The organism is Methylocystis sp. (assembly GCF_050251305.1).
GTDB lineage: Bacteria > Pseudomonadota > Alphaproteobacteria > Rhizobiales > Beijerinckiaceae > Methylocystis.
Window position 1 is genome coordinate 57,672 of the sequence record NZ_JBFWNB010000003.1, and the last position, 55,356, is coordinate 113,027.

Annotated in this window: 54 protein-coding genes (2 of these 54 running past the window's edge); 26 read left to right on the top strand and 28 right to left on the bottom strand. The window is 65.5% G+C overall.

Annotated features, from left to right (window positions below; all coding sequences use genetic code 11):
* Together AB7F41_RS01860 and AB7F41_RS01865 are read right to left on the bottom strand one after the other, a co-directional pair.
* Positions 1–625: the beginning of an efflux RND transporter permease subunit gene (locus AB7F41_RS01860; protein WP_428384485.1), read on the bottom strand. It extends 2,522 nt beyond the left edge of the window; 625 of the gene's 3,147 nt are visible here — the first part of the coding sequence; it begins with the start codon at positions 623–625; its stop codon lies off the left edge, out of view.
* A 9-nt stretch (positions 626–634) separates the two neighbouring features.
* Entirely contained in the window at positions 635–1,843 is a 1,209-nt protein-coding gene (locus AB7F41_RS01865) for an efflux RND transporter periplasmic adaptor subunit (RefSeq protein ID WP_428384487.1), read from the bottom strand.
* Positions 1,844–2,142: 299 nt separating this feature from the next.
* Here AB7F41_RS01865 and pepN point away from each other — a divergent pair, with 299 nt between their 5' ends.
* Both pepN and AB7F41_RS01875 read left to right on the top strand, forming a co-directional pair.
* Positions 2,143–4,779 carry an aminopeptidase N gene (gene pepN / locus AB7F41_RS01870; protein WP_428384489.1) on the top strand — a complete coding sequence of 879 codons (2,637 nt, stop codon included), beginning with the start codon at positions 2,143–2,145 and terminating at the stop codon, positions 4,777–4,779.
* 125 nt (positions 4,780–4,904) lie between these two features.
* The gene (locus AB7F41_RS01875; protein ID WP_428384491.1) at positions 4,905–7,343 is read left to right on the top strand and encodes a PAS domain-containing sensor histidine kinase; all 2,439 of its coding nucleotides are present in this window, start codon (positions 4,905–4,907) and stop codon (positions 7,341–7,343) included.
* Here AB7F41_RS01875 and AB7F41_RS01880 read toward each other — a convergent pair.
* The 9 genes from AB7F41_RS01880 to AB7F41_RS01920 form a co-directional block, all read right to left on the bottom strand.
* Positions 7,235–8,647 carry a sensor histidine kinase gene (locus tag AB7F41_RS01880; RefSeq protein ID WP_428384492.1) on the bottom strand — a complete coding sequence of 471 codons (1,413 nt, stop codon included), beginning with the start codon at positions 8,645–8,647 and terminating at the stop codon, positions 7,235–7,237. The genes AB7F41_RS01875 and AB7F41_RS01880 overlap by 109 nt on opposite strands.
* Complete coding sequence (locus tag AB7F41_RS01885) at positions 8,631–9,314, bottom strand: response regulator transcription factor (RefSeq protein WP_428384494.1); 684 nt, start codon at positions 9,312–9,314, stop codon at positions 8,631–8,633. The genes AB7F41_RS01880 and AB7F41_RS01885 overlap by 17 nt, the downstream gene beginning before the upstream one ends.
* A 191-nt stretch (positions 9,315–9,505) precedes the next feature.
* Positions 9,506–11,020 (bottom strand): Do family serine endopeptidase, encoded by a 1,515-nt coding sequence (locus AB7F41_RS01890; protein ID WP_428384496.1) that lies wholly within the window; start codon positions 11,018–11,020, stop codon positions 9,506–9,508.
* A 126-nt stretch (positions 11,021–11,146) separates the two neighbouring features.
* Positions 11,147–12,148: a magnesium/cobalt transporter CorA gene (gene corA / locus AB7F41_RS01895; protein ID WP_428406423.1), complete on the bottom strand. Its 1,002-nt coding sequence runs from the start codon at positions 12,146–12,148 to the stop codon at positions 11,147–11,149.
* 15 nt (positions 12,149–12,163) lie between these two features.
* Entirely contained in the window at positions 12,164–12,760 is a 597-nt protein-coding gene (gene grpE, locus AB7F41_RS01900; protein WP_428384500.1) for a nucleotide exchange factor GrpE, read from the bottom strand.
* Between the two features lie 55 nt (positions 12,761–12,815).
* Positions 12,816–15,629 (bottom strand): [protein-PII] uridylyltransferase, encoded by a 2,814-nt coding sequence (locus tag AB7F41_RS01905; protein WP_428384502.1) that lies wholly within the window; start codon positions 15,627–15,629, stop codon positions 12,816–12,818.
* Positions 15,626–16,603 (bottom strand): glutathione synthase, encoded by a 978-nt coding sequence (gshB, locus tag AB7F41_RS01910; protein ID WP_428406424.1) that lies wholly within the window; start codon positions 16,601–16,603, stop codon positions 15,626–15,628. The genes AB7F41_RS01905 and gshB overlap by 4 nt, the downstream gene beginning before the upstream one ends.
* Positions 16,604–16,742: 139 nt before the next feature.
* Positions 16,743–17,594: a serine O-acetyltransferase gene (gene cysE / locus AB7F41_RS01915; RefSeq protein WP_428382616.1), complete on the bottom strand. Its 852-nt coding sequence runs from the start codon at positions 17,592–17,594 to the stop codon at positions 16,743–16,745.
* A gap of 2 nt (positions 17,595–17,596) precedes the next feature.
* Positions 17,597–18,193, bottom strand: coding sequence for a LemA family protein (locus tag AB7F41_RS01920; protein ID WP_428382617.1), 597 nt, complete (start codon positions 18,191–18,193; stop codon positions 17,597–17,599).
* 138 nt (positions 18,194–18,331) lie between these two features.
* Here AB7F41_RS01920 and AB7F41_RS01925 point away from each other — a divergent pair, with 138 nt between their 5' ends.
* Entirely contained in the window at positions 18,332–18,754 is a 423-nt protein-coding gene (locus tag AB7F41_RS01925) for a SufE family protein (protein WP_428382619.1), read from the top strand.
* A 106-nt stretch (positions 18,755–18,860) separates the two neighbouring features.
* Here the strand turns inward: AB7F41_RS01925 and AB7F41_RS01930 are convergent, their stop codons facing one another.
* Complete coding sequence (locus AB7F41_RS01930) at positions 18,861–19,721, bottom strand: DUF6456 domain-containing protein (protein WP_428382621.1); 861 nt, start codon at positions 19,719–19,721, stop codon at positions 18,861–18,863.
* On the bottom strand, positions 19,718–20,065 hold the full coding sequence (locus tag AB7F41_RS01935) for a helix-turn-helix domain-containing protein (RefSeq protein WP_428382623.1): 348 nt from the start codon (positions 20,063–20,065) through the stop codon (positions 19,718–19,720). Before AB7F41_RS01935 ends, AB7F41_RS01930 begins: the two co-directional genes overlap by 4 nt.
* Before the next feature lie 118 nt (positions 20,066–20,183).
* On the opposite strand from AB7F41_RS01935, the gene AB7F41_RS01940 reads away from it, so the two are divergent.
* Together AB7F41_RS01940 and AB7F41_RS01945 are read left to right on the top strand one after the other, a co-directional pair.
* Positions 20,184–20,516 (top strand): DUF6477 family protein, encoded by a 333-nt coding sequence (locus AB7F41_RS01940; protein WP_428382625.1) that lies wholly within the window; start codon positions 20,184–20,186, stop codon positions 20,514–20,516.
* A 55-nt stretch (positions 20,517–20,571) separates the two neighbouring features.
* Positions 20,572–21,420, top strand: a complete 849-nt coding sequence (locus tag AB7F41_RS01945; protein ID WP_428382627.1) for a hypothetical protein — start codon at positions 20,572–20,574, stop codon at positions 21,418–21,420.
* A 5-nt stretch (positions 21,421–21,425) separates the two neighbouring features.
* On the opposite strand, the gene AB7F41_RS01950 is transcribed toward AB7F41_RS01945, so the two are convergent.
* Together AB7F41_RS01950 and AB7F41_RS01955 are read right to left on the bottom strand one after the other, a co-directional pair.
* On the bottom strand, positions 21,426–22,520 hold the full coding sequence (locus AB7F41_RS01950) for a hypothetical protein (RefSeq protein ID WP_428382629.1): 1,095 nt from the start codon (positions 22,518–22,520) through the stop codon (positions 21,426–21,428).
* 26 nt (positions 22,521–22,546) lie between these two features.
* Positions 22,547–23,083, bottom strand: coding sequence for a SixA phosphatase family protein (locus AB7F41_RS01955; protein ID WP_428382631.1), 537 nt, complete (start codon positions 23,081–23,083; stop codon positions 22,547–22,549).
* A gap of 139 nt (positions 23,084–23,222) precedes the next feature.
* Here AB7F41_RS01955 and AB7F41_RS01960 point away from each other — a divergent pair, with 139 nt between their 5' ends.
* Complete coding sequence (locus tag AB7F41_RS01960) at positions 23,223–24,920, top strand: hypothetical protein (protein WP_428382633.1); 1,698 nt, start codon at positions 23,223–23,225, stop codon at positions 24,918–24,920.
* A 40-nt stretch (positions 24,921–24,960) separates the two neighbouring features.
* On the opposite strand, the gene AB7F41_RS01965 is transcribed toward AB7F41_RS01960, so the two are convergent.
* Positions 24,961–25,482, bottom strand: a complete 522-nt coding sequence (locus AB7F41_RS01965) for a hypothetical protein (RefSeq protein ID WP_428406425.1) — start codon at positions 25,480–25,482, stop codon at positions 24,961–24,963.
* Between the two features lie 93 nt (positions 25,483–25,575).
* A complete protein-coding gene (locus tag AB7F41_RS01970; RefSeq protein ID WP_428382636.1) occupies positions 25,576–26,376 on the bottom strand; it encodes an enoyl-CoA hydratase in 801 nt (266 codons plus the stop codon).
* Positions 26,377–26,659: 283 nt separating this feature from the next.
* On the opposite strand from AB7F41_RS01970, the gene AB7F41_RS01975 reads away from it, so the two are divergent.
* From AB7F41_RS01975 to AB7F41_RS02010, 8 genes are all read left to right on the top strand, one after another.
* The gene (locus AB7F41_RS01975) at positions 26,660–27,709 is read left to right on the top strand and encodes an acyltransferase family protein (RefSeq protein WP_428382637.1); all 1,050 of its coding nucleotides are present in this window, start codon (positions 26,660–26,662) and stop codon (positions 27,707–27,709) included.
* Between the two features lie 118 nt (positions 27,710–27,827).
* A complete protein-coding gene (locus AB7F41_RS01980; protein ID WP_428382639.1) occupies positions 27,828–28,589 on the top strand; it encodes an SGNH/GDSL hydrolase family protein in 762 nt (253 codons plus the stop codon).
* Positions 28,590–28,624: 35 nt separating this feature from the next.
* A complete protein-coding gene (locus tag AB7F41_RS01985) occupies positions 28,625–29,314 on the top strand; it encodes an RluA family pseudouridine synthase (RefSeq protein ID WP_428382641.1) in 690 nt (229 codons plus the stop codon).
* Between the two features lie 59 nt (positions 29,315–29,373).
* Positions 29,374–30,912 (top strand): TldD/PmbA family protein, encoded by a 1,539-nt coding sequence (locus AB7F41_RS01990; protein WP_428382643.1) that lies wholly within the window; start codon positions 29,374–29,376, stop codon positions 30,910–30,912.
* A gap of 3 nt (positions 30,913–30,915) precedes the next feature.
* Positions 30,916–32,250, top strand: coding sequence for a TldD/PmbA family protein (locus AB7F41_RS01995; protein ID WP_428382645.1), 1,335 nt, complete (start codon positions 30,916–30,918; stop codon positions 32,248–32,250).
* A 217-nt stretch (positions 32,251–32,467) separates the two neighbouring features.
* Positions 32,468–33,454 (top strand): ABC transporter substrate-binding protein, encoded by a 987-nt coding sequence (locus AB7F41_RS02000; RefSeq protein ID WP_428382647.1) that lies wholly within the window; start codon positions 32,468–32,470, stop codon positions 33,452–33,454.
* 45 nt (positions 33,455–33,499) lie between these two features.
* A complete protein-coding gene (locus AB7F41_RS02005) occupies positions 33,500–34,264 on the top strand; it encodes an ABC transporter ATP-binding protein (RefSeq protein WP_428382743.1) in 765 nt (254 codons plus the stop codon).
* Positions 34,261–35,058, top strand: coding sequence for an ABC transporter permease (locus AB7F41_RS02010; protein WP_428382649.1), 798 nt, complete (start codon positions 34,261–34,263; stop codon positions 35,056–35,058). Before AB7F41_RS02005 ends, AB7F41_RS02010 begins: the two co-directional genes overlap by 4 nt.
* 59 nt (positions 35,059–35,117) lie before the next feature.
* On the opposite strand, the gene AB7F41_RS02015 is transcribed toward AB7F41_RS02010, so the two are convergent.
* Entirely contained in the window at positions 35,118–36,104 is a 987-nt protein-coding gene (locus tag AB7F41_RS02015) for a tyrosine recombinase XerC (protein ID WP_428382651.1), read from the bottom strand.
* 46 nt (positions 36,105–36,150) lie between these two features.
* Positions 36,151–36,474 (bottom strand): DUF1476 domain-containing protein, encoded by a 324-nt coding sequence (locus tag AB7F41_RS02020; protein WP_428382653.1) that lies wholly within the window; start codon positions 36,472–36,474, stop codon positions 36,151–36,153.
* A 338-nt stretch (positions 36,475–36,812) separates the two neighbouring features.
* Here AB7F41_RS02020 and AB7F41_RS02025 point away from each other — a divergent pair, with 338 nt between their 5' ends.
* Both AB7F41_RS02025 and purC read left to right on the top strand, forming a co-directional pair.
* Positions 36,813–37,082, top strand: a complete 270-nt coding sequence (locus AB7F41_RS02025; RefSeq protein WP_428382655.1) for a hypothetical protein — start codon at positions 36,813–36,815, stop codon at positions 37,080–37,082.
* A 382-nt stretch (positions 37,083–37,464) separates the two neighbouring features.
* Entirely contained in the window at positions 37,465–38,259 is a 795-nt protein-coding gene (gene purC / locus AB7F41_RS02030) for a phosphoribosylaminoimidazolesuccinocarboxamide synthase (RefSeq protein ID WP_428382656.1), read from the top strand.
* A 93-nt stretch (positions 38,260–38,352) separates the two neighbouring features.
* On the opposite strand, the gene AB7F41_RS02035 is transcribed toward purC, so the two are convergent.
* Positions 38,353–39,468: an AI-2E family transporter gene (locus tag AB7F41_RS02035; RefSeq protein WP_428382658.1), complete on the bottom strand. Its 1,116-nt coding sequence runs from the start codon at positions 39,466–39,468 to the stop codon at positions 38,353–38,355.
* A 177-nt stretch (positions 39,469–39,645) separates the two neighbouring features.
* On the opposite strand from AB7F41_RS02035, the gene purS reads away from it, so the two are divergent.
* Together purS and purQ are read left to right on the top strand one after the other, a co-directional pair.
* Positions 39,646–39,882 (top strand): phosphoribosylformylglycinamidine synthase subunit PurS, encoded by a 237-nt coding sequence (purS, locus tag AB7F41_RS02040; RefSeq protein WP_428382660.1) that lies wholly within the window; start codon positions 39,646–39,648, stop codon positions 39,880–39,882.
* Positions 39,882–40,571: a phosphoribosylformylglycinamidine synthase subunit PurQ gene (gene purQ / locus AB7F41_RS02045; RefSeq protein ID WP_428382662.1), complete on the top strand. Its 690-nt coding sequence runs from the start codon at positions 39,882–39,884 to the stop codon at positions 40,569–40,571. The genes purS and purQ overlap by 1 nt, the downstream gene beginning before the upstream one ends.
* A 24-nt stretch (positions 40,572–40,595) precedes the next feature.
* On the opposite strand, the gene AB7F41_RS02050 is transcribed toward purQ, so the two are convergent.
* On the bottom strand, positions 40,596–41,297 hold the full coding sequence (locus tag AB7F41_RS02050) for a winged helix-turn-helix transcriptional regulator (protein WP_428382664.1): 702 nt from the start codon (positions 41,295–41,297) through the stop codon (positions 40,596–40,598).
* Positions 41,298–41,355: 58 nt separating this feature from the next.
* Here AB7F41_RS02050 and AB7F41_RS02055 point away from each other — a divergent pair, with 58 nt between their 5' ends.
* Genes AB7F41_RS02055 through AB7F41_RS02065 form a run of 3 tightly spaced genes read left to right on the top strand, consistent with a single transcriptional unit; the run spans position 41,356 to position 42,796 of the window.
* Positions 41,356–41,790, top strand: coding sequence for a VOC family protein (locus AB7F41_RS02055; RefSeq protein ID WP_428382666.1), 435 nt, complete (start codon positions 41,356–41,358; stop codon positions 41,788–41,790).
* Entirely contained in the window at positions 41,787–42,143 is a 357-nt protein-coding gene (locus AB7F41_RS02060) for a DUF1428 domain-containing protein (RefSeq protein WP_428382668.1), read from the top strand. The genes AB7F41_RS02055 and AB7F41_RS02060 overlap by 4 nt, the downstream gene beginning before the upstream one ends.
* Positions 42,143–42,796, top strand: coding sequence for a glutathione S-transferase family protein (locus tag AB7F41_RS02065; RefSeq protein ID WP_428382670.1), 654 nt, complete (start codon positions 42,143–42,145; stop codon positions 42,794–42,796). The genes AB7F41_RS02060 and AB7F41_RS02065 overlap by 1 nt, the downstream gene beginning before the upstream one ends.
* 1 nt (position 42,797) lies before the next feature.
* On the opposite strand, the gene holA is transcribed toward AB7F41_RS02065, so the two are convergent.
* From holA to AB7F41_RS02085, 4 genes are all read right to left on the bottom strand, one after another.
* Complete coding sequence (gene holA / locus AB7F41_RS02070) at positions 42,798–43,826, bottom strand: DNA polymerase III subunit delta (RefSeq protein ID WP_428382672.1); 1,029 nt, start codon at positions 43,824–43,826, stop codon at positions 42,798–42,800.
* A 25-nt stretch (positions 43,827–43,851) separates the two neighbouring features.
* Complete coding sequence (locus AB7F41_RS02075) at positions 43,852–44,478, bottom strand: hypothetical protein (protein WP_428382674.1); 627 nt, start codon at positions 44,476–44,478, stop codon at positions 43,852–43,854.
* The gene (gene leuS, locus AB7F41_RS02080) at positions 44,465–47,101 is read right to left on the bottom strand and encodes a leucine--tRNA ligase (protein ID WP_428382675.1); all 2,637 of its coding nucleotides are present in this window, start codon (positions 47,099–47,101) and stop codon (positions 44,465–44,467) included. Before leuS ends, AB7F41_RS02075 begins: the two co-directional genes overlap by 14 nt.
* Before the next feature lie 199 nt (positions 47,102–47,300).
* Positions 47,301–47,864: an HdeD family acid-resistance protein gene (locus tag AB7F41_RS02085; protein WP_428382677.1), complete on the bottom strand. Its 564-nt coding sequence runs from the start codon at positions 47,862–47,864 to the stop codon at positions 47,301–47,303.
* 188 nt (positions 47,865–48,052) lie between these two features.
* On the opposite strand from AB7F41_RS02085, the gene AB7F41_RS02090 reads away from it, so the two are divergent.
* On the top strand, positions 48,053–48,724 hold the full coding sequence (locus tag AB7F41_RS02090; RefSeq protein WP_428382678.1) for a YggS family pyridoxal phosphate-dependent enzyme: 672 nt from the start codon (positions 48,053–48,055) through the stop codon (positions 48,722–48,724).
* 43 nt (positions 48,725–48,767) lie between these two features.
* Here the strand turns inward: AB7F41_RS02090 and AB7F41_RS02095 are convergent, their stop codons facing one another.
* Positions 48,768–49,310: a L,D-transpeptidase family protein gene (locus AB7F41_RS02095; protein WP_428382679.1), complete on the bottom strand. Its 543-nt coding sequence runs from the start codon at positions 49,308–49,310 to the stop codon at positions 48,768–48,770.
* 98 nt (positions 49,311–49,408) lie between these two features.
* Here AB7F41_RS02095 and AB7F41_RS02100 point away from each other — a divergent pair, with 98 nt between their 5' ends.
* The 4 genes from AB7F41_RS02100 (at position 49,409) to AB7F41_RS02115 (ending at position 52,956) form a co-directional block, all read left to right on the top strand.
* Complete coding sequence (locus AB7F41_RS02100; protein ID WP_428382681.1) at positions 49,409–50,041, top strand: winged helix-turn-helix domain-containing protein; 633 nt, start codon at positions 49,409–49,411, stop codon at positions 50,039–50,041.
* Positions 50,042–50,116: 75 nt separating this feature from the next.
* Positions 50,117–50,587 carry a cyclic nucleotide-binding domain-containing protein gene (locus tag AB7F41_RS02105; RefSeq protein WP_428382683.1) on the top strand — a complete coding sequence of 157 codons (471 nt, stop codon included), beginning with the start codon at positions 50,117–50,119 and terminating at the stop codon, positions 50,585–50,587.
* Positions 50,588–50,721: 134 nt separating this feature from the next.
* The gene (locus AB7F41_RS02110) at positions 50,722–51,180 is read left to right on the top strand and encodes a hypothetical protein (protein ID WP_428382685.1); all 459 of its coding nucleotides are present in this window, start codon (positions 50,722–50,724) and stop codon (positions 51,178–51,180) included.
* Between the two features lie 138 nt (positions 51,181–51,318).
* Positions 51,319–52,956: an alpha-D-glucose phosphate-specific phosphoglucomutase gene (locus AB7F41_RS02115; RefSeq protein ID WP_428382687.1), complete on the top strand. Its 1,638-nt coding sequence runs from the start codon at positions 51,319–51,321 to the stop codon at positions 52,954–52,956.
* Positions 52,957–53,001: 45 nt separating this feature from the next.
* Here AB7F41_RS02115 and AB7F41_RS02120 read toward each other — a convergent pair whose 3' ends face one another.
* On the bottom strand, positions 53,002–53,607 hold the full coding sequence (locus AB7F41_RS02120; RefSeq protein ID WP_428382689.1) for a hypothetical protein: 606 nt from the start codon (positions 53,605–53,607) through the stop codon (positions 53,002–53,004).
* A gap of 18 nt (positions 53,608–53,625) precedes the next feature.
* On the bottom strand, positions 53,626–55,356 hold the 3' portion of the coding sequence (locus AB7F41_RS02125) for an alkyl/aryl-sulfatase (RefSeq protein WP_428382691.1). The gene runs 246 nt beyond the window's last position; the window shows 1,731 of its 1,977 coding nt (coding positions 247–1,977); its start codon lies off the right edge, out of view; it ends in the stop codon at positions 53,626–53,628.

The following is a 55,356-nucleotide window of genomic DNA, read 5'->3' on the forward strand; positions in this document are numbered from 1 at the left end:
AAAGCGCCGACTGAAGCATTTCCACTGTGACGCCGCGCGACGCCATGGCCGACGGCGACGGCGCGACTTCAAAAGTGCGCACGAAACCGCCAAGCACGTTGAGGTCGGCGACCCCAGGAAGGCCGCGAATGGCGGGACGGATCGTCCAATCGAGCAGCGTGCGCTGCTCGGTGGGCGTGAGATCGCCGCCGACGATTGTGAACATCAGCATCTCGCCAAGCGGCGTCACGATTGGCGCGAGACCGCCGGAGACGCCGTCCGGCAACTGATTCTGTGCTTGCGCTAGACGCTCATTGACTTGCGCTCGCGCCCAGTAGATGTCGGTTCCCTCCGAAAACTCGAAGGTGATCAGCGTCACCGAATACCGCGTCGTCGATCGCATCCGAACGAGATTGGGAATGCCCTTCGCCGCGAGTTCGATCGGCACGGTGACGCGCGACTCCAATTCTTCGGGCGTGAGGCCCGGCGCGCGCATCGCGACCAGCACCTGAACCGGCGCAACGTCCGGGAACGCGTCGATCGGCAGCTTGAAATAGCTGATCGCGCCCCATGCGGCGAGGCCAAGCGCGCCGAGAAACACGAGCAGCCGCTGCTGAAGCGCGACACGGATCAGCCGTTCAAGCATTGCTTGTCGTTACCTTTCAGCTTCGGCGAGTTCCGCCAGCAGGGTCAGCAGGCCGCGCGTCGCGACGCGGTCGCTTTTCTTGAGCGCGCCCAGCACCGAGGCGTATTGCGGCGTTTCGGAAAGCAGCGTCACAGGCGTTGCGACGAATCCTTCCGGCGTGCGCACGAAAACCCAATTGTGGTTCTTGAAGTTCACGAGAGCGTCGGCGGAGACGCGCCACTGGGTGACGCCGCCCCCCGAAATGCGCATGATCGCCTGCACCGCCTGGCCCGGACGCAGCACACTGCGTCCGGGCCGGAACTCGGCCACGGCCGTCACGGACTGCGTGGCGGCGTCGACGGTGCGGCCGATGCGAATGAGCTTGCCGTCGACGCCCGCCGAAGGCAGATGCACGCGATCGACATTGTCGAGGGAGGCCGCGCGTCCGAGCGGCACCTGCAGATTGACCCAAATGGGATCGAGCCGCGCAATCGTGATGAGAGGCGCCGACGCCTGCACGCGCTCGCCGGTCGTTCCGTGCCGCTGCAGCACCGTTCCTGCAATCGGCGCGCGCACGACGAGAGAGCTTGCGAGCTTGCGTTCGCGCTGAAGCGCGTCGATCTCCTCATCCGTCATGCCGGCGAGCGACAGGATCTGGCGTCGTTCATCGAGCGCGGAATGCGCCTGAATCGCTTCGGCGCGGGTGACGATCAGCCGCCGCTCGGCGATGATGTGCTCCTTGAACAATTGCTCGTCGCGCCGCAGCTTCTCCGCCGCAAGATTCGCGTCGGAGACGGCGTGCAGGAAGGCGCGCTGCGCCTCGACGAGTTCCGATGACTTCAAGGTCGCGATCGGCGCGCCACGCGCCACGTCCTGGTCGATGGCGACCAGCAAGGTCTCGACGAGACCCGCGGCGGGGGCCGCGACAATGCGCAACTGCTGCGGCGGCACCGCGACGACGCCCGGCACCACGAGTTCGCCCATGCCCGATTCCTGCTCGACAGGCTGAGTCTCGACTCCGGCGACACGCATCTGATCTTCATTGATCTTCACGACGATCGGCTGCAAATTTTGCGTCTGGGGAGGCTTTGGCGTCTCGAGAGGCTTCGGCGCTGGCGTCTCGGGAGGCTTCGGCGGCTCGGGCGGCGCGCCTTGCGCAGTTGTGACGCCGAGAATGAGAAGGCCGAACGTGATCGGGCCAAGGAAAGGAGCCAGCGCCCGCCGCATGTGAGTGATCATGAACCTTCGCTTTACAGGCCGGCGCCTGCTTCCGCCGTCGAGGCCAGCGGGATCGTTCCAGGGGCGAAGCGGCGCGCGTCGACAACGCGCGCACGGCGGCGGGCCATTTTCGTTCCGACGCCAAGACATCGCTGATTTTGCCCGGACGCGGCTGCAGGCTCAAGGCATTTCGGCCTCTCCGCGGAGATTTTCCAGAAAAAACAAACGAGGCATCGCTCTATTCGGCGCCTCCGCCATCGCAAACGAGGACTCTCGTTCTATAATCACGGCAGAAACGTGGCCCTAGCCCCGAGGACAGAATGCGTCATCCTTCGACCGCCGCCATCCGGCTCGCCGACTACCGTCCTGCCGACTTCGCGATTGATTCGGTCGAACTCGACGTCAAACTGCATCCAACGAAGACGCGCGTCGCCGCGCGTCTGGCGCTGCGCCGTAATCCGGCTGGCGATCCCCAGGCGCCGCTCGCGCTCGACGGCGACGATCTGACGCTGCTGGGCGTCAAGCTCAACGGCGCAACGCTTGCCCCGAACGACTATGAGGCTACGCCGGAGCAGCTGACGCTCGCCAAAGTTCCCGACGCGCCATTCACGCTCGAGATCGTCACCGAACTCAATCCGAGCGGCAACACCCAGCTTTCGGGCCTCTATCGGTCCGGCTCGGCCTATTGCACGCAATGCGAAGCGGAAGGCTTTCGCCGCATCACCTATTTTCTCGACCGGCCCGACGTGTTGAGCGTCTATACGACGCGCATTGAGGCCGAAAAGGCCGACGCGCCGATCCTGCTGTCGAATGGCAATCCCGTCGAAAGCGGCGATGTGTCCGGGACCGATCGCCACTATGCCATATGGCGCGATCCTTTCCCGAAGCCGTCCTATTTGTTCGCGCTTGTCGGCGGCGATCTGGGCGTCGTGCGCGACACATTTGCGACCATGACCGGACGCGCCGTCGATCTCGCCATTTACGTCGAACATGGCAAGGAAGCGCGCGCCGGCTACGCAATGGACGCGCTGAAGCGCTCGATGCGTTGGGACGAAGAGAAATTCGGCCGCGAATATGATCTCGACGTGTTCAACATCGTCGCCGTGTCGGATTTCAACATGGGCGCGATGGAGAACAAGGGCCTCAACATCTTCAACGACAAATATGTGCTCGCCTCTCCGGAGACCGCGACCGACGGCGATTACGCCGGCATCGAAGGAGTCATCGCGCATGAATATTTTCATAATTGGACAGGCAATCGCATCACCTGCCGCGACTGGTTCCAGCTTTGCCTGAAGGAAGGGCTGACGGTTTTCCGCGACCAGGAATTTTCGGCCGACATGCGCTCGCGCGCCGTGGAAAGAATCGGCGACGTTCGCGGCCTGCGTCTCGCGCAATTCCCTGAGGATGCGGGTCCGCTCGCGCACCCCGTGCGTCCGGAGGCCTATCACGAGATCAACAATTTCTACACGCCGACCGTTTACGAGAAAGGCGCCGAAATCATCCGCATGCTGAGGACGCTGATCGGCGATGAGAATTTCCGCCGCGGCATGGATCTCTATTTCGACCGCTTCGACGGCACGGCGGCGACGGTCGAGGATTTTCTCTCCTGCTTCGCCGCGGCGTCCGGCCGCGATCTCACGCATTTCGCACTTTGGTACAGTCAGGCGGGGACGCCGGTCGTTACGACGTCTGGCGACTTTGACCCGCGCACCAAGACCTTCACGTTGAAGCTGCGTCAGGAGACCGCGCCGACGCCAGGTCAAAGCGAAAAGAAGCCGGTCGTCATCCCCATCGTCCTCGCGCTGTTCGGCGAGAACGGACAGAAGCTCGATCTCGTCAGCGAGGACGCGACGCCCGATGAACGCGCGCGCGGCCTGATCGAACTCGAATCCGCGGAGCGCGTCGTCCGCTTCCGCGAGATTTCTTCGCGTCCGGCGGTCTCGCTGCTGCGCGGCTTTTCCGCGCCTGTGCGCCTCGAGCCTGCGCCGGCGAGCGAAGATCTCGAGCGATTGCTCGCGCATGACGACGATCCGTTCAATCGTTGGCAGGCGTCCCAGAGCCTCGCCTTGCGCGCCATCTTCGGACGACTCGAAACCGGCGCGCTCGATGCGCGCGGGCTCAGCGAGGCGTTGCGGCTGCTGCTCGCCCGGGCCGAGGACGATCCGGCGTTTGTCGCGCAAGCGCTCTCGCTGCCTTCGGACATCGATCTGGCGCGCGAGAAGGGCGCCGACGTCGATCCGGACGTGCTGTTTGGCGCGCGCATGGCGCTGCGCGCCGCCATCGGCGCGACGCTCAGCGCGGAGCTCGAGTCCGTCTATGGCCGCTTCTCCAACGCCGGCCCCTACACGCCGGACGCGGCCAGCGCGGGCGGACGCGCGCTGCGCAATGTGGCGCTCGATCTGCTGGCCGGCGGCGACCCTGACAAAGGGCGCGCGCTCGCCATGGCGCAGTTTGAGGCCGCGGGAAACATGACCGACAAACTCGCCGCGCTGGCGACGCTGGCGCTTCTTGGCGGCCATGCGCGCGAAGAAGCCTTCGCCCGCTTCTATGCGCAATACGCCGGCGACGCGCTCGTCATCGACAAATGGTTCTCGCTGCAGGCGATGATTCCGGAGGCGGCGACGACGCAGCGCGTGTTGACTCTGATGACCCATCCGGACTTCTCGCTCACCAATCCCAATCGCGTGCGCGCATTGATCGGCGCCTTCGCGAACGGAAATCTCACGCGCTTCCATGCGCTCGACGGTTCGGGTTATGATCTGCTGACCAGCGTGGTTCTCGAAGTCGATCCGAAGAACCCCCAGGTGTCGGCCCGCCTGCTCTCGGCGCTGCGCTCCTGGCGAACGATGGAGTCGCGGCGCCGCGATCTCATCGAGGCCAGGCTCAAACATATCGTTGCGCAGGAAAATCTCTCGGCCGATCTGCGCGATATCGCGACGCGGGCGCTCGGCTGACACACCCAAAAAAAGTTTTCGTTAACGTCGCGTTAAGGTCTGGACAATCGCGCTTCGAGAGATTCGAATGAAGGTGATTCGGGCGTCAAGCCGCGTTCGCATCATCATCATCTCGGAGGCTATCGATGGCGCGCGCTCCCGCTGCCCGCGTGAAGACTCACGCCCATACGGTGTGGGGAGCGTATCGGTTCGATGAGGACGGCGCAAAGCGGCTGAAGGATTTCGCCTGGCTGCGCCCCCTGGCCTTCGCCGCCAGCGTGGTCTGCCTCGCCTCTCTCGCCGCCTTCGTCATCTCGCTCGCCAGCGCCATGCAGGATCGGCTGGTCGAGCAGGCCGTCGACGATCTCGAACTTTTTGTGCGCGCCGTGTCGCTCGATCTGCGCGACAAGATCAAGACCGGCGCCCAACAGCCGCTTGGCGCGCCGATCGATCAACTCCTGCCGCAGGCGGCGCTCGCCCGCGGACGGCGCGTGCTGGTCACCGACGAGCACGGGCGCGTCGCCGCCGCCTTTCCGCCGATCCCGTCCAAGGACCTTACGCTGTCGCAAGCGATCGGCGCCGAACAGGCGCTCGTCGATTTCGCCGACAACGCCGGCGTGTTGAGAGTCACGCTGCCGGAAGGCGTTCCTGCGCTGGTGAGCGTCAGAAAGCTGCCCACGCCTTTCGGCCAGGTCGCGATGATCTATCCCGTCGACAATGTGCTCGGCGAATGGCGCGACATCGCCTCCCGCTACGCGCTGCTGTTCGCCTCGACGACGCTGCTGCTGCTCATTATCGTTTTCGCCTATTTCCGACAGACCCGGCGCCGACAGGAGGTCGAACGCGCCAACACGCTGATCCGCCGTCGGCTCGAAACCGCGCTTTCGCGCGGCCGCTGCGGCCTTTGGGAATGGGACATCGCCAGCGGCCGGATCTATTGGTCGGACTCGATGTATGAAATCCTCGGACTGCCCCCCGAGCGGCGCTCGCTTTCCTTTGCGGAATTGCGCGGCCTGACGCATCCCGACGACGGCGGCCTGCAGACGATCCCCGAAATGGTCGCGCGCTCACGGACGAATAGCGTCGATCACGAATTTAGGCTGAAGAGCGCCAAAGGCGAATGGATCTGGCTGCGCGCGCGCGCGCAGATCGTCGAAGAAGGCCACGACGCCGGCAAGCATCTCGTCGGCATCGCCGTCGACGTTTCCGAGCAACGCGCGCTCGCCGAATACACGAAGATGGCCAATCTCCGCCTGCGCGACGCCATCGAGACCATCTCCGAGGCTTTCGTGCTGTGGGACGCGAGAAACCGCCTCGTCACCTGCAATTCGAAATTTCTCGATCTGCATGGCCTGAGGCCTGACGCGGCGACCGTCGGCGCGAGCTATCGCCAGATCATGAGCCGCGCGACCGCGCCGCTCATCCGCACCGAGATCGCTTCGCCCGACGCGCCGTCGCCCGACGCGCGCACCTATGAGGCGCAGCTGATCGACGGCCGCTGGCTCCAGATCAATGAGCGCCGCACCAAGGACGGCGGCTATGTGTCGGTTGGCGCGGACATCACCGCGCTCAAGCGCAATGAAGAGAAGCTGCGCGAATCCGAGCGCCGCCTGACGGCGAGCGTCGCCGATCTCACGCGGTCCCGACAGACGCTTGAAATGCAGGCCCAGCAACTGGCCACTCTCGCCGAGCAGTATCATCACCAGAAGGCGGAAGCGGAAGCCGCCTATATCGCGAAATCGGAATTCCTCGCCAATATGAGTCACGAGCTGCGCACGCCGCTCAACGCCATCATCGGTTTTTCGGAAATGATGGAGGCGGAGCCGTTCGGCGCGCTCGGTTCGCCCAAATATCTCGAATATTGCGACGGCATACGGCAGGGCGGCAATTATCTCAACGAAGTGCTGTCGGACATTCTCGACATGTCGCGTCTCGAAGCGGGCCTGGTCCGCCTTGCGGAACGCGAAATCAATGTCGCCGAAGCGGTGCGCAAAGCGATCAACGCCTGGCGCAGCCGCGCCGAAGCCAAGAATATCGAGCTTGTCGTCGACGCCCGCGAGAATCTGCGCTGCGTCGGCGACGAGGCGGCGATCGTCAAGACGCTCGGCGTCTTTCTCTCCAACGCGCTGAAGTTCAGCGAGACGAGACGCGTGGTGCGGGTGCGCGCCTGTTCGCACGGCGGCGCGATCGACGTATATGTCGAAGACTCAGGACGCGGCATTGACCCGCGCGCAATCCCCAAGCTCGGCAAGCCTTTCGAACAATCCGCGGATGTGATGGAAAACGGTATGCGGGGATCGGGGCTCGGCCTCGCCATCGCGCGGGCGCTCATCGAGCTTCACGGCGGCGCGCTTCGCTTCCGTTCACGTCTTGGAAAAGGCACGGTCGTGATGATGCGGCTTCCGGCCGCCTCGGCGACGGTGACGCCCCTGAAGACGCGCGCCGCCAAGTCGCCCGGCGCGCCGAAGGCGCCGCCTCACGCGCGCTCCAGCCGGGCGCTCGGACCGACGGTCATCCGCATCGCCGGCAGCGACAGCACGACGCGCAATCCCGGCGCATTGTCTTCGATCCGCAACGCGCCGTGATGCATCCGCGCAACCGCCGCCGCCAGCGACAGGCCGAGTCCTGAGCCGGGCCGCGAACGGGAATTCTCCAGCCGCACGAAACGCCCGACGACGCGCTCGCGATCGGCTGGCGTAATGCCGGGGCCACGGTCGGAGACGACGATCTCCACGCGATCGCCGACGCGCTGCGCCGTGATGGCGATGCATGGATCATCGCCGGTCGCGCCATATTTCAGCGCATTGTCGACGAGGTTGACGAGCGCCTGGCCGAGCAGTTCGCGGCTGCCCTTGATTGCGAGGCCGTCCTGCGCCGTCGCCTCGAGACGCACGCCCTGCTCTTCCGCGACCGGCTCATACATTTCGGCGATGTCGCGCACGACGGCGTCGGCGTCAAAGCCGGCCATATTGTCGCTCGAATATCCGGCCTCGGCGCGCGCGATCATCAGCAGCGCGTTGAACACTCTGATCAGATTGTCGGACTCCTCGATCACGGCGGCGAGCGCTTCGCGATGTTCGCCGTTGCTCGAGCCGCCCCGCAACGCCGCTTCCGCGCGATTGCGCAGCCGGGTCAACGGCGTTTTGAGATCATGCGCAATATTGTCGGAGACTTCGCGCAGGCCGGCCATCAACTCGCTGATGCGCTCGAGCATGGCGTTGAAATTTTCCGCCAGTCGGTCGAGTTCGTCGCCGGCGCCCGAGACAGCGAGTCGCTCATGCATGTCGCCCGCCATGATGCGGCGCGCCGACGCCGACATCACGTCGACGCGCTCGAGCATGCGATGGGAGACAAACAGACCGCCCAGCGCGCCGACGAGCACGAGCCAGAACAGCGACACGCCGAGCGCGCGGCGCAAGATGCCGCGGAGCACCTCATGGTCTTCGATGTCGTGGCCGATGAGCAGGCGGAAGCCGCCGGGAAGAAGAAACAGCCGCAGCAACGCCGGATGCTTCACGCCGGGTTCGCCGCGCCGCTCATAGGTCGTCTCGACGAGCTGCGTGTCGCCGGAAGGGGTGAAATTCGGCGGCTCGATGTTGCCGACGATGATGTCGCCGGAGTGACTCGTGAGCAGATAGAGAGAGCCGCCCGGCGCGCGCACCCGGCGCTCCAGGGCGCTGGCGAGCTGGCGCAGTCCGCCTTGCGAATATTGTTCTGAGAGCGCGCGAATCTCGGCGTCGACCGTCTGTTCGATCTGCTCGTCGAGCACTTCCTTGACGCGGGCGCCGACGCGCGCGAGCACAAGTCCCGCGCCGATCGAAAACAGCACGAGATAGGCGATCGACAGTTTGAACGCCGTCGTTCGGAAAAGCTTACCGAGCGCCGTCACGGATCATATACCCGGCCCCGCGGATCGTATGCAGAAGCGGGTTCTCGCGGCCCTTGTCGATCTTGGAGCGTAAGCGCGAAATATGCACGTCGATGACGTTGGTCTGCGGATCGAAATGATAGTCCCAGACATTTTCGAGCAGCATGGTGCGGGTCACCACCTGGCCCGCATGTTTCATCAGATATTCCAACAGCCGAAACTCGCGCGGCTGGAGCACGACTTCCTGGCCGCCGATCGTCACCTTATGCGACAGGCGATCGAGCTCCAGATCGCCGACGCGATACTGGGTTTCCTCGCCCTTGGGGCCGACGCGCCGGCGCGCCAGCGCCTCGACGCGCGCAAGCAGCTCCGAGAAGGAATAGGGCTTCGGGAGATAGTCGTCGCCGCCGGCGCGCAGACCCTTGACGCGGTCGTCGACCTGGCCGAGGGCCGAAAGAATCAGCGCCGGCGTCTGGACGCCCTGCTCGCGCAATCCCGAAATCAGCGACAGACCGTCCATCTTGGGCAGCATCCTGTCGACGATCAAAATGTCGTAGTCGCCTTCGCTGGCCCGCCCATAGCCGGCGAGTCCGTCCGCGGCCTGTTCGGCGACATGGCCCTGCTCGCGAAAGGCCTTGACCAGATATTCGCTCGCTTCGGCGTCGTCTTCAATGATGAGAATGCGCATGTTTCATTATAGCCGAGTTTGCAAAAAAACGGCAGGCTGGCGCATAGCGCGCCAGCCTGCCCGCGATCGGGAGCCAGGAGGGGACTGGCTCTGTCCGACGCTCTTCATTGCGGAGACCGACTGCGGGCGGGTGCAGTGTTGTTCGGTCTCAACGCAAGAAGTTCCTTAAACAGGTTTGCCCTGAAACGGGCTCAGCCCTTGGCGCCCTTGACCGGCACGGCGATGAATTTCGCGCCGTCCGCAGACTTCACCCGCAGCAACACCGACCGACGGCCTTCATTGCTCGCCGCCTTGAAGGCGGAGGCGAATTGTCCCCAGGAGTCGACCGGCTGGCCGCCAACCTCGACGATCACGTCGCCCTTGCGCAGGCCCTTCTGAGCGGCGACGCCCGAAGGATCGAGATCGGTGACGAAGAGGCCTTCCCGGCCCGCGCCGCGGACCTCGGCCGCCGGAGCGACTTCGAGGCCGAGGCCGGACAGTTCAGGACCGTGGTCGGAGAAGCCGCCGTCATCGGCGCGCGCTTCGCGTTCGTCGGGAAGCGTGCCGAGTTTGAGCTTTACGGTCTTTTCGGCCCCCGAGCGCAGATAGGTGATGTCCACGGTCTTGCCGGGGCCGAGAGCGGCGATCCGGCGCGCCAGATCGCGCGACGTCTCGATCTTCTCGCCATTCACCGCGACGATCACGTCGCCGGACTTGAGGCCCGCCTCTTCCGCCGGAGCGCCCTTCTGCGGCTGCGCGATCAGCGCGCCCTTGTTGGACTTCAACCCCATGCTGTCGGCGATTTCCGGCGTGACGTTCTGAATCTTGACGCCGATCCAGCCGCGCGACACAGAGCCCTTTTCCTTGAGCGCCGCGACGACGTCCTTGGCCACTTCGGTCGGAATGGCGAAGCCGATGCCGATCGAACCGCCCGACGGCGAATAGATCGCCGTATTCACGCCAATCACATTGCCATGCGAGTCGAAGGCCGGACCGCCCGAGTTGCCGCGGTTGACCGGCGCGTCGATCTGCAGGAAGTCGTCGTAAGGGCCTGCGCCGATGTCGCGGCCGCGCGCCGAAACGATGCCTGCGGTGACGGAGCCGCCAAGGCCGAACGGATTGCCGACGGCGATCACCCAATCGCCGACACGCGGCGTCGCGGAGCCCCATTCGACATAAGGCAGCTTCTGTCCGTCGCTGATTTTCAGCAACGCCAGATCGGTGCGCTTGTCGGTGCCGATCACCTTGGCCGGCAACGTCCGGCCGTCGTCGAGCGCGACCTCAACTTCGTTGGCGTGTTCGACCACGTGATTGTTGGTCACGACATAGCCGTCCGGGGTGATGATGAATCCGGAGCCCTGCGACATCGTCGTATGTTTCTGCGGACGCCCCTGGTCTTCGCCGAAGCGCTTGAAGAAGCGATACATCGGATCGTCGGGCGACATGTCCGGCATCTCGAAGATGCCGCCGCCCTGCGAGTCGTCGACCGCCTTGACTTTGATCGCGACGACGGCGGGTTTGACGCGTTCGACGACGTCGGCGAAGGACGCGGGTCCCGCCGTCGTGGCCGATCCCCAAAGCGGGGACTCGGCGTAAGCCGGCGTTACTGGCGCGGGACCGATCGCCGCGCCCAGCGCAAACGCGGCCGCAGCGCCCAACAGCGCCAGACGGGAGGCCCGGCGGGGCGCTTGCACGGCGCGGTCGCGAGGATTGATTGCGATAGGCATTTTTCGAAAATCTCCATCTCTGGGCGACGCCACGCGGAGGAGGAGCGCGACGTCGCTGCGAAATGAAAGATGGAGATGTCCGCTTTGCCGTCCAATGGCGGCGGGATGAAACTTTCGTAAGGCATCCTAAAGCCAGCCGGCGCGGCGCAACCGATAGTAGAGATAGGCGCAAATCGCCGCCGTCATGGTCAAAACGACGTAATAGCCATATTCCCAGTCGAGTTCGGGCATGTATTTGAAATTCATGCCGTAGATGCCGGCGATCGCGGTCGGCACCGCGAGAATGGCCGCCCAGGCCGCGAGCCGGCGCGAAATGTCGGTCTGCTGCATCTGCGCGTTCATCAGGCTCGATTCGAACGCGAACGCCAGCGTCTCGCGCATCGTGTCGATACGCTCCTGGACCCGGCGCAGATGGTCGCGCACGTCACGAAAATGCGGCCGCATCTCCCGATCGATGGCGACGACGTCGCTGCGCTCCAGCCGACGGCACACGTCCGAAAGCGGCGTCACGGCGTTGCGCAGATGCAGAAGGTCGCGCCGAAGACTGTAAAGCTGCTCGATCTCCAACTTGCCCATCGTCGTCGAGAGGACGTGATCTTCGATATCCTCGACCTGATCGTTGATCGCGTCGAGCACCGGAAAGTAATTGTCGACGATGAAATCGAGGATGGCGTAGATGATGAAGTCTTCGCCCTCCGAAAGACGCTCCGCGCGCTGCTCGCAGCGTTCGCGCACATGGGCGTAAGAGCTCGACGCGCCGTGGCGCACGCTCACGACAAAGCCGACGCCGAGAAACAGATGGGTCTCGCCGAAGGCGATGCGCCCCTCGACCATCTGCGCGGTGCGCGCGACGATGAAGACGCTGTCTTCATATTCCTCGAGCTTGGGGAACTGATGTCCCTTCAACGCGTCTTCGATCGCCAGCTGATGCAACGAGAACTGGCGTCCGACGCGCTCCAGCAGCGCCTGCGACGGCTCGTGGAGACCGATCCAGACGACGCAGCCTTCGCGCTTGGCCCAGTCGCCCGCCGCGTCGATCTCGATATCGGCGATCTTTCGGCCGTCGCGATAGACGGCCGCCGCGACGACCCCGGCTTCTTCAGGCTTCGCCGGCGCCCGCTCGTCCATGCGCGCCCCGCCCCGTCAGGCCGGCTTCGATCCGCCCCGCGTAACGCCGACCTTCGCCGGCCGCAAGACGCGCTCGCCGATCATGTAGCCCTGCTCGACGACCTGGGCCACCGTGCCCGCCGGCCGCATCTCGTCGGGAATCTCGAACAGCGCTTCGTGCAGATTGGGATCGAAACGCGCGCCCTGCGCGTCGATCTTCTTGACGCCGAAGCGCGCCAGCCGGGCGAGAAAATCGCGCTCCATCACCTCGACGCCCTCGACGAGCGCAGCGACCGCCGGATCGGCGCGCGATCCCTCGGGCACGTTCTCCAGGGCGCGCTGCAGATTGTCGGCGAAGGACAAGGTCTCGCGCGCGAAATTGGCGACGCCATAGGCTTTCGCGTCGGCGACCTCGCGCTCGGCGCGACGGCGCACATTCTCGACTTCGGCGAGCGCGCGCAGCAGCTTGTCCTTCAGCCCTGCGTTTTCGGCATAGAGATTTTCCAGCTCCGTGAACGGCTCCGGCTGCGCAATGTCGGATTCCGCCGACGGCTGCGACAGGGACGAAGGCTCGGCGCCCGCCGGAGCCTCGTTCGCATCAGCCTTTTTATCCGCGTTGGTTGGATCGTTCATGCTGTCACCATCGTCATTCGTAAAGGTCTCGATATCTGCCCGCGAACCGCCAAAATCAAGTCGTCGCCGCCCCGGACGCCGTTCTCGAGCCGCGCGCCCCCTGGCCGCCGAACACGTCCAGGAGCTGACGCTTGATCGCCGCATGCCGCTGCGGAGAGGCGATCTTCGCGCCGGTCAGATCGGTGACGTAGAAGGCGTCGACGGCGCGTTCGCCAAATGTCACGATATGCGCCGAGGCGATGTTGAGGTTGAGCCTGGAGATCGCATTGGTGAGTTCGAACAGCAGCCCTTCGCGGTCGAGTCCGGAGACCTCGATCACCGTATAGACGTTGGAGAGGCTGTTATCGACGACGACCTCGGGCGCGACCGAGAAGGCGTCGGTCGGCTGGATCGATTTCGCGCGCGCCTTCAGTTCGTCCGACACGACGATCTCGCCGCGCAGCGCCCGCACGATGAGATCGGCGATGCGCCGCGCGCGACGCATTTCGTCCTCGTCAAAATCGAAGGCGCGCGAAAAGAAGATCGTGTCGAGCGCCAGACCGTCGGCCGTCGTGAAGATATGCGCGTCGACGATATTGGCGCCTCCGGCCGCGCAGCCGCCGGCGATGATCGAGAGCAGGCGCGGATTGTCCGGCGCAACGACCGTCAGCTCGATTGCGCCGCGCGTCGTGTCGAGATCGACCGCGGTCGCGAGCGGCGCCGAGGCGCCGTTCATCTGTCGCAGCAACGCCGCGTGGCGGACCTTGCGCGCAATGTCGACCTTGAGCCAGTAGGCCGGATAATGGCGCTTGGCGTAGGCGTCGAATTCCTCGTCGCTCCACTCCGGCAGCGCCGCGCGCAGTTCCGCCTTCGCCGCCGCGACGCGACTCTTGCGGTCGACCGCCGAATGGCCGCCGCCGAGCACGACCTCGGTCTCCCAATAGAGCACGCGCAGCAGCTGCGCCTTCCAGGCGTCGAACACGCCGGGCCCCACCGCATTGATGTCGCAGACGGTGAGCACGAACAGCATTTTCAACCGCTCCATCGTCTGGACGATGGCGGCGAAATTCTCGATCGTGACGCGGTCGGAGAGGTCGCGGCTCTGCGCGAAGCTCGACATGGTGAGATGATGTTCGACCAGCCAGGCGACCGACTCCGTCTCGCCGGGCGTGAAGCCGAGGCGCGGACACAGGCTGCGCGCCACCGCCATGCCGGCGCGCGAGTGGTCCTCCTTCCGGCCCTTGGCGATGTCGTGGAGGAACAGGCCGAGATAGAGAACCTTGCGGTTGACGATCGTCGGCAGGATTTCGTCGACGAGCTGCTGATGCTCCGGCATGCGCCCGGCTTCGAGGTCGGACAGCCCGCCGACGGCGCGCAGCAGATGCTCGTCGACGGTATAGTGATGATACATGTTGAACTGCATCATCGCGACGACCTTGCCGAAATCCGGAATGAAGCGTCCGAGCACGCCGGTCTCGTTCATCCGGCGCAGCGTGATTTCCGTCATGTTGCGCGAGAGCAGGATTTCGAGGAACAGCCGATTGGCCTCTTTGTTCGCGCGCAAATTAGCGTCGATCAGCCGCAGCGAGAGAGTCACCGCGCGCAGAGCGTCCGGGTGCAGCGGCAGGCCGTGATGATCGGCCATCCAGAACAGCCGGATGATGTTGACCGGATCGCGCTTGAACACATCGGCGTCGACGATGCTGATGCGATCGTGGTCGACGATGAAATCGCCTTGCGGGGCGCGGCTGCGCCGGCGGCGAAACGGCTGCAGGAAGCGCTCGAAAATCGCGCGCGGCTTGGCCTGCTTCTCTTCGAGCGCCGCGCAGACGATGGCGGTAAGATCGCCGACCTCTTTGGCGACAAGAAAATAATGCTTCATGAAGCGCTCGACCGGCGACAGTCCGCTGCGGTCATGATAGCCGAGACGCTTCGCGATCGTCGGCTGCACGTCGAAGGCGAGCCGTTCCTCCGCGCGCCCCGTCGCGAAATGCAGATGACAGCGCACGCGCCACAGAAACTCCTCGCAGCGCTCGAACAGGCTGAGTTCCGCCGCGGTGAACAGTCCGGCGGCGACGAGTTCCTTGGCCTCGCGCACGCGGTAGACATATTTTGCGATCCAGAACAGCGTATTCAGGTCGCGCAGGCCGCCTTTGCCTTCCTTCACATTGGGTTCGACGAGATAACGCGAAGCGCCGGCGCGCAATACGCGCGCGTCGCGCTCGGCGAGCTTGGCGGAGACAAATTCGCGCGTGTCCGACCGCGCGACCTCGCGATCGAAGCTGTCGCGGAATTCGTTGAAGAGCTCGGAATTGCCGAGGATGAAACGCGCTTCGAGCAGCGTCGTCCGGATCGTCATGTCGGCGCGCGCCTGACGCATGCACTCGGCGACCGAGCGCGTCGCATGGCCGACCTTCTGACGCAGATCCCAGAGAATATACAGGATCGCTTCGATGACGCTTTCGCCCCAGGGCGTCTGCTTGTAGGGCACGAGAAACAGAAGATCGATGTCGGAGCCGGGCGCGAGCGCGCCGCGCCCATAGCCGCCCACCGCGACGATGGCGAGCCGTTCGGCGAAGGTCGGGTTGTCGACCACGTAAACATAGCGGACGACATAGTCGTAGATCGCGCCGATCAGCTCGTCTTCGAGACCCGACAGCAATCGCGCGCAGGCCAGTCCGGAGCCGCGCGCCTCGAGTCGCGCGCGGGCGATCTCGCGTCCTTCCGCCAAAGCGGCGCGGAACAATTCGACGATCGCCGCGCGCCGCGCATGGCCGCGCTCCTTCTTGCAGATCGCCGCAATCGGGGGCGCAAGCGCCTCGCGCAGCCCGCGGAACTGCTTGTCAGGATCGAGGCCGGCGAAAACGCTCATCGGCGCGACGTCGTTCATTGCGTATATTCCGGCGATCGGCCCGACGCCCGCAGCGCGCCCAGACGTCTCTCGATGGCGTCGAACAGCGGCGGCGCGAGATCCGGGCCGCCGACGCGCCTCAACGCGCGCAGCCCGGTTGGCGACGTTACATTGATCTCGGTGAGCCAGCCGTCAATCACGTCGATGCCGACGAACACCAGTCCGCGGCGCTTCAGCTCCGGCCCCAGTCGGGCGCAGATCGCCCGCTCCCGCCCGTCGAGTTCGGACGCCGCAGGCGCCCCGCCGCGCACCAGATTGGACCGGATGTCGTCATCGGCGGGAATGCGGTTCAGCGCCCCCATCGCCTCGCCGTCAATGAGCAGGATGCGCTTGTCGCCCTTCACGATCTCCGGCAGAAAACGCTGCACGACCCACGGTTCGCGGAACGTCGTCGCAAACATGTCGAACAGCGAACCAAAATTCGCGTCGCGCGGCGCCACCCTGAACACCGCGGCGCCGCCATGGCCGTAGAGCGGCTTCATGACGATATCGCCATGTCTGGCGCGAAAGCGCTCGATCGCCGCACGGTCGCGCGTGATCAGCGTCGGCGGCATCAGATCGGCGAATTCCATCACGAAGATTTTTTCAGGCGCGTTGCGCACATGCGCGGGGTCGTTGACGACGAGAGTCTTCGGCGCAAGCCGCTCCAGAAAATGCGTGGAGGTGATATAGGCGAGATCGAACGGCGGGTCCTGACGCAGCAGCACGACGTCCATGGCGTGAAGATCCAGGTCAGTCGCCTCGCCGAGCGCGTAATAGCGGGACGGATCGTCGAAGACGTCGATGCGATGGGCGCGCGCGGTCAGGCTTTCGCCTTCGAGCGACAGCTGATCCGGCGTGTAGAACCACAGGCGATGCCCTCTGCGTTTTGCTTCGAGCATCAGCGCAAAGGTTGAATCGCCTGCAAAATTAATGCGTTCCAACGGGTCCATCTGGACCGCTATCTCGAGCATCGCTCCCCCTGCCGCGGCCGGCGACGCCGGCGCCCGCCTCGGTGCGGCGCCGACCATTCAGGGCGACACATAGCAGGAGAAGCGCGGGCCTGCGCAAGCCTCAATCGCCGCGCGGCCCCAGCGGCGCGGGGCGCCCGGCTCAGATCACGTAATCGAAGGAATCATAGGCGAGGCCGCGCAGGATCTGGTCCATGTCGCGCGCCGGCTCCTTGCGGCTCTCGACGCCGACGATTTTCGCGGGAACGCCCGCGACGATCGAATGGGGCGGAACCGACTTCAACACCACCGAACCGGCCGCGATGCGCGAACAGGCGCCGATCTCGATATTGCCGAGGATTTTGGCGCCTGCGCCGATCATCACGCCACGCCTGACCTTCGGATGGCGGTCGCCGGCCGCCTTGCCGGTGCCGCCGAGCGTCACGCTGTGCAGGATCGAGACGTCGTCGTCGACGACCGCCGTCTCGCCGACGACGAAGCCCGTGCCGTGATCGAGAAACAGTCCCTTGCCGAAGCGCGCCGCCGGATGAATGTCGGCGGCGAGCGCGTCGGAGGCGCGGCTCTGGATGTAATAGGCGAAATCGTGACGCCGCGCGCGCCACAGCGCATGGGCGAGCCGGGCCGACTGGATCGCGTGAAATCCCTTGAAATAGAGCAGCGGTTCGATCATCCGCCCGCAGGCGGGATCGCGCTCGACATAAGCGGCGAGATCGGCGCGGAAGGCCGTGGCGATCGACGCATCCTCGTGAACCGCCTGAAGGAACGCGTCGGCGATGGTCTCGGCGTCCATCGCCGAGGCGCCGAGCCGGGCGGCGATCCGATGGACCACCGCCTCCTCAAGCGACGCGCGGTCGAGGATCGCGCCGAGCATCAGCGGCGTCAGCGAGGAGTCGAGGCGCAGCGCCGCCTCGGCTTCGCGGCGCATATGCGCCCACATCGCATGCGCCTTCGCCGAAAGCGCGCTCGGGTCTTCGCTCGGCGCGTCGGCGTCCATCCCTAGAACTTCACTTGCGGCGGCGACTGCGCCGCGTCGGCCGCCGCAAATTCCGCCATCGGCTTCGTTCCGGAGAAGAAGGTCTTCGCCCACAGCAGCGTCGGGAAGGTGCGCAGCGAAGTGTTGAATTCCCGCACCGCCTCGATGTAGTCGCGCCGCGCGACATTGATCCGATTCTCGGTCCCTTCCAGCTGCGACTGCAGGGCGAGGAAGTTCTGGTTCGATTTCAGATCGGGATAGGCTTCGCTGACCGCGATCAGCCGGCCGAGCGCGCCGGTGAGCTGATTCTGCGCCTCCTGGAACTGCTTCATCTTCTCAGGATCGGTGAGCGAGCCCGCGTCGACCTTGACCGACGTCGCCTTGGCGCGCGCTTCGACCACGGCGGTCAGCACGTCCTTTTCCTGCTTGGCGTAGCCCTTCACGGTCTCGACCAGATTGGGGATGAGATCGGCGCGGCGCTGATACTGAGACTGCACTTCCGACCATCTGGCCTTAGCGTTCTCTTCGAGCGTCGGAATCGTGTTGTAGCCACAGCCCGAGAGGCCCATGGAAAGGAGAATCGCGGCGGCGACGGCGCGCCAGCGGGCAATTGCGCTCATATATTGCTCCATGGAAGGGCGCGGCGCGCCAAACGAACATCGCGATGACATGTAAGGCGTCGCTCTGGGCAAGGAAAGGGCGCGCCCGACGGCCGACTTGGGGTAGGATGCGCCATCGCCGGAAGGATGCGGGTCAACATGCAAATCGACGAGATCAAGGGCAATTTCGAACTGCTCGACGAGTGGGAGGACCGCTACCGCTATCTCATCGAGCTCGGCCGCACGCTCGAGCCGCTGCCCAAAGACGCCTACACGGACGCCAACAAGGTCCGCGGCTGCGCCAGCCAGGTGTGGCTCGAAACCAACCGCGCGCGCGACGCCGACGGACGCATGGCGCTGTCGTTTCGCGGCGACAGCGACGCGCATATCGTGCGCGGCCTCGTCGCGCTGGTGCTGGCGCTCTATTCGGGACGGCCGGCGCAGGAGATCGTCGACGCCGACGCGCAGCCGCTGTTCAAGGAGTTGGGCCTCGCCGAACATCTGACGCCGCAGCGCGCCAACGGCCTGCGCTCGATGGTCGAGCGCATCAAGAAGGAAGCGCGCGACGCCATGGCGGCGTAACGCGCAAACTCTGCCGGGTCATGCCCGGCCTGAGCCGGGCGTTCACGATGGCTCGTTTGGATATCCGTGGATGGCCGGGACAAGCCCGGCCATGACGGGACTGGGCTCAGATGTTCGGCCGATAGTCCTCGGCGCCCCAGTGCAGCAGCGCGTCGGCGCGCGCGCGGCCGCGCGCTTCGACCGCAAGCCCGTAATGGCGCGCCAATCGATCGAGCGCGATTCTGAGCACGACTTTCGCCGCGCGCGGCGGCCAGCCGCGTTCGCCTTCGACGATCTCCAATCCCTTGAGATAGCCGCAGACGTCGATGAGCAGGCCGACCATTTCCGGCCCGACCGCCTCGAAGGCGCGGGCGAGCCGCCGGCGCGCGTCGATCGCCAGTTCGGAGACCGCCGCGCCGGCGTCGGCGCCCCGGCGCGCGGCGTTGATCGAGGCGTCCCAATTCGCGGTCACGCGCTGCAGCAGTTGCGCCTGTTCGACGTCGCGGCGGAAGCGCTCGCCGGCTTCGAGCTGCGCCGCGTCGAGAAACGGCCGCCCTTCCCGGTCCTTTCGCCGCGCGAGCCAGGCGAGCGGGCTTTCCGCTTCATTGACCAGCGCGGGCCGCGCCCCCTTTTCCAGCTGGCGCAGCGCATAGGCCGCATGCTGGGCGCGAAAAGGCTCCGCCTGATCGGCCTCAGGCGTGGACAGCCGGCGAAGATGGGCGCGGCCGGCGTCGGTGAGCGCCAGCCGGCGCTCGCCGCCTTCGCCCGCCCATTGCGCGAGACCTTCGGCGATCGCGGCGTCGCCGGCGGCGGCGGGCAGCCGCGCCCGCACGATGGTGACGCCGTTGCGCGCGGCGACGACGACGAGCGTCGACGGCTCAAGCGCGCTAAGCGCGCCGCGCGCGCCCGGATCGCCGAGCGCCTGCAGCAGCCGGCGCATGACGCGGCCGCCGTCGACTTTCGCTGAGCGTCCTGCGTTTTTCGTCATCGCGCGCTCCCCTGGGCGACATTTCCTTGGGCGAGAAGCGCGCAGACCATGTCGCGCTGCGCGACAAGCGCCGATTCGAGTCGGCGCGCGGCGGCGTCGAAACGCGGATCGTCCCGCAAATCTTCGATCGTCGCGCAGGCGTGGCGGACGGTGGCGCGATCGCGCGCGAAGGTCCGCGCGCAGGCCGAGAGGCTCGCGCCGAGCGCGACATGGTGGAGATAGACCGCCAGCTGGCGGGCGCGGGCGACCGAGGGGCGAGAGCGGCGGGACGAAACGAGATCGGCGAAGCGCGCGCCCCGCGCGGCGGCGCTCAGCCCCGGAATAAGCATTGGATCAACGGGCATCGAACTCTCCAGCAAGCAAAGATCAACCGTAAGCTGGAAAATAATCCTATTCAAGGAATAAAATGCTTATCCTCATCCGTTTAGGGGAGGGCATTCTTAGCGTCATGGAGGGTGACCCATGACGCACAGAGAAACTTCCACGCCCGCCGACGCGCGCCCCGCCCGCTTCTCGACGGCCGCCGGGGGGGCGCTCGACGCCGCGCTCGCCGCCGGCCTCAGCGGCTATGACCGCGCCAGCGCGCTGGCGCGCTTCCATCGCCTCTCGCCCGAGATGATCGCAGCCGAATCGCCCGACGCCGCCCGCGCGGCGCTCAGGGAAATCGAGCGCGCGATGCGGGCCGAACGCGCCCGCAGCGGCCATTGGAGCTATGATTTCGACCGGCATATCAGCCTGCTCGTCGCCCATCGGGCCGAGACCGCGCGGCTGCATCGGCTGTTGAACGGCGCATGAGCCGCGCCTGCTTCCGCCCTCAAGCGCAATGCTTTAAGCTTCGCGCTTTCGCTTGGTGACGCAAAGGCTGGCGATGTATCTGGAGAAAATTCTGGCGCTGTTGGCTGCGGCGCTCGTCGCGATCGGGGCCGGCATCGGCCTGACGTGGCTGGCGCTCAACCCGGCGCCGCAGTTGGCGGACACCGGCGCAGACGCAACCGCAAGCGCGCCGGCGCAGGCCAGCGCGAGCCCCGACAAGGGAAGCGCGCGCCAGCAGATCGAAGCCCTGATCGCCTCGACGCCGGACTATGCGCGCTATTTCGCGCGGCTGCGCGAGACCTTCACGGACGATTACGAGGCGGCGCTAAACGACTTCGCCGCCCGTCTCGCCGAGACCAATCAGGAGCAGAGCGTCGACTATTACCTCTCGGAGACGGTGCGCCGGATCCGAACCTCGCATGGCGCTCTGGCGGCGAAAGCCGAGCCTGAGCCCATCGCCCGCGTCTTCGAGAAGCAGCTGCAGGTGCTGCAGGCGGTGGCGCGCGAGGACAAGCGCATGTGCGTCGCCTTCCTCTACGGCGCGACCAACCTCGACTTCCAGCGATTCGCGGCCTCGCGCCGCCCGATCGTCTCGGACATGGCGCTCGCCGGACTGGAGGCGATCGTCAGCGGACAGGCGAAGAAGATCGAGCGCGACGCGCCGACCGAGGCGGACTTCCGCCTGCTGGAGGAAGCGCTCGCCGCGCGGGGCCTGAACAAGGTCGAGATTGATGCGCTGCTCGACGGCAAAATGCCAAATCCGCCGCTCGAGGACGCGCGCATGTGCGACGCCGGACAGACCTATTTCGAGGTCCTGAAAACGCTGCCCGAACCGGCGCGCACGAAAGTTTACGGACTGGCGCTCGAGCTGATGGCGCGTTCCTAGGCGCTTCAGCGTCCGGCTTGCGCGGGCGGCGCGGGCGCCGCCGCCGTGGCGGCGTCCGGCTTCGCGCGCGCCGCGAGCAACTGGCGCAACTGCGCGACGGCCGTTCGAATCAGCGCCTCGCGCGGCCGCGCCGGCCCGATCTCGACCGCCGCCATATTGGCCATCACCTTGGCCAGATTTTCGGTCGGGAGTCCGTCGGGGGCGAACAAGGCCAGATCCTCGCTCGGCCCGCCGACGACGCCCCGCGCCACGCTGGCCGCGTAATTGCCGATCCGCGCCAACTCCCCGCCGCAGCTCGAAACGCCTGTCGGAAAGCGCGGCGTCGGCATCGGCGGCAGGTCGGCGATCGTCGTCTGCGGCAAGGGTCGGATCAGTTCGGCGAGCTTCTCGCGCCGCGCGGGAAGCTCCGACACGCCGGCCATGATCGAAGGCGCGGGAATCAGGTCCGCCGGCTTGGCGAACGGCCGCCGCGCGGTCTTGCGGTTGACCCCGCCCCGTCCATGCGCCGCCAGCCAGCGCGCGCGCAACGTGTTGTGTATGCCGCGCGGCGCCAGTCCCGCCTGCGCCGCGCGGCGCGGGGCCGCGCGCGACGCGCCGGCGCGCGACGCGCCGGCGCGCGACGGCGATCGGCCGGCGGCTGCCGGCGGGGGCGCGGGCGCGGCGACGAGCGAACATTGCGCCGGCGCCCAGCGCTCGATGATGGCGCGGGCGGTGCGCCTGCCATAATCGACGTAATAGCGGCGCAGCAGCAGAGCGGCGACCGCGGCGCCCTCCTCCGCCGAGGCAAAAGCGACATGGCCGTCGGAATCGGCGGCGATCTCGCCGTTCCAGCCGGCGCTCTTGATGCACCAGTAATTGTTGAGCTTGACGCATCGCGCCGGCTCGCCGGCTTCGGCGCCGAACGCCCGGCGCAGCGCGGCGAGCGGCGCCATCTCCAGCGAGAGCGCGCTTTCGACGCGCCAATTGTCCACGGCGCGCGTGTCAGGCTGATAGGCGGGGCTCGGCGTCGCCGCGAAGATCGACGCGGGCGCGACGACGGCGGCGGGCGCCTTTTCGGGTGCAGCTACGGCCAGCATCGTCAGGAGCGCTTCGATCAGCATGGCCGCCTTGTGCGTTGCGGACTCGGCTAGTCGGGGTCTTCCGTCGCCTCGCCGCGTAGAATGCCCGGCGTGACGAAGCGCGCAAGGCGGGCGCCGCCCCCGCGCACCTCCGACCAATGATCGGCATCGAAGTCGAGCATCGCAAGCGCCGCCGTTGGAAACTTAGCGCGCATCAGCGACAGGTCATCCGCCTCGCCCGAGCCGGCCAGCCAGCAGGCGAGCTCGGCAAACCCCGGATTATGGCCGACGGCGAGCAGCGTCGCGACCCTGTCGGGCGTCTGGCGCAGGATTTCCAGCAGATGGTCGACCGTCGCGAGATAAATCGTATTCTCAATCAGATGCGTGACATGGCCCGGAAACGCCGCCAGCACCTGATCGAGCGTCTGCCGGGCGCGACGCGCATTCGAAGCGACGGCCAGTCCCGGCACGATGTCGGCGTCGCGCAGATAGTCGCCCATGCGGCGCGCATCCTCCATGCCGCGACGGGTGAGCGGACGCTCGCGGTCGCCGCCGGCCGAATGCCGGTCGGCCTTGCCATGGCGCAGGAGAAGGAGTCGACGCATGGAGCCTCTCTATCATGGCGCCGACGCGCCGCCACTCCCGTCTCGCCCACGGCCGGCTGCGGCGAAACTACGCGCCTCTTTACCCTGAGCGGCGCACCGTGCAAGCTCCCCGACGTCCCCGCTCCCAAGGTCTCGCCTGATGCGCAAATCCCTCGCCGCCCGCGTCGCGATGTCGCTTTCATTCGCGGCGTTCTCCGCGCCGTCGCTCGGCGCCGGCGACAAGCCGCTGACATTCGACAATGTCGTCATCACGCTGGGGCGCACGACCTATCGCATTCCTCGCATCGAAATCGAAGGCGCGAGTCTGCCGCCCACCGAACTGGCGAAACTGTTCCTGAGCGGCGATGCGAATGTCGCGGCGCGGCTCGCGCGCGTTTCGGCGCGGCGCATCCTCGTGCCGTCCATGTCGAGCGAAAGCCGCGACGACGCGCGGGTCGAACGCGCCGCCTATCGCAAGCTGCTTTTCGAGAATGTGGTTTCGGGACGCGCCGCGACGGTTCGCGGCGACGGCGGCGAGGAAACGATCGAAGCCGCGCAAGGCGTGCAGCGCATTTCCTGGGGCGCCTCGGTCGCGAAGGGGCTCGACCTCGCGGAGCTCGCCCGTTTTGCGCTCTCGGCGCGCAGCGAGGCCGACGCGCCATTCAAGCCTCTGGTCGAAGAAGAAATCGTCGAATCGTCGCGCCTTGAAGACGCGCGCGCCAATATCGTCTTCACCACGGGCCGCTTGCGGATCCAGGGCGTGCGCGGACGCGCGCTGAAGGCTCCCCCCGGCGAGCTTGTGGCGCGATTCAAAAAGCTCGATCCGGCGAGGCCCGACGATCCCGCGCTGATGGGCGATTTGCTCGACGCGCTTCAATCCTTCGAGGCCGCGTCGATCGAGGTCGACGACGTCGCCGCAAACGGCGCGGGCGAGGCCCAAGGGCAGCCGTTCTCAGCGAAGATCGCGCATGCAGGCATGCGCAAAGTGGCGGGCGGCGGCGCCGGCGAAATGTTCTTCGACGATTTTTCGCTTGCGGCGTCGGATGGCGGCAAGCTGTCACTGAAGCGCTTCGCGCTCAACGACGCGCAGTTCGCGCCACTGTTGCAAGGCCGCGCCTATCCGAAGCTCGCGCGCATGGACATGAGCGGCCTCGCCGCCGATCTGCCCGATCCGAAGACCAGCGAAACCTCTCGGATCAAATTCAGCGTCGAACATGCGCATGCGACATTCGAGAATTTTCTCGAAACGACGCCGACGAAATTCTCGGGCGGCGTCGACAGATTCGTCGTCGATCTCGCCGCGCGCGGCGAGATGCAAACGACCGCGCATTTTCTGGCGCTCGGCTATCGCGAATTGTCGCTCTCAGGCGCCGCCGCCGGAGAATGGCGCGAGAAGACCTCGGAAGCGGCGCTGGCGCCCGTCGCCGTCAACGGCGAGAACATGGGCGCGGCGCGGCTCTCCGCGCTGTTCGGCAATGTGTCGCGCGCGGCCTTCTCCCGCTCGCCCGTGATTGCGCGCGCCGCCATGCTCACCGCCTCGATCAAGTCGGTCGATCTGACGCTGGACGGCGACGGACTTCTTGACCGCCTGCTCGCGCTCGAAGCCAAGGAGCAAAACATCTCCGTCGAAAAGGCGCGCGCCGATTACGCCAAAGCCGTCGCGGCGGCGATCACGACGCTCGGCGGCAATGGCGCCAACGCCAACCGCCTCGCCGAAGCGGCGTCCGCCTATATCGAGAAGCCGAAGCGCCTGCATCTGCGTTTCGCCGCGCCAAACGGCGTGAACGCGCTCGACCTGTTGGCGCGAAAACCCAGCGAGATTCTAGAGAGCCTCGAGGTGGAGGCGAGCGCCGATTAATGACGCCCGTCGGGGCCGCGCTGATCGCGGCGCGCCGCGGTTACTGCACGGCCGCTGTTACTTCTCCGCTTATTGTTTCTATCTTCAATAGTAGCCGCCTTGAACAGATAGCGCCCGGCGCATCGCTGTCTTTAGCCGATAGCTCTAAAGGGCGCTTTCTCTTTGAGGTCGTCGTTGACCATACGTCGAAAACGTTCACGAGCGGCGTGCTGTCCCAGCTCGCGACAATGCGCCAGCGCGCTGCATTGCTGTTATAATCGTCATCGTCGCCCGGAACTGAGATCTGCTTTTCAGGCAGCGCCCGCCGAATATATTCGCTGACATTGGCCTCCGGCGGAACAACGCAGATCGTGTCCGCAGAAAACAGCTGGTTCAGATTCAAGACCTGATTTTGACGAGGCGCGGACAGTATCCGCTCAGTGACATCTTCGCCGTCGTCACGCGGCGGCAAAACTTCCCTGAGTCCGATGAGAAGAAATAATACAACAAGCGGCATCGTCGCCAGAATGGCTGCAATGTTCATCACAAATTTGTACACTCGCCTTTCAGCGTCGCTAATCATGTCCCGACCCATAATTTAGCCAAAAAGGGGTGGAGCGCACGGTAGAGTCATTTCGCCGTCCTCGCAGGTATCAGCTTACGCGATCAAATCCCGTCACCGCCCCGAAAATTTTGGCGCGCGCTTCTCGAGGAAAGCGGCGCGGCCCTCCATATAGTCGTCGCTGTCGAAACAGGCGCTGGTCAGCGCTTCGCATTGTTCATGCGACAGCGCGCCGGGCAGGCGCGCGGCGGCGCGGATCGCCGCCTTGGCGGCGCGCAACGTTAGAGGCGCGCCAGCGGCGATGTTCTCCGCGAGCGCATGCGCGGCGCCTTCGAAACTCTCCGTCGCGAACACACGGCTGACGAAGCCGCGCTCCTTGGCTTCGGTCGCGGTGAGGCGTCGCGCCGTGTAGAAGAGATCGAACGCCAGTTGCGGGCCGAGCGCGGCGACGACATAAGACATCGCCGCCGGCGGATAGCCGACCCCGAGCTTCGCCGCCGGAATCGAAAAAAGCGCTTCACCATCCGCGATGCGCAGGTCGCAGGCCGCGGCGATTCCGAATCCGCCGCCCATGCAGAACCCCGACACGGCGGCGATCGTCGGCTTGGAGAGATTCGAGATGGCGTCGAACGCCTCGACGTTCGAGTCCTCATAGGCGCGGCCGCCTTCGCTTGTCGCGCGCAGGGTGGAGAATTCGCTGATGTCGGCGCCCGAACAGAACGGCAGGCCCGGCGCGCCGCTGATGACGAGAACGCGCGCGTCCTCCGCAGCGTCGACGGCGCGCAACAGCGACGGCAGCGCGCGCCACATCTCGAAGTCGAACGCGTTACGCTTGGCGGGATTTTCGATGTAGAGCCGCGCAACGCCGAAACTTGTCGTCACGCGCAGCTTGGGAGTCGCAGAGATGATCGCCATGAGTCCTCGGAAGCTAAGTTTCGACGGTCGCCGGACGCGTAATTGGCGGCGACCCTAAGAACGAGTCGCGCCCGTTCGGACCACAGGCGTCCGCCACTGTCAGACCACACAAACACAAAGCGAACGACCACGCACAAATCGCCGCTGCAGCGCTTGATCCGCGACGGAATGCCGCGTCATAAGCTCTTCGCCGCGACCTCATGCCACAGCATTGCACATGCTTATCGCGATATGGTCTCGCACGCACATTCTTAGTCATGTCCCCGCAAAGTTCGGAGCAGCAATGGCGATGGGAACCGACAAATTCGCTTCGCCCGGAGCGCTTCGGCTGACTCTCGCCTTTGCGGTTTTTCTCCATCACACGACGAGTTTCAACCTCGGCATGTCCGCGGTGCTGGTCTTCTTCGTGCTCAGCGGCTACTGGGTCGCCGCAATGTGGAAGAAGACCTATTCGAAGACGGCGTCGGCCTATTTCACTTATCTCGTTTCGCGCGTCTGGCGCATCGCGCCGGTCTTCGCGCTTTGCTCGGCGATCACCTGGGCGCTTCTGTTCTGGCGCGGCGACGCGCCTGCTGCGGTTGGCGGGCTGATGCATCAGCTCTTCTCCAACATCATGATCCTCGGCTACAACTCGCTGCCTTTCCAGGCCAACATCCCCGGTTGGTCGCTCGATATGGAATTGCAGTTCTATCTGATCGCGCCGGCGATCATCTTTCTCATTTCCAGGAACATCCACCTGCTGGCGATCTGCCTGCTGATCTCGGCCGGCGCGCCGTGGATCGGCGGCTCCGCCACGGTCGCGCCGTTCCTGCTGTTCTTCGGAATCGGCGTCGCCGCCGCCAGCCATGAATTGAAGCCGAGCCGCGCCCTCGCCTATCGATCGCTGTTCGCCGCGATCGCGGTGCTCGTCGTCGGCGGCGCGCTGCTCGCCAAGGCGCTTTACCTGGGCTCCGCCACGGACGCCGCGGCGCTCGCCTTCAGCAGCAAGACCAATCTCCTCGTCGCGGCGCTGATGACGCCCTGGGCGCTCTACACCACACAGCAGTCGAGCGGCGCGCGGGACAGAATGTTTGGCGAGCTCTCCTACATTTTCTATCTGCTGCATTGGTCGGTGCTCGGCGTTCTGAAGACCGGCGAAGGCTCCTATCTCGATCGCGTCCTGCTCTGCTCCGAGGCGCTGGTCGTCATTTTCGTCGCCTCCTATCTGATCTGGCGGCTGTTCGATCGTCCGATCAATCGGCTGCGCGCCGCCTGGGTGTCGAACCGGCTGGTGATTCCGCACGTTGCGCTGCCCCACCCGGCGCCGATCAACGCCGCGCCCGCGCTCGCTTAAAGCTTCGGCCGCGCGGCTCAGCGCCGCGCGCTCGTGAGTTGGTTCGCGCGGGGGCGCGTCGCGGGCGTCCACATCCGGAAATTTGCCTGAGTCCAGTCAACCGGGATATGGGTGCGCCATGTTCCCGGGGGCGCAGAGACTGGCGTTTGTTCTGGCCGTCACAGGCGGGCTGACGCTTCTCAGCCTGAAGCGGTCGGATACGCCGACGCTCAATTGCGCGACCGTGAACGGCGGCGACAATGATTTCAAAATCCTCGTCGTGGGCGAATCTTGGGCCTCCGACGGCAAGATCCTTCCCGACCTGCCGCGCGCCGTCTCCGAGCGGCTTCAGGGCCGCGGGGTCAGAGCCTGCAGCCTCGGCTTCGCCGGCCGCAATTCGCGGCTGCTCTACACCGAACTGCGGGAGAAATTCTCAAAGGAAAAACTCTATCTCCCATTTGAGGATAAGACGCCGGACAAGGTCGTCCTGATGACCGGGGTCAATGACGAGATCCAGCATATCGGCGCGTCCGCCTACGTCGAATATACGAAAAAGCTCGTCGAATATTTCTCCGACGCAAGCGACGTCGAAATCATCTCGATCCCGCGGGTGAACGAGCGAAATTTCAAGCCGCCGACGCTCTACAGCGCCATCAAGCGCTCGATCCTGGGCTGCTTCTATGATCACTGCCAGCGGCGGGTGAACGATCTCTATCGCGTGGCGCTGTGGCGCGACCACCCTGAACTCAACATCATCGAATATGACGATTTCATCGAGCGCTACGAAGGCAACGAGCGGTTTTACACCGCTGACGGCGTGCATCTCACCGACGAATATTTTCACAAATACGGCGCCTTCGTCGGCGGCGCGCTCTCGCTCGGAAAGGACGCCGGGAAATAGCGCTTTCCCGCGCGGCCCCCTGCGATAAGCCCGCCATGGACCTCCTCTCGCGCCTGCTTCACCGTGACGGGCTGATGCTGATCGTCGACAAGCCTGCCGGCGTCGCGGTGCATCGCGGCCCGAAGGGCGGTCCGAGCCTCGAAGACGCCTTCGACCAGCTGCGCTTCGGCCTGCCGCGGCCGCCGGCGCTGGCGCATCGACTGGACAAGGACACGTCCGGCTGCCTCGTGCTCGGCCGCCACCGGAAGGCGCTCGAGCGGCTCGGAAAGCTGTTCAAGTCGGGCCGCATCGGCAAGACCTATTGGGCCGTGGTCGAAGGCGCGCCGGCGGCCGAGGACGGCGACATCGACGTCCCACTCGGACGGCTCGACGCGGCGCGCGGATGGTGGATGCGCCCGGACCCGCTCGGCCTGCCCGCCCGCACCTCCTGGCGTGTGCTGGGCAGAAGCGGCGACGGCGCGCGCGCATTCATTGAATTTACGCCGCACACGGGCCGCACCCATCAGATCCGGGTGCATGCCCAATCAATGGGCTGGCCCATTCTCGGCGATCCGATCTATGGCTCAGGTCGCCGCGAGGGCTCGGCGCCGCTACATCTCCATGCGCGCGCGGTGAGCGTCCCGATGCAGGACGGCAAGCCGCCCGTGGAGGCCGTCGCGCCGGCCCCCGCGCATATGCGCCAGGCGCTTACCGCCTGCGGCTGGAGCGGCAAGGCGCAACCGTAACGCAGGCATTGCAAATCGCCGGGGAAACGCCCAACATATCGGCGCAATTTGGAGGACCCATGGCGCCAGACGCCGAGTCCACAGAGGTTCGAAATCCCTCGCTGCGGTGCCGCAGCGCCTTCGCGCTGGACCGCGCGCTGCTCTACGACCTCGCCGATATCGCGCTGACCGCCGCGCGGCAGAACGGTGCCAGCTACGCCGACGTCAGAATCGGCGAGACGCGCCGCGAATACGCCTTCGCCAAGGACGACCGCCTGGAGAATTTCGACGAGCGCGCGGCGCAGGGTTTCGGCATGCGCGTGTTGCTCGACGGGTGCTGGGGATTCTATGGCGCGCGCCGGCTCGATCCGCAAAGCGTGCTCGACGGCGTCGAGCGCGCGCTGGAGAACGCGCGCGCGGTCAAGCCGATCCAGTTCCAGCCAATCGCGCTCGAGCGTCTGCCGACGCGCGAAGCCGAATGGATCATGCCGATGGGCGTCGATCCCTTTGACGTGTCGGCCGGCGAGAAGGCCGACCTGCTGCTCTCGATCATCGCCAGCGCGCACGATCACGGCGCGGATTTCTGCTCGGCGTCGCTTTCGGCGACCTGCGAGGAGCGGTTCTTCGCCAACAGTCTCGGCAGCCGCATTCATCAGACCCGGACGCGCGTCGCGCCAAACTTCCAGGCGACCGCCGTCGACCGCGCCAGCGGCCGCTTCGCGACTCGCGAATGTCTGGCGCCGGCGCGCGGCGCAGGCTGGGAATATGTCGCGGGGGCAGGCTTGATCGAGGAAGCGGCGCGCGCCGGCGAAGAGGCGCGCGCGAAGCTCGACGCCAAGCCGGTCGTTCCCGGCGACTACGACATCGTGATCGATCCGACGAATCTGTGGCTCACAATTCACGAGACGGTTGGCCATTCAACCGAGCTCGACCGCGTGCTCGGCTGGGAGGCGAATTTCGCCGGAACGAGCTTCGTCAAGCCTTCCATGCTCAACGAGCTGCGATTCGGCTCAGAGCTCATGACGATCGTCGCCGATCGCGCGCAATCCGGCGCCCTCGCCACGATCGGCTTCGATGACGACGGCGCGCCGGCGGAGGCGGCGGAGTTCGCCATCGTCGAAAAAGGCGTGTTCAGGAATTTTCAGATGGCGCTCGGACAGGCGCATCTCATCGGCCTGACGCATTCGAACGGCTGCGCCTATGCCGACAGTCCGACAACCTTTCCCATTCAGCGCATGCCCAACATCTCGCTCAAACCCAATCCGCAGAAATGCTCCTTCAACGATCTCATCGGCGACGTCGAGAACGGCATCTACGTCGTCGGCGCCGGCAGCTGGAGCATCGATCAGCAGCGCGACAATTTCCAGTTCGGCGGGCAGCTCTTCTACGAGATCAAGAATGGCAAGCTCGGCGAGCTGCTGCGCGACGGCGCCTATCAGGGCCGCACGACGCAGTTCTGGAATTCGCTCGCCGGCCTCTGCGACGCCAGCGCCTATCATCTCGACGGCACCTTCACCTGCGGCAAGGCTGAGCCGGTGCAGGTGGCGCCCGTCTCACATGGCAGCTCGCCGGCGCTGTTTCGCAACGTGCGCGTGCTGAATACGAGCGACGACGCATAACGCATGTTTCTGACCGCAGACGACGTCAAGGCGATCGCCGACAAGGTTCTCGCGCGCTCCAAGGCCGACGCCTGCACGGCGCAGATTCACGGCGGCCTGGACCAGAGCCTGCGGTTCGCGCGCGCCGGCGCCACCACGAATCTTGCGAGCGCCGAAGCGAATCTGCGCATCTCCTCGCACATCGGCGGGCGCATCGGCTCCTGCAGCGTCTCCCGTTTCGACGATGAGACGCTGGCCGCGGCGGTCACGCGCTCGGAAGAGATCGCGCGCATGCTGCCGGTCGATCCCGACTATGTCGCGCCGCTCGGCCCGCAGAATTACGGCTACTCCAACCGCTATGACGAAGCGACCGCCAATCTGCGCCTCGACGCGCTTGCCGACGCGGCGGCGCATGTCATCAAGGAGGGCGCGCGCATCGGCGTCGACACCTTCGGCTGCGCGACGACCGCAAAGCGGTTCGACGCCTTCGCGACCAGCGCCGGGCTCTTCGCCTATGAGCGGCGCAGCGAAATCGATCTTTCCGCCACCGCGCGCAACCGCGCCGACGCCTGGTCGGGCTGGGCGGCCGCGCATCAGTTCTTCGCGGACCGTCTCGACGCCGAGGCGATCGCGCGCGTCGCCTGCTTCAAAGGCGCGCATGACGCGACCCCGGTCGATCTCGACCCCGGCGCCTATACGGTCGTTCTCGAGCCCGAAGCGACGACCGAACTGGCGTTCTGGCTGATGCGGGCGATGGAGGCGCGCGCGGCCGACGAGGGCAGAAGCTTTTTCACGCGTCCCGGCGGCGGCGCGCTTTTGGGCGAGAGACTGTTCGACGAAAAGCTCTCGATCCGCGTCGATCCGGCCGATCCGCTGGCGCCGGAGGCCGCCGTCGGATTCGACGGCGTGCCGCATCGCGCGCGCGCCTTCGTCGAGAACGGCATCGTGACGACGCTCTACCGCTCCCGCGCCTGGGCGCAAAAGACCGCAGCCGAAGCGATCCCCTTTGCGCGCAATTTCGTCATGTCGGGCGGCGACGTTCCGATCGACGAGATGGTCCGCTCGGTGCGGCGCGGCGTGCTGGTGACGCGGCTCTGGTACACCAACATCGTCGAGCCGAAGAGCCTGCTGCTGACCGGGCTCACGCGCGACGGCAATTTCCTTATCGAGAACGGCCGCATCGTCGCCCCGATGCGCAACATGCGCTTCAATCAGCGGCTCGGCGATCTCTTCGCCAACATCAAGGCGCTCGGCCCGACGCGCCGGACCTGGCGGGCGGCCGGCGAAGGCGGCGCGCCGGCGGCGCCGGCGATGCTCGTCGAGGGCTTCCATTTCTCGTCGAAGTCGAGCGGGATTTAGGGCCTGCGCGCGTTCATGTATGATGCGCGTCGACGAAGACTTTCGTCACGCGAATCGCGGCGGCCCGCAATTGCGGCGCCGTCATCCCAGGCAGGCCGCAGGCTGATCGGGCAACGAGGCGTATTCAAACATACGGGCGCTTGCTCCGGACGCCCGATCGCTTCGCCTCGGCGCGGCGTCGGGAATGAGTTTCAAGCGGCCAGCCGGGAACAGCATCATGCGCCTCGTCGCCTTTCTCATCGCCCTCCTCATCGCGGCGCCCGCCGCCGCGCTCGACAAGGTGCGCTTCGCCACCAACTGGCGGGCGCAGGCCGAGCACGGCGGCTTCTATCAGGCGGTCGCTGACGGCACCTACGCCCGCTACGGGCTCGACGTCGCGATTCTGCAGGGCGGACCGCAGCTCAACGCGCGCCTGCTGCTCGCCGCAGGCCGCGTCGATTTCGCGATGGGCGCCAACACCATTCAAATGTTCGAATCGGCGCAGCAGAACGTGCCGATCGTCACCGTCGCGAGCATGTTCCAGGTCGACCCGGTGATTTTCATGTCGCATCCCGGCGCGGGTCTCGATCGCTTCGAAGATTTGCCCAAGGCGACGGCCTTCATCGCGAGCGACATGCGCGTTTCGGTGTGGCAATGGCTGAAACAGGCCTATGGCTTCAAGGACGCAAACGCGAAGCCCTACAGTTTCAACTCGGCGCCTTTCCTTGCCGACAAGACGTCGATTCAAGAGGGGATTCTGACGTCGGAGCCCTACGCCATCGAGCGTCAGGGCGGCTTCAAGCCGAACGTCTTTCTTTTGTCGGACTATGGCTACGACAGCTATTCGACGACGATCGACACGCGCGCCGTCACCATCGCCAAGACTCCCGATCTCGTGCAGCGCTTCGTCGACGCCTCGATCATCGGCTGGTACAATTATCTCTATGGCGACAACGCTCAGGCGAATGCGATGATCAAGCGCGACAATCCGGAGATGAACGACGGCCAGATCGCCTATTCCATCGCCACGATGAAAGCGCGCGGCGTCGTCGATTCCGGCGACGCGCTGACCCATGGCGTCGGCGTGATCACCGACGCGCGGATGAAAAGCTTTTTCGACAAGATGGCGAAGGCCGGCGTCGTCCCGGCCGATCTCGATTATGCGCGCGGCTATACGCTGCGCTTCATCGGCAAGAAGGTCGGCATGGAGCTGCGGCCGAAATGACGCCGGGGACGCGACATGAGCGCGCGTGACGTCGCGGATGCGCAAATGACGGCGCCGGCGCTTGTCGCTCTGCGCGACGTCGGCAAGACGTTTCCGAGCGGGCTCGTCGCCCTCGCTCATTACGACCTCGACGTGCGCGAAGGCGAGATCCTGACGCTGCTCGGACCGTCAGGCTGCGGCAAGTCGACGGTGCTGCGGCTGATCGCGGGCCTCGCAAGCCCGACCGCAGGGGCGATCGAGTGGAGCGCGCCTCAGATCAAGAACAATATCGGCTTCGTTTTTCAGGACGCGACGCTGCTGCCCTGGGCGAATGTTTTCGACAATGTCTATCTTCCGCTGCGGCTGAGCGGCGTCTCGCGGACGGCGGCGGCGCTGCGCGTCGAGGACGCGCTCGAGCATGTGGGGCTCCACAACTTTTCGCGCGCGCTGCCGCGCGAACTCTCAGGCGGCATGAAGATGCGCTGCGCCATCGCGCGCGCCCTGGTGACGCGGCCTGAACTGATCATGATGGACGAGCCGTTCGCCGCCCTCGACGAAGTCACCCGCTTCAAGCTCAACGACGATCTGCTCGCGCTGAAACGCCGCCTTGGCGCAACCATCGTCTTCGTCACCCATTCGGTGTTCGAGGCCGCCTATCTTTCGACGCGCATCGTGGTGATGTCGCGGCGCGCCGGACGAATCATCGATGAGATCGCGATCGATCCGGCGATCGAGCGCAACGACGACTTTCGGTCGAGCAAGACCTTCGCCGACGTGCGCCATCGGGCGTCGCAGGCGCTTCGCGTCTCGATCGAAGAGGCGGCCTCATGAGCCGGGAGCGACAATCGATCCAGTGGCGCGACGTCGGCGTGCCGCTCGCCGTCTTCTTTGCGGCGCTGGCGCTGTGGGAAGCGGTGGTGCGCTGGAAAAACATCCCGCCCTATATTCTCCCGGCGCCGAGCGTCATTCTCGCCAAGCTTGTCGAAGACCGCGAACTCCTGTTCTCGTCGCTGATGGTGACGCTCGGCGTCACCTTCGAGGCGCTCGTCGTCGCCACCGTCTGCGGCGTGGCGCTGGCGCTGCTCATCGCGCAGTCGAAATGGCTGGAGCGCGCGCTGCTGCCCTTCGCCATCACGCTGCAGGTGACGCCGATCATCGCCATCGCACCGCTGCTGCTGATCTATCTTTCGCCCGATCGGGCCGTGCTGGTCTGCGCCTTTCTCGTCGCCTTCTTTCCGATCCTGTCGAACACGTCGCTCGGCCTCGCCTCCGTCGATTTCGGCCTGCGCGATCTGTTCGACCTCTATCGCGCCTCGCCATGGCAGAAGCTGATCTATCTGCGGCTCCCGTCGGCGCTGCCGCAATTCCTCGCCGGTTTGCGCATCGGCGGCGGATTGGCGCTTATCGGCGCCATCGTCGCCGAACTCGCCGCCGGCGCCTCCGGTCAGGGAACCGGCCTCGCCTATCGGATCGTCGAGGCGGGATTCCGTCTCGACATTCCGCGCATGTTCGCCGCGCTCGCGCTCATTTCGCTGAGCGGCCTCGCGATCTATGGCGCGCTGGCCGCGCTGGCCCATGTGCTGCTGCGCGGCTGGCATGAAAGCGCGAGAGCGCAAGACGAATGACCGTCGTCTTGCGCGTCGAATGGGGAGGCTGACAGCCCGCCGCGCACGACAATTCGGGACTACTCGGCGCGCGGATGAGCCGATTTATAGGCGTCGAGGAGCCGCGCCGTGTCGACCGCCGTATAGATCTGGGTCGTCGAAAGCGAGGCGTGGCCGAGCAATTCCTGGATCGTGCGCAGATCGCCGCCGCGGCCGAGAAGATGCGTCGCGAAGGAATGGCGCAAGGCGTGCGGCGTCGCGCTTTCCGGCAGGCCGAGCGCGCCTCGCAGGCGCTGGACAGCGAGCTGAACGATGCGCGGCGACAGCGGGCCGCCGCGCGCGCCGACGAAGAGCGGCCCGCCGGCGAGGTCATAGGGACAGAGCGCGAGATAGGATTCGAGCGCTGCGCGAACCGGCGCGATCACCGGAACGGTCCGGCTTTTGCCGCCCTTCCCCAGAATCGTCACCCGGTCGACGGCGCCGACCGGCGCCTGCGCGCTCCCGATCGACAACGCCTCGGAAATCCGCAGCCCTGCGCCGTAGAGCAGCGCCAGCACGGCGGCGTCGCGGGCGATGACCCAGGGCTCGCGCGCCTCGCCCGCTCTCTGCTGCGGATCGACGACGTCGCGGGCGTCCGGAACGGTGAGCGCCTTGGGCAGGCTGTGCGGGCGCTTGGGCGGGCGCACCGCGCTGAAAACGTCGGTGCGGGCCAGGCCCTTCTTTTCGATCAAGCGCAGAAAGTTGCGGACGGCGGCGAGCGCCCGCAGCAGCGAGCGGCTTTCCAGACCGTCGCGGCGACGCCTGGCGAGAAAGGCGCGAAGATCGGCCGGCTGAAGAGACTTGAGCGCCGCGGCGTCGGGACGCGCCCCGAAATGATCGGTGAGAAACGCCAGAAATGCGGCGAGGTCCCGGGCGTAGGCGTCGATGGTGTGGCGCGAGGCGCGGCGTTCGCCGGCGAGATAGCGCAGCCACAGGGCCGCTTCTTCGGCGATCGCCGGCGCCGCCGGAAAATAGGCGGCGTCCGGAAGCGGCTTCTGTCGCGGCGCTTTAGGGGAAGAATCACGCATGAGCGAGATGATCGCTCGGAAAGGCTGAACAAACCGCGAAGCGCGATTACTCGCCCGCCTTGATCTCCGCCTTCGCCTTGGTCAGCATTTCGTCCATGGTCCGGCGGATCTGGTGCTCGGACTGGTTCACGCCGGCCGCCTCGAAATCCTTCTTGATCTGAGCCACGACTCGCTCATCCGCGTCTGCGGCGACTTCGGCCACGACCAGCGTCTCGGCGTAAGCCTGCGCCTCGGCGCTGGTCTTGCCGAGCTTTTCGGCCGCCCAGAGCCCGAGCAGCTTGTTGCGGCGCGCCTCGGCGCGAAACTGCAGCTCCTCATCATGGACAAAGCGTTTTTCGAAGGAGTCTTCACGCTGATCGAAAGTGCTCATGTCCATCCTCGGCCGGGTTGTTCTTTCGTGGGGCTGGCTGGCGCGGCGGCCTGTGCCGCATCGGCGTCGGCCCGATATAGGCGCATTCGCGCGCAAAGCCAATGCCGGACAGCGCCATCCTGGCAAAGGCCAAGCGCCCGGCTTCAGCCGATCGCGGACCGGCGCGCCGCGGCGATTCGCTGCGCGCGAACGCGCCGCAGTCGGGGCTCAGGGTTCGAGCGGGCGCCGGCCCCCGGCGCAAATAAAAATCGTGAGCGAGACCGCGCCGGCTCGCCAAAACTGTTGCAAATGATAGTGTTCGTCGTCCGATCGTCGGATCTGTTTTTAAGGAGTAATCGATGAAGAAATATGCAGTCGCCTTCATATTCGCCCTGGCGTTTACTTGGCCGGCGTGCGCCCAGAAAATGAATAGCGACGACCTCAAGTGGATCAATCAATGCATCAGCGACAACAAGGATGAAGAAGGCGGAACGCCCACTATTATACGCGCTTATTGCATTTGCATGAACGAGAAGATGGACGACAGCGAAACACGCTCCGTCACTCAATGGGAAAAGGCCAATCCCGAAGCCCGACAAGACTGCGAAAAACAGGCGGGGTGGAAGTAGAACGAACGGAAAGGCCGCCGCGGCGGCCTTTTTTCTTGGTCCCGCATCCTGGTTTCCGTCGTCGTCCCGCCTCGCGCAGGCGATCGGACGCCCGGAAGCGTCAAGAAATGCGCGGCGCGCGCCGGATGCCCAAATCGTGGGCGCGGGCGCGCAAGACGACAGGACAGACCCGCAAGCCGCGCCCCGCTCTCGGCCGGCGCCCGTCCGTCGCATTGTATCGCCTTTCCCATTGCGATAGAGTGCGATGTCGGCTTGTCACTGGCCGCCAAAGACGCTACGACCGCCCTATCCGCGGCCAGGGCGCGCGCCCGACGCCGCTCCCTGAGGGCCGCGCTGCAAGGCCGGCACGCGTTCACACTTCGGAGGAGCGACGACCCGCCAGATGGACTTTCTCAAGCCCCGGTTGATCCCAATGAACCGCCGACGCCGCATCTACGAGGGCAAGGCCAAGGTCCTTTATGAGGGACCGGAGCCCGGCACCTTGATTCAGCATTTCAAGGACGACGCCACGGCCTTCAATGCGAAGAAGCATGAGGTGATCGACGGCAAGGGCGTGCTCAACAACCGGATCTCCGAATATATCTTCCAGCATCTGAACAGCATCGGCGTGCCGACCCACTTCATCCGCCGGCTGAACATGCGCGAGCAGCTGATCCGCGAAGTCGAGATCATTCCGCTCGAAGTCGTCGTGCGCAATGTCGCGGCGGGCTCGCTCGCCAAGCGCCTCGGCATGGAAGAGGGCACGCAGCTGCCCCGCTCGATCATCGAATTTTACTATAAGAACGATGCGCTCGACGACCCGATGGTGTCCGAGGAGCATATCACCGCCTTCGGCTGGGCGACCCCCCAGGAGATCGACGACGTGATGGCGCTCGCCATCCGCGTCAACGATTTCCTGTCGGGCCTGTTCCTCGGCGTCGGCATTCGCCTCGTCGACTTCAAGATGGAATGCGGCAGGCTCTGGGAAGGCGACATGATGCGGATCGTCGTCGCCGACGAGATCTCGCCCGACAGCTGCCGGCTCTGGGACATGAAGTCGAACGACAAGCTCGACAAGGACCGCTTCCGGCGCGACATGGGCGGGCTGGTGGAGGCCTATACCGAGGTCGCGCGCCGGCTCGGCGTGATGCAGGAAAACGAGACCGTCCGCACCGGCGCGCCGAAACTGGTGCAGTAGCCGGCGCCGCCACGGCGCGGCGCGCGCGCCTCTGCGCGACGGGCGGCGCTGGCCCACCTGGCTGCACTTGGCTGCGCCGCGCCCGATTGGACGTCACCAGAACAGCCAGCGACGTTTTCCGCTCGGAACATTCCCTGCGTCGACGCCCGCCGCCGCCGTCTGGCGCGCGGGCGCCTCCGAACCCTGCGACATAAAAAAGCGCACTGTGGCGCCGATCGTCGCCGCCAGGGGCACGGCGATCAGAAGACCGATAAAGCCGAACAGCGAGCCGAAGGCGGCGATCGCGAACATCACCAGCAGCGGGCTGAGATTGACGCGCGCCCCGACGAGACGGGGCGTCAAGAAATTATCGTCAGCCAATTCTCCCACGACGAAGATCGCGACGATGATCGGAATCGAACTCCAGTCCGGCCAGAACTGAAGCAGCGCCACGCTCACGGACAGAACGACGCCGGTCAGCACGCCCAGATAAGGAATGAAGCTGATCAGGCCGGCGGCGACGCCGATCAGATAGGCGTGATTGAGCCCCATCAATTCCAGCGCCACCGCATAATACGCAGCGAGAATGAGACAAATGATTCCCTGGCCGCGCAGAAAGACGCCGATCGTCTCATGGACCTCGCGCGCCAGGGCCCGCACGGTCTCCTGCTGCGCCGCGGGAATGAGCCTGTCGACCGCCGCGATGATCTGGTCCCAATCGATAAGCAAATAGAAGGTGACGATCGGAACGACGACGAGCAGCGAGAAGATCGACGCCAATGCGCGACCGTCCGACCACAGCTTGCGCAACAGATTCGCGCTGAGATGGGCGCCGAGCGTCGTCAGTTCTCCTGTCGACTGTCGCGCTTCGCTCAGCCCTTCGTTGATGATCTGGCGCATCCAGGGCCGGCTCGGATCGGTCGCCATGGCTTGCAGTTGCGCGAGATAGCCGGGCAGCTTCTCGATGAGCAGCGCGACCTCCTCAACGACGATCGGCGTGAGCGTGACGGTCAACGCGATCATGGCGGCGTAGAACAGACCGATGATTCCGAGCGCCGCGACGCCTCGGCCGAATCCGAGCCGCTCGAGTCGCGTGACAAGCGGGTCGAGGAGATAGGCGAGGACGATCCCGACCAGGAAAGGCGTCAGGATCTCGCGCAACAGGACGAATGTCGCGGCGGCGATCCCCAGCGTCGCCATCCAGAAAAGCATTGGCCGTTGAAAATTCATGGCTCGATCTTATCCCCACAATGCGATCAGGCAATGATCGGACGCGCGGATGCGCCGACGCAACGCAAATCGCAGCCTGGCGGAAACCGATGGCGATCTGGTGAACATTTCGGAGAAATGAGATTGCGTGTTTGCGCCGCTACCACTAACAGTTTCCCATCGATCCTGGGAAAGCCTATGAAAGCCCGCGTCGTCGTCACTCTCAAAACCGGCATCCTCGATCCGCAGGGCAAGGCGATCGAAGGCGCGCTGAAATCGCTCGGCGTCGAAGGCGTCGCAAGCGTCCGGCAGGGCAAGGTGTTCGACGTGGAGATCGCGGGCGCAGACGCGACTGCCGCCAAGGCGCAGTTGCAAGCCGCCTGCGAGAAACTCCTCGCCAACACGGTGATCGAAAACTACCAGATCGATCTCTGATGAAAGCCGCCGTCGTCGTTTTCCCGGGCTCCAATCGCGAAGGCGACATGGCGCGCGCGCTGAAGCTGGCGACGGGCCGGCAGCCGTCGATGCTCTGGCACGCCGATCATGAATTGCCCGCCGGGACTGACCTCGTCGTCCTGCCCGGCGGCTTCTCTTATGGCGACTATCTGCGCTGCGGCGCCATCGCCGGCCGCGCCGCCATCATGGACGCCGTGCGCGCGCATGCGGCGCGCGGCGGACTGGTGCTCGGCGTCTGCAACGGCTTCCAGATTCTGTGCGAAAGCGGGCTTCTGCCGGGCGTGCTGATGCGCAACGCCAATCTGCGCTTCGTCTGTCGGATGCAGCATCTCACGGTCGAGCGCAACGACACCGCGTTCACCCGGCATTACGCCAAGGGCCAGACGATCGAAGTCTGCATCGCCCATGGCGAAGGCAATTACGAAGCCGACGATGCGACGATCGAGCGGCTGGAGGGCGAAGGCCTCGTCGCGTTTCGTTATTGCGATTCAGCGGGCAATGTCGGCGGCGACTCCAATCCCAACGGTTCGCGCAACGACATCGCCGGCGTCTATTCCAACGTGCGCAATGTGCTCGGCCTGATGCCGCATCCCGAGAATCTCATCGATCCGCTCGTCGGCGGAACCGACGGCCGCGGACTGTTCGATAGCCTCGCCGACGCGGCCTGATTCAAACCCGCCATCACGCGATTCTCAGATCTTCGGCGGCAACGGAAAGAGGCCGGCGAAGCGCTCCGCAAGGGCGCGATCGCCCTCGACCGCAAGCGCCTTCTTCGCCTCCAGCGCCGCGAGCGGGGCGCCGCCATAGACGGCCGCGGCGATCGCCGTCGCCGGCCCGGCGAAGACGACGTCGGCGCCGTCCGACGCTTGCCGCGCGGCGTCGCATTTGCCGCTATGGATGCGCACAAGAAACGTCTCGTCGCCGATGCGAAAGCCGATCCGCGCGTTCAATCCTTTCGCCCGACGCTCGTCGAACATGGTCTTGAACGACAGCATCAGCGAGGCCGCGCTTAACGCCAGCGTCGGGTCATGCGAAGGCGAACGCGCCGCCCAGCGGCCGAGGACGCCCAAAACCGGCTCGATCTCATAGCCCCAGGGCGTCAATTCATAGACCTGGCTCGCCGCCGGCGGCGGCAGCCGGCGCCGCTGCAACGCGCCGATGGCCTCCAGCCGCTCCAGCCGCTGCGTCAGCACATTGGCGCTGATTCCGGGAAGGTCGGCGCGCAGATCGCTAAATCGTTTCGGGCCGAACATCAGTTCGCGCATCACCAGCAGCGCCCAGCGCTCGCCAATCAAATCAAGCGCATGCGCCGCGCCGCAGGCGTCGTCGTAGCTGCGCGCACCTGACGCATTCTTTGCGTCCCGCGAATTTTTAGTTATTTTTTCTAACTTCATTGTTGTATTTTATAACTTATGCGGTAGGGTCGACAACGGCTGATTTGAGGGAGCGTCCATGTCCAAGCTCATCTTCATCAATCTTCCGGTCGCCGATCTGCCCAGGGCGACCGCCTTCTACGAGTCGGTCGGGGCCAGGAAGAACCCGCAGTTCTCCGATCACACAGCTTCCTGCCTGGTCTTCTCCGACACAATCCATGCGATGCTTCTGACGCATGAAAAATTCCGGCAGTTCACCACGAAGAACATCGCCGACGCGCATGCGAGCGCCGAAGTTCTGATCTGTATTTCGGCCGACAGCCGCGACGACGTCGACGCCATCGTCGACAAGGCGACGCGCGCCGGCGGCGCGGCGGATCCGACGCCGACCCAGGATTTCGGCTTCATGTATGGCCGCAGCTTCGAAGATCTCGACGGGCATATCTGGGAGATTATGTGGATGGACGCCGAGGCGGCGTCAAAGGCATGCCAAGGAGAAGGGGCGGCGCAATGAGCTATGTCGACGGCTTCGTGATCCCCGTGCCCGAGGAAAACAAGGACGCCTATCGGGAAATGGCGGCCCGGGCCTGGCCGATATTCAAGGGCTTCGGCGCATTGCAGCTTGTCGAATGCTGGGGCGTCGACATTCCGGACGGCAAGCTCACCGACTTCAAACGCGCCGTCGCGGCGCAAGCCGGCGAGCAGACGGTGTTTTCCTGGATCGTCTGGCCGTCGAAGGAGATTCGCGACGCCGCCCATAAGAAAATGTACGACGATGAGCGCATGAAGTCGCTCGGCGACATGCCCTTCGACGGCAAACGCATGATCTTCGGCGGCTTCGAGCCTTTGCTTGATGAGAGAGCGTGATGACGCTGACGCTCTACGGCCATCCATTTTCATCCTATACGCAAAAGGCGCTCATCGCGCTTTATGAGCACGACGCCGCTTTCCAGTTCCGCTCGCTCGAAGATGAGCAGGCGAAATCGGAATGGCGCGCGCTCTGGCCGATCAGCCGCATGCCGCTTCTGCTCGACGATGGGCGCAGCGTCATGGAGGCAAGCGTCATCGTCGAATATCTCGACCTTCGCTACGCCGGCCCGACGCGTCTTCTGCCGCGCGATCCGAACACAGCGATCGACGTCCGCTTCATGGATCGGTTTTTCGACAATTACGTCATGACGCCGATGCAGAAGATTGTGCTCGATTCGCTGCGCGCGCACGACGATCGCGACGCGTTTGGCGTCGCCGATGCGCGCCGCGCGCTCACAACCGCCTATGGCTGGCTGAACGACAGGATGAAGGATCGCGCGTGGGCGGCGGGAGAAGGGTTCTCGCTTGCCGATTGCGCGGCCGCCCCGGCCCTCTTCTACGCCGATTGGGCGCATCGGATCGATGACGCCTTCCCGCATGTGAACGCCTATCGAAGCCGCCTGCTGGCGCGACCGTCGTTCGCGCGCGCCGTCGACGAAGCGAGGCCCTATCGCGCCTATTTTCCGCTCGGCGCGCCGGATCGGGACTGAACTAAGCGCGCGCGCCGGCTTTGGCGACATTCCACAACGCGCGCTCGGCCTCCATCCGCGCCGCGGCGGCGTTGGCCCGGGCCCGCGTCTGCGCGGCGCGCAGCGGCTCGATCAGCGCGCCGAGACGCGCAGAGGACCAGTTCTTGAGCTGCTCCTCCATCAGCGCGCGATGCATGAAGCCGAAGCCCGCGCGCATCAGCGCCGAGACGCCGGCGTCCGGACGTCCGCCCTCCCGCTCCACGCCGAAACGGGCGCGCTGCAGCGCCACGGCGTAGCGCAGCGCGCCGATGAGCAGCTGCTGCGGATCGCCATCCTGCGCGAAATAGGCGTCAAGCGCTGCGCCGATGTCCGCCCTGCCCCCGAACGCCGCCGTCACGACGCGATCCGACGCAATGTTCGAGGCGTGCGCGACGATCGCTTCGACGTCCTTGGCCTCGACATGCTCGCGGCCATGCATATAGAGCGCGAGCTTTGAAAGTTCGGCGCGGCTCATCAGCCGGTCCTCTCCGAGCGCGCCCAGCAGCAGGCTGCGCGCCTCGGGACTCGCGACCAGGCCGGCCTCGCGCAGGCTGCGATCGATCAGCGCCTGCAGATCCGCTTCCGCGTCCGGCTGGCACTCGATCGCCGCGCCCTGCTTGGCGCCCTCGACCAGCTTGCGCAGCGGCGAGTCGCGCCTGAGCGCGCCGGCGGTGAGCACCACCGTGCAATGCGCCGGCGGCGCGGCGATGAGCGAAGTGAGGGCCGGAAGCACCGATTTCGCGCCGGTCTCAACGAGGATGGCGCGCCGTCCGCCGAACAGCGGCGTGGTGTTCGCCTCGTCGAGCAGCGCCAGCGGGTCGGAGGCGACCGCATCGCCGCTCATCACGACGAACTGGAACGGATCGCGGCGGTCATCGACCCGCTTTTCGACGAGCGCAAGCGCGCGTTCGCGCACCATGCCCGCGTCCGAGCCGAAGACGAGGAACAGAAAAGCGCTGTCCGGCGGCGCGGCGACGAAGCGTTCGGCGTCACGACTCCTGACCGCCGTCATGACGCCCTATCGTCCGCCGCTCCGGTCAATTGGGAAGGACGGGCGGCGGGCCGGAGGCGAGGCGCGCGGCGAGCACGGTGGCGATTCGGGTGCGGATCGAATCGGCGATGACCCGCGCGTTGCGAATCTCCGCGTCGCGGGCGGCGCGCACATTGGAGAAACGGTTCGAGAAGCGGTCGTAGCTCGCGACGTTGAAGGCGACGCCCTTGGTGATTTCGACCTCCTCGGGGAGAGTCACCAGCCGGTATTCGGCGTCGACGATCACCGTCGCCGACGTGGCGCGGCCGGTCACCGTGTCCAGAATCGGCGTCTGCACGCGTTCGCGCAGGACGACCATCAGCCGGTAGCGCGGCGGCGGCTGCGAGCCGGTGCCGTTCAGGCCGAAGATCAGATCGTTTCGGACGTAATGGCCGCTCCGCTGCGGAATTTCGTCGACGGCGATCGCCTGCAGCTCCGCCGCGAGCGGCGACGAGTCGAACCCTATGCCCGCCGGGGCGTAGAGCGGCTGGAGACAGCCAGCGAGCGGGAGGGCGAGCAGCGTCCCGCAGAGGACCGCCGCGCGCCGAAACGAGGCGGCCGGCCGCCGGCGATCGGCGGCGGAGCGACTCGCGCCCGTCGACCTGCCGAGCGCCGCTTTCCTAAACGACCACATTGACGATCCTTTTCGGGACGAGAATGAACTTCTTGAGCGGCTTGCCTTCCATGGCGCGCTGAACCCCATCTTGCGCCAAAGCCTCTTTGCGAATCGTTTCCTCGTCGGCGTCATGCGCGACAAGAATTTCGGCGCGCTTTCTGCCGTTGACCTGAACCGGCAGGCTTATCATCTCCTGAGCCACCAGGGTAGGATCGGCCGCCGGCCACGGCGCCTCAACAACCAAGCCTTTGTGGCCCAAATCAGCCCAGCACTCCTCGGCGACATGCGGCGTCATCGGCGCGACGAGGCGAATGAGCGCGTCCGCCGCCTCGCGGAAGGCGAAGGCGAGATCAGCGGGAACCGGCGTTTCGGTCACGGCGTCGAGCGCGCTGGTCAGCTCATTGGCGAATTCGCGGATGCGCGCGATGGCGCTGTTGAAGCGCAGCCGCTCGATGTTTTCGCTCGCCTGCGCGATCGAACGATGCGTCGCCTTGCGGACGGCCAGCGCGAGATCGTGAAACGCCGCAGGCGGCTCGGCCCCGACGGGCGCCGCGACCCGCCCCAATTCGCCGGTCAGCCGCCAGAGGCGCTGAATGAACCGCCATGCGCCCTGCGCCCCCTCGTCCGACCAGATGACGTCGCGATCGGGCGGGCTGTCGGACAGAACGAACAGCCGCGCCGTATCGGCGCCATAGCTCGCGACGATGTCGTCGGGGTCGACCGTGTTCTTTTTCGACTTCGACATTTTTTCGATCGGGCCGATGTCGATCTCTACGTCGCCGTCGACGAGGAAGGCGCGGCGGCCGCCGTCCCTGGCCTCGATCCGCACCTGGTAAGGCGCGACCCACTGGCCGTCGGGCGCGCGATAGGTCTCATGCACGACCATGCCCTGGGTGAAGAGTCCCGCGAAGGGCTCCGCCGCCGCGGCATGGCCGCTGTCGCGCATGGCGCGGGCGAAGAAGCGCGAATAGAGCAGATGCAAGATCGCGTGCTCGATGCCGCCGATATATTGGTCGACCGGCAGCCAGCGCGCGAGCGCCGCGGCGCTCGCCGGCGCCGTTTCATTCTGCGGGTCGGCGAAGCGCGCATAATACCAGGACGAGTCGACGAAGGTGTCCATCGTGTCGGTCTCCCGCCGCGCCGGCGCGCCGCAGGAGGGACAGGGAACGTTCTTCCAGCTCGGATGGCGATCGAGCGGATTGCCGGGCAGATCGAAGGAGACGTCCTCCGGCAGCTTCACCGGCAGATCGGCCTCCGGAACGGGAACCGGACCGCAGGTCTCGCAATGGATGATCGGGATCGGGCAGCCCCAATAGCGCTGGCGCGAAATGCCCCAGTCGCGCAGTTTGAAATTCACCTTGCGCGCGCCCTGCGGCCGGTTGAACAGCGCGGTCGTCGTCAGGCGGTTGGCGATGTCCTCCTTGGCCTGCGGCACGGCGAGCCCGTCGAGAAACCTGGAATTCACCAGCCTGCCGTCGCTCTCGAAGGCTTCGCCGCTTTGAGCGATCCGCTGCTCGAGCGCATCCGGCGCGACATCGTCCGGGCAGACCACGACCGTGAAGCCGAGGCCATATCTGGTCGCGAAATCCAGGTCGCGCTGGTCATGCGCCGGACAGCCGAAGATCGCTCCCGTGCCGTAATCCATCAGGATGAAATTCGCGACATAGACCGGCAGCGTCCAGTTCGGATCAAACGGATGGACGACGCGCAGGCCCGTGTCATAGCCCTTCTTCTCGGCGGTCTCGATCGCCTCGGCGGAGGTCGCGCCGCGCCGACATTCCTCGGCGAAGGCGGCGAGCGAAGGATCCGTCTCGGCCGCCGCTTTCGCCAGCGGATGGTCGGCGGCGAGCGCGACGAATTTCGCGCCAAACAGCGTATCGGCGCGGGTGGTGAAGACTTCGATCTCGCGCGTCTCTCCCTGCGGCGCGGCGAGCGCGAAGCGCACGAGCATGCCTTCCGAGCGCCCGATCCAATTGCGCTGCATGAGGCGCACCTTGTCGGGCCAGCGATCGAGATCGTCGAGCGCCGAAAGCAGTTCGTCCGAATAGGAGGTGATCTTGAAGAACCATTGCGTCAGTTCGCGCTGCTCGACGAGCGCGCCCGAACGCCAGCCGCGGCCGTCGATGACCTGCTCATTGGCGAGCACGGTCATGTCGACAGGATCCCAGTTCACCTTCGACTTCTTGCGGTCGACGATGCCGGCTTTGAGGAAATCGAGAAACAGCTTCTGCTGATGCTTGTAATATTCGGGATCGCAGGTCGCGATCTCGCGCGACCAGTCGAGCGACAGGCCCAGCGTTTTAAGCTGCGCGCGCATGGCGGCGATGTTGGCGTAGGTCCATTGCGCAGGATGCGCGCCGGTCTGCGCGGCGGCGTTTTCGGCGGGAAGGCCGAACGCGTCCCATCCCATCGGATGCAGGACGTCGAAGCCCTTGGCGCGCATGAAGCGCGCAATGACGTCGCCCATCGAGTAATTGCGCACATGGCCCATGTGCAGCCGGCCCGAGGGATAGGGAAACATCTCGAGCACGTAATATTTGGGCTCGTCCGGCCGATCGCCCGCCTTAAAAGACTGTTTTTCTTCCCAGATCTTTTGCCAGCGCGGCTCCGCCTCGGCAAAATTATAGCGTTCGGGTCTCATCTGGCTGGCGCGTCCGGTGGAAAGGCTTGCTGGATTGCGCCTCTAATGCCGGGCGGTCAGGGGGATGTCAAAGGGCGGACGGTCGTCGGCCGAATCTTGGAAGAAGCCCTGGAATGAGCCTTTGGAAGGAGCCCTGGAAAAAGCTAGGGGGCTGGAAGCCCAGCCCCCTATAGTTCCCATGAACTCATGCCTTCTAAACTCATGCCTTCGCCGAAAGGCCGACGGTGATCCAGCTGACGCCCTCGAAGATCAGATTGATGGCGAGGAACAGGCCGAGGATGTAAAGGCCGGAATACGGCCATTGCGCCATGATCATGCCGCCGAGCACGATGCTGATCACGCCCGAGAACGCCACGAGGCCCCACGGTCCGACGTCGCGAATGTGCCAGGCGAGGATCAGCTTGAAGATCCCGGCGATGAGGAGCGCGACGCCGATGATCGCCGTCAGCGACACCGCCGCGGCCAAAGGATCGCGAAACACCATAAAACCCGCAATGACGGTGATGACCCCGATCACGCCCCACAACAGCGCCCTGGTCCAGGGCCGGATCTGAACGGCGGTGATGATCTCCATCGCGCCGGCGACAAGCATCGCCGCGCCGACATAGAACACGGTCACGAGCGTGGCGGTGGTGACGTCATAGAGCGCGAACAGACCGCCGATAAGCATGAGCGCGCCGAGCGCGACGATCCATCCCCATTTGCGGCGCAGATGATGCAGGTGCATCGCGCGCCCGCCATACATCAGGCTGTCATTGACCATTGTCGGCCTCCAATGCGGTGGGAACACTCATTCGTTAAGTGGGACGCGTTTCTCAAAAATGAACAGCGGCGCAATCCCGCATCTCCTTGCCGCCGGAAGCTTAACGCGCTGACCCGCACGAAGTTCCAACCTGCGGCGCCATAAATTCGGCGCTTGACCGCGCGGCGGAAATCGCGATTTTCGCGCCCATGGGAGCCGCCGATCGCCTTCAATCCACGCGCGCAGCGATACGCCGCGCCGCGCTGGACTGCGGCCGCGCGCCTGACTCCGTGCGCCTGGTCTGCGTCACCAAGACTTTTCCGGCCGAGGCGGTTGTCCCGCTGCTGGACGCCGGCCATCGCATCTTCGGCGAAAACCGGGTGCAGGAGGCCGCGGCGAAATGGCCGGCGTTGCGTGAAAAATATCCCGACGTCGAATTGCATCTCATCGGGCCGCTGCAGTCGAACAAGACGCAGGAGGCGGTCGGTCTCTTCGACGTCATCCAGAGCGTCGACCGGGAAAAGATCGCCAAAGCGCTTTCCGAGGAAATGGCCCGGACGGGCAAGCGCCCGCGGCTTTTCGCGCAGGTCAACACCGGCGCCGAGCCGCAAAAGGCCGGCGTCCTTCCGGAAGCCGCCGACGCGTTTCTCGCGGCCTGCCGCGACGCTTACGGGCTGCAGATCGACGGGCTGATGTGCGTGCCGCCGGTCGACCAGCAGGCCGCGCCGCATTTCGCGCTGCTCGCCGATATCGCCGCGCGCAACGGGATCGGGGAATTGTCGATGGGCATGAGTTCGGATTTCGAACTCGCGATCCAGTTGGGCGCCACTTACGTCAGGATCGGTTCGGCGATCATGGGCGAACGGGAGTATCCAGCTTAGCGTTGCGAGCGCCTCATCCGTTGGGAGCGGGTCCGCGTTTCGCTCATCCGATCAGCAGCGCGACCCGGCGCCCGAGCCGCGGCAGAAGCCGCCGCATGTCGCGCGCCCGCAACGCGACGCAGCCGGCGGTGGGCGAAAGGTCCTCGGCGGCGATGTGAAAGAAAATCGCGCTGCCGCGGCCGCGCCGGCGGGGACGCAGATTGTAGCCCATCACGCCGACGGCGTCGTAAAGCCCGTCCTGGCGCCACATTTCCTCATGGCCGAGGCGTGACGGCGCGCAGAGCGGCTTATTATACAGGAAGGAGCGCGGGTCATCGCACCAGAGGTCGCGCGGCCGCGTGCGTCGCCACGGCAGGCGCAGGGAGATCGGGGCGCGCAGGTAGAAATAAAGGAGCGGCCAGCGGCCGGCCGGCGTCGCGCCGTCGCCCTCGCGTTTGTTGCGCGTGATCCCGGCGCGGCCGAGCGCGCAGGGAAGAAGCAGCGAACCGGCGATCAGCCGCCCGTCATGGGGGGAGCCGCCGATGCGGCGCGCGACGCGCAGCAGACGCAGCCCGGCGGATTTCGCCCGTTTCGCTCGATGAGGCATGATCCCCAGTCTTATACGCCGTCTTATACGCCGCCTGCCGGCGCGTTTGACGCCCATAGCAGGACTCCCATCCCCGAAGCGAGGAGCGATCCGGGACGATGTTCCTTACGCGAACTCTGAGCATTCTCGCCGAACCGCCGCTGCGGGCGACGCTCGTCGAGCAATTTGCCGCGCTCCGCCGCTATGCGCTGCGCGAGTGCCGGTTCGACGCGACGGAAGAGGATTGGCCGGACGCGGCGATCCTGGACGAGGCGCATTGTCGCCTCGCGGCGCTTGCCGAGGCGCGCGCGCGCGGCTGCAAGACCCGCGTCGTGCTGATCGCCGATTCCCCGAAAACCCCGCCCCATGGGATCGACGCCGTCGTCGCGCGTCCGTTCCGCTTCGCCGAACTCGTCGCGCTCATCGACCGCGCGCCCGCCGCGGCGGCCATCGGGCCCTATTGGTTCGAGGCGGGCGAGTTGCGAACGGCCTCCGGCGCGCGTTTGAGGCTCACCGAAAAGGAAGCGGCGATCCTGGCAAGGCTCGCGCGCGCCCATGGGGCGACGGTCTCCCGCGCGGCGCTGCTGCGCGACGTCTGGGGCTATGGACCGAATATGTCGACCCGCACGCTCGAGACCCACATCCATCGTCTCAGGCGCAAATTCGAACCCTCGCCAAGCCGCCCACGTTGGCTCAAGACGGAGGGCGACGGCTATCGGCTCGCCGCGCGCGAGGAGGACGCCGCTTCTTGACCCTCGCGCCCTGAGTCGGCCGCATATCGAGCGACATATAGGACAGCCGCCGCGGGACGCCGAACAAAAAATCACATGACGCCGGACGATTACATCGACAATCTCACGCGCATTCCCCTGTTTTCGATGTTTGAGCCCGCCGCCCTGCGCATGCTGGCCTTTTCCGCGGAAACGCGCTTGCTGCGGACCGGCGACGTGCTGTTTCGACGCGGCGAAACGTCCGACGGAGGCTATGTGCTCACCGTCGGATCGATCGCGCTCGTCCGCCATGACGACGGGCGTTCCCCGTCGATCATCGTCCGGCCCTGGACGCTGATCGGCGAAACCGCGCTTCTTGCGCAGTCGACGCGGCCGGCAGCGGCCTTCGCGCGCGAGCCGGCGACCGCGCTTAAGATCCTGCGCCCCTTGTTTCATGTTGTTCTTGAACAACATCCGGCGACCGCCGCCCGCGTGCGGGATTTCTTCCGCCGCAGGCTTCTGGATTTCGTCTGCGCCGTCGGCGCGGAGTCCTCCGCCGCCGAGACCGACGCCCGGCGATTAACGTAAACGCCAAAAAAAGTTGGGCTTCGGCCTCTCCAAGCGGATCAAAACCCACCTAACTGAGTTGTTAATCGCACGTAAACTCCCGGGGGGTTTGCGGCGCCGCGCGGCTGCACGCCGCGCCAAAAGGAGGAAATACGATGCGTAAAGGCCTAAAACTGGCGCTCTCCGGTGCGCTTTGCGGCGCCACTTTCGCGACCGCCCTGCCTACGGAAGCGTTCGCCGGCCCAATGAGCGCGCCGGATCGATCGGTGGTTGCGCCTTCAAGCCCTGTCGAGAACGTCTGGTATCGCCGAGGCTGGGGCGGGCGTCGCGCCGGCTGGGGCTGGCGCGGCGGTGGCTGGCGCCGCGCTGGCTGGGGACCTGGCTGGGGCTATCGGCGCGGCTACTACAATCCGGGCGGAGCCGTCGCGGCGGGCGTCGGCCTCGGTCTCCTGGGGGCCGGCCTCGCGGCGTCCAATAGCTATTATTATGGCGATCCCTACGGCTACGGTTACGGCTGGGGCTATCCCTACGGCGGCTGGGGCGGCGGCTGGGGCGGCTGGGGTGGCGGCTGGGGAGGCGGCTGGGGCGGCGGCTGGGGCGGCTGGGGCTGGTAAGCCCAAAGCTTTCCACGCAAGATCGAAAAAAAGCGGCGCGGAACCTCCGCGCCGTCTTTTTGCCGCCCCTGGCGACCCGTTGTAGAAGCTGACGCCGCGCAGCTCGCGCGCCGACGCCAACGCGGGGCCTCCGTCTAAATGCCTTCACACGCGACGACGATCGCAACGACGCCATACGCCGATCAACGCCCAGGCACCTCAGGCCTGCGCAAGAAAGTCGCTGTTTTCACGCAGCGCCATTATCTCGAGAATTTCATTCAGTCGATTTTCGACGCTCTGGAGGGATATCAGGGCGCAACGATCGTCGTTGGCGGCGATGGCCGCTATTACAATCGAGAGGCGATTCAGAAGATCCTGAAGATCGCCGCCGCCAATGGCGTCGGCCGAGTCGTCCTCGGACAAGGCGGGATCTTGTCCACGCCCGCCGCTTCGGCGCTGATCCGCGCGCTCGGCGCCTTCGGCGGCATTGTGCTGTCCGCCAGCCACAACCCCGGCGGCCCGCACGGCGACTTCGGCGTCAAATACAATGTCGCAAACGGCGGCCCCGCGCCCGAGAAGGTGACGGACGCGATCTACGCCCGCACGCGCGAGATCACATCCTTCAAGATCGTCGAAGCGCCGGACGTCGACATCGACAGGCTCGGCGAGACGACGATCGGTGGCATGCGCGTCGAAGTCGTCGACAGCGTCGAAAATTACCAAGCGCTGATGCAGACGCTCTTCGACTTCGATCGCATTCGCGACGCCTTTCGCTCAGGCCTGACCTTCACATTCGACGCCATGTCCGCCGTCACCGGCCCCTATGCGCGCGCCATCTTCGAAGCAGAGCTGGGCGCGCCGCCCGGCAGCGTCGTCAATGCGACGCCGCTGCCCGACTTCGGCGGACATCATCCCGATCCCAATCTCGTCCACGCAAGGAGCCTGTACGAGCTTGCGATGTCCGACAATGCGCCCGATCTTTGCGCAGCGTCGGACGGCGACGGCGACCGCAATCTCATCATCGGCCGCGGCCGTTTCGTCACGCCCTCGGACAGTCTCGCGATCCTCGCCGCCAACGCCGCCATCGCGCCGGGCTATCGGCGGGGCGTTGCAGGGATCGCACGATCGATGCCGACGAGCGGCGCCGCCGACCGCGTCGCGGAACAGCTCGGCGTCCCGATCTATGAGACGCCGACCGGCTGGAAATATTTCGGCAATCTGCTCGACGCCGGCCTCGTGACGATCTGCGGCGAGGAAAGCGCCGGCGCCGGCTCAGACCATGTGCGCGAAAAGGACGGGTTGTGGGCGGTGCTGTTCTGGCTCGACATCCTCGCGGCGCGCAAGGAGAGCGTCGACGCCATCGTCCGCCAACATTGGACGACCTATGGGCGCAACTATTATTCGCGCCACGATTATGAGGAAGTCGCGAGCGACGGCGCGCACGCGCTGATTGACGCGCTGCGCGATCGCCTGCCGGCGCTCGCGGGGCGCTGTTACGGCGCGCTCGAGGTCGCGAAGGCCGACGACTTCGCCTATCACGATCCTGTCGACGGCTCCGACTCCAAACATCAAGGCCTGCGCGTGATGTTCGCCGACGGATCGCGCATCGTCTACCGGCTGTCCGGCACCGGCACGGCCGGCGCGACGCTCCGCGTCTATATCGAGCGTTACGAACCTGATCCCGCGCGGCAATATCTGGAAACCCAGGCGGCGCTCGCCGAGCTCATCACGTTGTCGCGCGAAATCGCGTCGATCGAACATTACACGCGCCGCGCCGCGCCGAGCGTGATCACCTGAACGCCAGACAAGAGCGACGGGCGGCGCGCCCGCAATCCGCGTCAGCTACTTGCGCCTGAAGAAAGGGATAGCCTTTACGGCGGCGCTCGTCTTCGACGAGACTGCGCTGAGCAGCGCCGCGCGGATCGCGTCAGCCGCGGGCGGCTCCGCGTCGACGGCGATCACGCCGAGATCGAACGCCGCGCGCGGCGCGAGCGCGCCGTCGAGCGCCGCGGCGAGAACCGTTTCATTGGTGACGATCACCACGTCGCCGGGCGTCGGTCCGGCGACATGCATCTGCACATCATAGCCCTGCCCGCTTGCGACCAATCGCGACCACAATCGGGATTCGATGAAGAGAATGGAAATTCTGGGCGCCTGCGCCAGGGTCGCAGGCGTCGCGGCGAGGCGCCGCTCGAAGCTTTGGATATGGCCCGCGGCGCGCCAATAGCCTTTCGGTCCGGGCTCGATCGGCGCCGCCGCAGCGCGACCGACGACGCCGCTCGCGACCGCGTCGCTAATGGCGAAAGCGACCGCCAGCGACTTCGGATGCATCGCGCTGAAGCCGGCGCCGAGCGCCCCGTCGAACCCGCAGGCGAACCCCGCCGAGGGGCTCGCGACGACGGTCGCCATGACGAACGCGCCGGCAAGGGCGCTGAACCGCGCAGGCATATCGGGCGCGCTCCGGGCTTAAGGCGTCACGATGTGGAACCAGAACGGGAATTTATCGAGCAACCCCACGAATTCGACAAAGACCTCGCGCTTTCCTTCGACTTTCAGCTCACCCGACGCGATCGCCTGTTCGGGCGTGAGAAGGCCGAGCTGGATTCGATCGAGCGTCGATTTCTTGAGCGTGGCCTTCGCGTCCGGGTTCGGCGCGGGCTTGTCCGAATAGTTGAGCACGCCATTTTCGACCACCAGCCGATAGAGTTTCTTGAGGTCGGTGAACTCAACGTTCAGGATCAGCTTTTTCCCGACGGCCTTGGGTCCGTTCAACCGCACGGCGAGATAGTCCCACGTCATTTCCGGAGGCATCGCCTCGATCGTGTCGGCGCTCGCCGTGTTCAAGCCGCCGGAATCGGGAACGCCATTGCGCAATTCATATGCGCCTTGCAGATAGATCGCGCGCCAGGGTCCGGACTCGGCCTGGTAGCCCATCTGCTCATAAGCGTCGGCGAGCAGCTCTTTGGCGTCCTTATTGTTCGGATCGGCGAACACGGCGTGCGTCAGCGCCTCCGCGACCCAGCGGTATTCGCCCTTGTCGAAATCCGCTCTGGCGCGTTTCAGGATCGCCGGCGCGCCGCCCATATATGCGACATATTTCTGGGCCGCTTCTTCGCGCGGGAGCTGGTCCAGCGTCGTCGGGTTGCCGTCGTAGAAGCCCATGTAACGCTGATAGACCGCCCGCGAATTGTGTTTGAGCGTGCCATAATAGCCGCGGTCGGCCCATGTCTTGTCGAGCTCCGGCGGCAGCCGGATCATGTTGGACAGTTCAACGCCGGTATAGCCCTTGTTCAACAGATTCACCGACTGGTCGTGAATATATTTGTAAAGATCGCGCTGCTTCTTGAGGTAGTCGAGAATGTTGTCTCTTCCCCACAGCGGCCAGTGATGGCTCTGGAATTTGACGTCCGACTTGTCGGCGAAAAGTTCGATCGTCTCATCGAGGTAGCGCGCCCATTTCAGCGCGTCCCGCACCTGCGCCCCGCGCAACGTCAGAATGTTATGCATCGTATTGGTGGCGTTTTCGGCCATCCACATCGCGCGAAATTGCGGGAAGTAGGTGTTCATTTCCGCCGGCGCCTCGGTGCCCGGCGTCATCTGAAAAACCATGCGCACGCCGTCGATGGTGACGGTCTCGCCGGTCTTCTTGATCCCGCGCGTCGGCAGGATCAGCGATATGACGCCGGTCGAGGTCGTCTGACCCAGTCCTGCGCCGACGCCGCCGCGTTCGCCGCGCGGCAGCATCGCGCCGTACATGAAAATGGCGCGGCGGCTCATCGCATTGCCGGCGATGACATTTTCACTGATCGCATGTTCGGCGAAATGTTCGGGCGCGAGGACCTGAATCTTTCCCGCCTTCACGTCGGCGGCGTCGACGATTCCGCGCGCGCCGCCATAGTGATCGACATGCGAATGGCTGTAGACGACGGCGACGATCGGACGCTTGCCGAGGTTCTGCGTGACAAGCTCGAACGCGGCCTTAGCGGTCTGGGTCGAGATCAGCGGATCGAACACGATCCAGCCCTTGTCGCCCTTGATGAAGGTGATGTTCGACAGGTCATAGCCGCGGACCTGAAAAATGCGATCGTGAACCTTGTACAGGCCGTAATTCATATTGAGTTGCGCATTGCGCCACAGGCTCGGATTGACCGAATCGGGCGCCGGCTTGTCGACGATGAAAGATTTGAAGCTTTCCAT

Bases quoted from the DNA above. Each gene is read 5' to 3' on its own strand.
- AB7F41_RS01865 (WP_428384487.1), bottom strand. From the start codon at position 1,843: ATGATCACTCACATGCGGCGGGCGCTGGCTCCTTTCCTTGGCCCGATC.
- pepN (WP_428384489.1), top strand. From the start codon at position 2,143: ATGCGTCATCCTTCGACCGCCGCCATCCGGCTCGCCGACTACCGTCCT.
- AB7F41_RS01875 (WP_428384491.1), top strand. From the start codon at position 4,905: ATGGCGCGCGCTCCCGCTGCCCGCGTGAAGACTCACGCCCATACGGTG.
- AB7F41_RS01885 (WP_428384494.1), bottom strand. From the start codon at position 9,314: ATGCGCATTCTCATCATTGAAGACGACGCCGAAGCGAGCGAATATCTG.
- AB7F41_RS01890 (WP_428384496.1), bottom strand. From the start codon at position 11,020: ATGCCTATCGCAATCAATCCTCGCGACCGCGCCGTGCAAGCGCCCCGC.
- corA (WP_428406423.1), bottom strand. From the start codon at position 12,148: ATGGACGAGCGGGCGCCGGCGAAGCCTGAAGAAGCCGGGGTCGTCGCG.
- grpE (WP_428384500.1), bottom strand. From the start codon at position 12,760: ATGAACGATCCAACCAACGCGGATAAAAAGGCTGATGCGAACGAGGCT.
- AB7F41_RS01905 (WP_428384502.1), bottom strand. From the start codon at position 15,629: ATGAACGACGTCGCGCCGATGAGCGTTTTCGCCGGCCTCGATCCTGAC.
- gshB (WP_428406424.1), bottom strand. From the start codon at position 16,603: ATGCTCGAGATAGCGGTCCAGATGGACCCGTTGGAACGCATTAATTTT.
- cysE (WP_428382616.1), bottom strand. From the start codon at position 17,594: ATGGACGCCGACGCGCCGAGCGAAGACCCGAGCGCGCTTTCGGCGAAG.
- AB7F41_RS01920 (WP_428382617.1), bottom strand. From the start codon at position 18,193: ATGAGCGCAATTGCCCGCTGGCGCGCCGTCGCCGCCGCGATTCTCCTT.
- AB7F41_RS01925 (WP_428382619.1), top strand. From the start codon at position 18,332: ATGCAAATCGACGAGATCAAGGGCAATTTCGAACTGCTCGACGAGTGG.
- AB7F41_RS01930 (WP_428382621.1), bottom strand. From the start codon at position 19,721: ATGACGAAAAACGCAGGACGCTCAGCGAAAGTCGACGGCGGCCGCGTC.
- AB7F41_RS01935 (WP_428382623.1), bottom strand. From the start codon at position 20,065: ATGCCCGTTGATCCAATGCTTATTCCGGGGCTGAGCGCCGCCGCGCGG.
- AB7F41_RS01940 (WP_428382625.1), top strand. From the start codon at position 20,184: ATGACGCACAGAGAAACTTCCACGCCCGCCGACGCGCGCCCCGCCCGC.
- AB7F41_RS01950 (WP_428382629.1), bottom strand. From the start codon at position 22,520: ATGCTGATCGAAGCGCTCCTGACGATGCTGGCCGTAGCTGCACCCGAA.
- AB7F41_RS01955 (WP_428382631.1), bottom strand. From the start codon at position 23,083: ATGCGTCGACTCCTTCTCCTGCGCCATGGCAAGGCCGACCGGCATTCG.
- AB7F41_RS01960 (WP_428382633.1), top strand. From the start codon at position 23,223: ATGCGCAAATCCCTCGCCGCCCGCGTCGCGATGTCGCTTTCATTCGCG.
- AB7F41_RS01965 (WP_428406425.1), bottom strand. From the start codon at position 25,482: ATGATTAGCGACGCTGAAAGGCGAGTGTACAAATTTGTGATGAACATT.
- AB7F41_RS01970 (WP_428382636.1), bottom strand. From the start codon at position 26,376: ATGGCGATCATCTCTGCGACTCCCAAGCTGCGCGTGACGACAAGTTTC.
- AB7F41_RS01975 (WP_428382637.1), top strand. From the start codon at position 26,660: ATGGCGATGGGAACCGACAAATTCGCTTCGCCCGGAGCGCTTCGGCTG.
- AB7F41_RS01980 (WP_428382639.1), top strand. From the start codon at position 27,828: ATGTTCCCGGGGGCGCAGAGACTGGCGTTTGTTCTGGCCGTCACAGGC.
- AB7F41_RS01985 (WP_428382641.1), top strand. From the start codon at position 28,625: ATGGACCTCCTCTCGCGCCTGCTTCACCGTGACGGGCTGATGCTGATC.
- AB7F41_RS01990 (WP_428382643.1), top strand. From the start codon at position 29,374: ATGGCGCCAGACGCCGAGTCCACAGAGGTTCGAAATCCCTCGCTGCGG.
- AB7F41_RS01995 (WP_428382645.1), top strand. From the start codon at position 30,916: ATGTTTCTGACCGCAGACGACGTCAAGGCGATCGCCGACAAGGTTCTC.
- AB7F41_RS02000 (WP_428382647.1), top strand. From the start codon at position 32,468: ATGCGCCTCGTCGCCTTTCTCATCGCCCTCCTCATCGCGGCGCCCGCC.
- AB7F41_RS02005 (WP_428382743.1), top strand. From the start codon at position 33,500: ATGACGGCGCCGGCGCTTGTCGCTCTGCGCGACGTCGGCAAGACGTTT.
- AB7F41_RS02010 (WP_428382649.1), top strand. From the start codon at position 34,261: ATGAGCCGGGAGCGACAATCGATCCAGTGGCGCGACGTCGGCGTGCCG.
- AB7F41_RS02015 (WP_428382651.1), bottom strand. From the start codon at position 36,104: ATGCGTGATTCTTCCCCTAAAGCGCCGCGACAGAAGCCGCTTCCGGAC.
- AB7F41_RS02020 (WP_428382653.1), bottom strand. From the start codon at position 36,474: ATGAGCACTTTCGATCAGCGTGAAGACTCCTTCGAAAAACGCTTTGTC.
- AB7F41_RS02025 (WP_428382655.1), top strand. From the start codon at position 36,813: ATGAAGAAATATGCAGTCGCCTTCATATTCGCCCTGGCGTTTACTTGG.
- purC (WP_428382656.1), top strand. From the start codon at position 37,465: ATGGACTTTCTCAAGCCCCGGTTGATCCCAATGAACCGCCGACGCCGC.
- AB7F41_RS02035 (WP_428382658.1), bottom strand. From the start codon at position 39,468: ATGAATTTTCAACGGCCAATGCTTTTCTGGATGGCGACGCTGGGGATC.
- purS (WP_428382660.1), top strand. From the start codon at position 39,646: ATGAAAGCCCGCGTCGTCGTCACTCTCAAAACCGGCATCCTCGATCCG.
- purQ (WP_428382662.1), top strand. From the start codon at position 39,882: ATGAAAGCCGCCGTCGTCGTTTTCCCGGGCTCCAATCGCGAAGGCGAC.
- AB7F41_RS02050 (WP_428382664.1), bottom strand. From the start codon at position 41,297: ATGAAGTTAGAAAAAATAACTAAAAATTCGCGGGACGCAAAGAATGCG.
- AB7F41_RS02055 (WP_428382666.1), top strand. From the start codon at position 41,356: ATGTCCAAGCTCATCTTCATCAATCTTCCGGTCGCCGATCTGCCCAGG.
- AB7F41_RS02060 (WP_428382668.1), top strand. From the start codon at position 41,787: ATGAGCTATGTCGACGGCTTCGTGATCCCCGTGCCCGAGGAAAACAAG.
- AB7F41_RS02065 (WP_428382670.1), top strand. From the start codon at position 42,143: ATGACGCTGACGCTCTACGGCCATCCATTTTCATCCTATACGCAAAAG.
- holA (WP_428382672.1), bottom strand. From the start codon at position 43,826: ATGACGGCGGTCAGGAGTCGTGACGCCGAACGCTTCGTCGCCGCGCCG.
- AB7F41_RS02075 (WP_428382674.1), bottom strand. From the start codon at position 44,478: ATGTGGTCGTTTAGGAAAGCGGCGCTCGGCAGGTCGACGGGCGCGAGT.
- leuS (WP_428382675.1), bottom strand. From the start codon at position 47,101: ATGAGACCCGAACGCTATAATTTTGCCGAGGCGGAGCCGCGCTGGCAA.
- AB7F41_RS02085 (WP_428382677.1), bottom strand. From the start codon at position 47,864: ATGGTCAATGACAGCCTGATGTATGGCGGGCGCGCGATGCACCTGCAT.
- AB7F41_RS02090 (WP_428382678.1), top strand. From the start codon at position 48,053: ATGGGAGCCGCCGATCGCCTTCAATCCACGCGCGCAGCGATACGCCGC.
- AB7F41_RS02095 (WP_428382679.1), bottom strand. From the start codon at position 49,310: ATGCCTCATCGAGCGAAACGGGCGAAATCCGCCGGGCTGCGTCTGCTG.
- AB7F41_RS02100 (WP_428382681.1), top strand. From the start codon at position 49,409: ATGTTCCTTACGCGAACTCTGAGCATTCTCGCCGAACCGCCGCTGCGG.
- AB7F41_RS02105 (WP_428382683.1), top strand. From the start codon at position 50,117: ATGACGCCGGACGATTACATCGACAATCTCACGCGCATTCCCCTGTTT.
- AB7F41_RS02110 (WP_428382685.1), top strand. From the start codon at position 50,722: ATGCGTAAAGGCCTAAAACTGGCGCTCTCCGGTGCGCTTTGCGGCGCC.
- AB7F41_RS02115 (WP_428382687.1), top strand. From the start codon at position 51,319: ATGCCTTCACACGCGACGACGATCGCAACGACGCCATACGCCGATCAA.
- AB7F41_RS02120 (WP_428382689.1), bottom strand. From the start codon at position 53,607: ATGCCTGCGCGGTTCAGCGCCCTTGCCGGCGCGTTCGTCATGGCGACC.